Source organism: Bacteroides propionicigenes, from assembly GCF_018390535.1.
GTDB classification, from domain to species: domain Bacteria; phylum Bacteroidota; class Bacteroidia; order Bacteroidales; family Bacteroidaceae; genus Bacteroides; species Bacteroides propionicigenes.
Map to the genome: position 1 here is coordinate 288,357 of NZ_JAHBBW010000005.1, position 43,743 is coordinate 332,099.

Consider the following 43,743-nt stretch of genomic DNA (forward strand, 5'->3'; position numbering starts at 1 on the left):
ATTATCCCGATGCCTACGTGAAACTGAAACGCTATAACCTGATGTTCAAGAAATACCCCATCGAAGCACAATTCATGGGTCCTGATCCCGCCGTGCTGCATCAGTTGGCGGACAGTGTACGGAGCATTATGGAGAATACCCCGGAAGTATGCCTCATCACTACCGACTGGGAGCCGCAGATACCTGTACTTTCCATTGAATACGATCAGGCGGCAGCCCGGGCATTGGGCCTCAGCCGTAACGACGTAAGTATGTCTCTCCTATCTGTGAATGGCGGCATACCTATCGGCTCTTTCTACGAGGGCATACACCGCGACAATATCTATCTGAAATGTCTGGACGAGCAAGGGCAACCGATAGAAGACTTGGGCAACACACAGGTATTCTCCGCCTTTCCCTCTCTGAACGGACTGCTGAATGAAGAAACCATGGTCAAGCTGAAAGCCGGTACCCTGAGCAAAGAAGAGTTGGTTGAAAGCCTCATGGGAAGTACTCCGCTGAAACAAATCAGCAAGAGCATAGATATCCGTTGGGAAGATCCCGTAGTACCACGCTACAACGGGCAGCGCAGCCAGCGTGTGCAATGCTCGCCCGCTCCCGGCATAGAAACGGAAAAAGCGCGGCAAACCATTGCACGAAAGATAGAACAGATAGAATTACCCGACGGCTATACCCTGCATTGGCAAGGAGAGAAGAATGCAAGCGACCAGTCCATGAAATATTTGTTCAAGAACTTCCCGCTGGCTATCATACTGATGATTGCCATCCTCATTATGCTATTCAAGGATTACCGCAAACCGATCATCATCTTCTGCTGTCTCCCCATGATTCTTGTGGGAGTGGTGGCGGTGATGTTGCTTACGGGTAAAACGTTCAACTTCGTAGCAATTGTGGGCACATTGGGACTGATAGGTATGCTCATCAAGAACGGTATCGTGCTAATGGATGAAATCACTCTCCAACTTAATCAGGGAGTAGAACCGATTACAGCATTGGTGGACAGTGCCCAAAGCCGTCTCCGCCCTGTGACAATGGCGGCGCTGACTACCATTTTAGGCATGATACCGCTGCTGCCCGATGCCATGTTCGGTTCGCTGGCGGCCTCCATTATGGGCGGCCTTACATTCGGAACGCTGATAACGCTCCTCTTCATCCCCATCCTGTACGCATTATTCTTTCATATAAAAAACGAACAATGATGAAAAAGAAAATAATCATCCTCACCGCTCTGCTATTCTCAGCCGGTATCTCCGCACAGGAGACACTGACTTTGGAACAATGCAGGGAAATGGCACTGAAATACAACAAGGAGATGGCAGCTTCCGCCAAGCAAACGGAAAGCGCACACTACACCGCAAAGAGTTACAAAGGCAATTTCTTCCCCAACTTTACCCTCAGCGGAACGGGTATTTACAGTACGGCGGACGGCAGTTTCGGCATAGCCGGCGGCAATCTGCCCACTTTTCTACCCGATGCCGCAGGACAATTTCTGCCCAACAACGGTTTCGCCTATTTCCCCGGAGTAGACTTAAACTATAAGATAGGCATGGTATATATGGGCGGTGTACAAGTAGAACAGCCGCTGTATATGGGCGGCAAAATTCGTGCTGCCTACAAAATGTCTTTATTGGGCAAAGAAATGGCGCAGATGAATGAAACGCTGACAGCCTCGGAGGTTATTGTGAAAACAGACCAAGCCTATGCACAAGTCATCAAAGCCAAAGAGATGAAGAAAGTGGCCGAGAAATACAACGCTGTGCTTATAGAATTGATGAAGAATGTTGAGAGCGCCCATAAGCATGGCCTGAAGCCCCGGAACGATGTACTGAAAGTGCAGGTAAAACTGAATGAGAGCGCACTCAATATCCGCAAGGCCGACAATGCGCTCCGTCTGGCAACCATGAATCTCTGTCATTGCATCGGCAAGCCTTTGGGCACGGATATACGGACTTCCGACAATTTTCCCGAAGTGGGACGAGACATCCAACTGCAAATATCGGATATCTCCGCCCGCCCCGAATATGCCATACTGAATCAGCAAGTAGCCATTGCCAAACAACAGGTTAAGTTAAACCGCAGCGAATTACTGCCCCAAATCGGTGTAAAAGGTTCATACGACTATATTCATGGTCTGGAAGTGAACAATCAGGATTTGTTTGATAAGGGCAGTTTCTCCGTCCTCCTGAATGTAAGCATCCCTCTTTTCCATTTCGGTGAACGTACCGGCAAAGTACGTGCTGCCAAAGCCAAATTGGAGCAAACCCGTCTTGAACAGGAGAATATGAACGAACAGATGTTACTGGAACTTACACAAGCCGCCAACAACCTCGATGAAGCCCGACTGGAAAGTTCCATCGCCGAACGTTCCCTGCAACAGGCAGAAGAGAACATGAGGGTGAGCCGCAGCCAATATGACGTGGGACTGGAGACACTGTCCGACCATCTGGAAGCACAAGCCATGTGGCAGCAAGCGTACGAAACCAAAGTGGATACACATTTCCGGCTGTACTTGAACTATGTCGCTTATTTAAAGGCAACGGGGACGCTGCTGAAATAGCGATTATATAAAAACAAGAGACCAAAATACACCAGATGATTTCTTTCAGGCACGGATTACACGGATTTACTTTATCTTTTTTCCGTGAAATCCGTGTAATCCGTGCCTGAAAAGAAACAAATGGACTTTTATTTATACTCCTCCCAAGACTTGATAGCCAAATCATCCGGTGTCATCGTACAGAACGCATTGATAAAGGCGCTTGCCAAACGCGCGTTCGTAATCAGCGGAATATTAAGGTCGATAGCGGCACGACGTATCTTGTAGCCGTTGTCCAACTCGCCCGCGGTGAGGTTCTTCGGGATATTCACCACCATATCAATTTCTTTCTTGTGCAGCATATCAAGTGCCTGCGGCTGCATATCGGGTTCGCTCGGCCAATAGACGCGGGTATTCTCCACGCCATTCTCCGTAAGGAACTTGCTTGAACCACCGGTGGCAAACAGTTTATATCCTTTCTTCTGAAGCATACGGGCTGCGGAAAGCATATCCACTTTCTGTTTCGGAGTACCGGTAGAGAGCAGGATATTCTTTTGCGGAATACGATAACCGACAGAGAGCATCGCCTTGAGAATGGCACAGGAAGTGTCACTGCCTATACACCCCACTTCGCCCGTAGACGCCATATCCACACCCAGTACAGGGTCTGCCTTTTGCAGGCGGTTAAAGGAGAACTGAGAGGCCTTGATTCCTACATAATCGAGGTCGAAAAGGTTCTTGTCCGGTTTTTGTACAGGAATGCCGAGCATCACTTTCGTAGCCAGTTCGATAAAGTTGATTTTAAGCACCTTGCTTACGAACGGGAACGAACGGCTGGCACGCAGGTTACATTCAATCACCTTGATGTCGTTGTCCTTGGCAAGATACTGGATATTGAACGGGCCGGAGATGTTCAGTTCGCGGGCAATCTCCCGACTGATACGCTTGATGCGACGTACTGTCTCCACATAAAGTTTCTGCGGCGGGAACTGGATAGTGGCATCGCCGGAATGTACACCGGCAAACTCTATATGCTCGCTGATAGCGTATGCTATGATTTCCCCATTCTGCGCTACGGCATCCATTTCCACTTCCTTGGCATGTTCTATAAACTGGCTCACGACTACCGGATGCTTCTTCGATACGTTTGCTGCCAACTGCAAGAAGCGTTCCAGTTCTTCCTGATTGGAGCAAACGTTCATTGCCGCACCGGATAGCACGTAACTGGGACGAACCAATACCGGAAATCCTACTTTATCGACAAAAGCGTTGATGTCTTCCAGTGAAGTAAGCGCCCGCCATTCGGGTTGGTCTACACCGATACGGTCCAGCATGGCGGAGAACTTGTCCCGGTCTTCGGCGTTGTCAATGCTCTTGGCGCTTGTGCCGAGGATGGGCACATTCTGCGCATCGAGACGCATGGCAAGGTTGTTCGGTATCTGGCCGCCCGTAGAAACGATTACGCCATGCGGATTCTCCAGTTCGAGGATGTCCATGACACGCTCGAAGGTGAGTTCGTCAAAATAGAGGCGGTCGCACATATCGTAGTCCGTGGATACAGTTTCGGGGTTGTAATTAATCATCACGCTGCGGTAGCCCTCCTTGCGGATAGTGTTCAACGCCTGCACACCGCACCAGTCAAACTCTACCGAGGAGCCGATGCGGTACGCGCCCGAACCGAGCACAACGATAGACTTACGGTCGCCCAGGTAATGCACATCATTGGCAATGCCGCTATACGTCAAGTACAGGTAGTTGGTCCGGGCGGGATATTCGGCGGCAAGGGTATCTATTTGTTTCACTACGGGCAGGATGCCCATGCTCTTGCGGAGAGCGCGTATGGCAAGAATACCTTCTTCACTGTCCATGTACTTTTCCAAGCCAAAGGCACGGGCTATCTGGAAATCGGAGAAGCCCTGAACTTTTGCTTTCCGCAGTAGTTCTTGTGCTGCTATGTCATTCCGAACGAAGTGAAGAAACTGCTCCTTTGAACGTGCAAGGGGAAGAGATTCTTCGCTGCGCTCTGAATGACAGGAGGCTGTTGAATGACAGGCGGCTTCCGAATACTCATGCAGTTCCTTGCTGGTATTCATTATATTCATCAGTTTCTCCAAGAACCAGCGGTCTATCTTTGTCAGTTCATGTACTTGGTCTACGGTATATCCGGCACGAAAAGCTTTGGAGATGACGAAGATACGCTTGTCCGTAGGCTCACGGAGCGCTTTATCAATATCGGAGATAACGAGTTCCTTGTTCTCCACAAAACCATGCATTCCCTGTCCTATCATGCGCAGTCCCTTCTGAATGGCTTCTTCAAAAGTGCGTCCGATAGCCATGACCTCGCCGACAGACTTCATGCTTGAACCCAGTTCCTTATCTACGCCATGAAACTTGCCCAAATCCCAACGGGGAATCTTACAAACCACATAGTCCAGCGCCGGCTCGAAGAATGCGCTGGTAGTCTTGGTTACGGAATTCTTCAGGTCGAAAAGCCCGTAACCCAATCCGAGTTTGGCAGCCACGAAAGCAAGCGGATAACCCGTTGCTTTAGAGGCAAGTGCAGACGAACGGCTCAAGCGAGCATTTACCTCTATTACGCGGTAATCTTCGCTTTCCGGGTCGTAGGCATACTGCACATTGCACTCGCCTACAATACCGATATGGCGGATGATGCGGATAGCCAGTTCACGCAGTTTGTGATAATCCGTATTGCTTAATGTCTGCGACGGGGCAATCACGATAGACTCCCCTGTATGGATACCCAGCGGGTCGAAGTTCTCCATGTTGCAGACTGTTATACAGTTGTCGAAACGGTCACGCACCACCTCATACTCCACTTCTTTCCAGCCGCGCAAAGACTTCTCCACCAATACTTGCGGGGAGAAGGAAAAGGCTTTTTCCACCAGCACATTCAGCTCTTCCTCATTGTCGCAGAAGCCCGACCCCAGTCCGCCCAGCGCATAGGCTGCACGCACTATCACCGGATAGCCCAGTTCCGCAGCGGCACGACGGGCATCTTCGGCATTCTCCACAGCTTCGCTTTGTATGGTCTTTACATCGATTTCATCCAGTTTCCGGACGAATATCTCACGGTCTTCCGTATCTATGATAGCTTGCACGGGAGTACCGAGCACCTTTACGCCGTATTGCTCAAAAATGCCCTTTTTGTAAAGCTCCACACCGCAGTTCAGCGCTGTCTGTCCGCCAAAAGCAAGCATAACGCCGTCGGGGCGTTCTTTCTCAATAACCTTCTCCACAAAGTAAGGGGTAACGGGCAGGAAGTAAATCTGGTCTGCCACACCTTCCGAAGTCTGCACCGTAGCAATGTTCGGGTTGATAAGGACGGTATGGATACCTTCTTCTTTCAATGCCTTGAGCGCCTGCGAACCGGAATAGTCAAACTCTCCCGCCTCACCGATTTTCAGTGCGCCGGAGCCAAGCAACAGGACTTTCTTTATATTATTTTCTTTCATTTGTCTAAATTTGATTATACCAACAATCTGTTTTCAGCGGCATCCTAATCTTTTTTGATGTACATCAAACGAAGTTTTGACGTATATCAAACAAAATTTTGATGCCTGTCAAACCATTATAACAACTTCACGAACTCATCGAACAGGAACTCCGTATCCGTCGGCCCGCTGGCAGCTTCGGGATGAAACTGTGCGGAGAACCAGGGATTGCGCTTATGGCGGATACCCTCGTTGGAGCCGTCATTCATATTGATGAAAAGCGGTTCCCAATCTTCTCCCAGCGTATTGTTGTCCACTGCATAGCCATGATTCTGCGAGGTGATGAAGCAACGCTCCGTACCCACCATGCGTACCGGCTGATTATGGCTGCGATGTCCGTATTTCAGCTTATATATCTTGGCTCCTCCGGCTTTGGAAAGTAACTGATTGCCCATACAGATGCCGAAGATAGGCAGCTTTTCGTTCTTCATCGCCTTGCGGATATTCTGAACGGCGGCATCACAGGTATCGGGGTCGCCGGGCCCGTTGGAGATGAACAGACCGTCAAATTCCAGTCCGTTGAAATCGTAATTCCAAGGAACGCGAATGACTTCCACATCCCGCTTCAGCAGGCAACGGATGATGTTGGTCTTGACACCGCAGTCCACAAGGACAACCTTCTTTAATGAAGAATGAGGAATGAGGAATGAAGAATGGGCTGCGCTACGGGTGGAAGTGCCGTCGGGCAGGTAATGGATGATTTCCTTGCAGCTCACGCGGTCCACGTAGTTCACACCCTCATACACCGCTGCCGGCAATTCTTCATCCTTCCGCCCCAATTCTTCATTCTTAATTCTTAATTCTTCATTAAACTCTATTCTCCCCATCATCACTCCATGCTCGCGCAGTACTTTAGTCAATTCGCGGGTATCGATACCCGTAATGCCCGGCACTTGCTCACGCTTCAGCCAGTCGCCGAGACTTTCCACGGCATTCCAATGGCTGTAGTTTTCGGAATAATCACTTACGATAACGGCTTCGGCATGGATGTGTTCACTCTCCATGAATGTAGCCAGCCCGTTTGGCTCGATGGTGAAAGGCGGCACACCATAGTTGCCCACCAACGGATAAGTGAGCGTCATCAACTGTCCGGCATACGAAGGGTCGGTCAGGCTTTCGGGATAACCCGACATGGCTGTGTTGAAGACCACCTCCCCCGCTACCGGCTTTTCATAGCCAAACGACTTGCCGCAGAAGCGGCTCCCGTCGTCAAGGATTAAAGTTACATTTCTCATATTCAGAATTGATATACTTGTTCTATATAATTAATAAATGCCGCATTCAGCAACTTCACACCGCCCGGCGTAGGATAGTCACCGCTGAAGTACCAGTCGCCCCGATGCTGCGGACAGGCTTCATGCAGCCCCTCAAGAGGCTGGTATACAATCTGCACTTTCGCCTTCGTGCCTTTCGGAGTCAGGAGTTCCACCATTTTGGCGGAAATCTCTTCATCGGTAAAGGGAGCGTAGATTTCCTTTACGTAGTTCACCATCTGTTCCTTGGGCAGCCCCACTTGCTCTTTGGATTTGCGGTAGGCGGATGCAATGACATCGCGCATCTCACGTTCTTTCAGCAGCTCGATGGCGGCTTTGAAAGCAATGAATTCGCTCATCTTCGCCATGTCGATACCGTAATAGTCGGGATAGCGCACTTGCGGCGAGGAGCTTACGATTACAATCTTCTTCGGATTGAGGCGGTCGAGGATGCCGATAATGCTTTGTTTCAAGGTAGTGCCGCGCACAATGCTGTCGTCTATGATAACCAGATTGTCCACACCGGGCACAAGGCTGCCGTAAGTGATGTCGTACACATGGGCGGCAAGGTCATTACGGCTGTTGCCCTCGGCTATGAAAGTACGCAGCTTGATGTCTTTGATAGCTACCTTCTCGCTTCGTATGCGGCGGGACAAGATACGCTCCAGTTCATCGTGGCTGGGGTTATGTCCCAAAGCGGCAATCTGCCGGACTTTCTCCTCGTTGAGGTAATCGTCCAGTCCTTGCAACATCCCATAGAAGGCTACTTCCGCCGTATTCGGAATGAAGGAAAAGACGGTATGGTCTATATCCTTATCAATGGCTTTCAAGATGTTAGGCACTAACTTCTCACCCAATAGTTTACGTTCCTTATAGATGTCTACGTCACTGCCGCGACTGAAATAGATACGCTCGAAAGAACAAGGTTTCACCTCACGCGGCTTATTGATTTGCACCGTACGGAGCTTACCGGCTTTGTTGATAAGGACGGCTTGTCCCGGTTGCAGCTCCTTGATGCTGTCGGCGGACACATTGAGCGCGGTCTGTATCACAGGGCGTTCGCTGGCAAGCACGGCTATTTCATCATCCTGATACCAGAATGCAGGGCGGATGCCCCACGGGTCGCGGACGGCGAATGTCTCACCGCTCCCGGTAAGCCCGCACATCACATAGCCCCCGTCCCACTCTTTGCTCGAAGTGCGCAATACGTTGGCAAGGTCTATATGGTCTTCGATGTAGTGTGTGATGCCCATACCGGTCAGTCCTTCGGCTTCGGCAAGGTTGAAGAGGCGTTCCACTTCGCGGTCGAGCCGGTGTCCCACTTGTTCCAGCATGATATACGTATCGGCATACTTGCGAGGATGCTGGCCGATAGCGGTGATACGTGCAAAGATTTCATCCACGTTCGTCATGTTGAAGTTGCCGCACAGGGCAAGGTTCTTGGCACGCCAGTTGTTTCTCCTGAGAAACGGATGCACGTACGAGATGCCCGACTTACCCGTGGTGGAATAACGCAGATGCCCCATATACACTTCTCCCGCAAAAGGAAGTACACGCTTTGCATAATCGGCATCGTGCAGTTGTTCTTTCGTCAGGTCTTTAAAGTTGCTTTGCACCGTGTCGAATATCTCGGTAATAGCTCCCGAACCGAGCGCCCGTTCGCGAAACATATACTCCTCTCCGGGATTCGCTTCCAGTTTCACGCAAGCCAGTCCGGCTCCTTCCTGTCCTCGGTTGTGCTGTTTCTCCATGAGAAGGTAGAGCTTGTTCAGCCCATACATCCATGTACCGTACTTTTCTTCGTAATACTCCAGCGGTTTCAGCAGGCGTATCATGGCAACGCCACATTCATGCTTCAGTTGTTCCATTTATATATTTACTAATGAGTAATTACTTCTTTTAAAAACGCATTATTTATGTTCTGAAAACACATCATCTGTCAGGGGCAAACGCATCATCTGTTTAGTACAAACGCATCATCTGTTTTACCCGTACACATCATCTGTTTCCGATCATTCCACCGTTACCGACTTGGCAAGGTTACGCGGTTGGTCTACATCCATACCTTTGCATACGGCTATGTGATATGCGAGCAACTGCAAGGGAACCGTAGTTATTAACGGGTCAAGGCACTCCATTGTTTCGGGAAGTTCGATACAAGTGTCGGCTATTTTACTGATAACCGTATCTCCCTTGGTGACAATCGCTATCACCCTGCCTTTGCGCGCTTTGATTTCCTGTATATTGCTCAGTACTTTTTCGTACAATCCGTTCTGTGTGGCAATGACCACTACCGGCATTTCCGCATCTATCAGCGCGATAGGTCCATGCTTCATTTCGGCGGCCGGATAGCCTTCCGCATGGATATACGAGATTTCTTTCAGCTTCAAAGCGCCTTCCAACGCTACGGGATAGCTGTAGCCGCGTCCCAGATAGATAAAATTGTGTGCGTAGGTGAAGATTTTGGAAAGCTCCGCTATGCGGTCGTTCAGCTTCAGCACCTCTTTCATCTTTTCGGGAATCTGTCCGAGTTCCCTCACTATGGCAAGGTATTGCTCCTTATCAATCGTACGCTTCTCCCGCGCAAGAGTCAATGCCAGCATAGTGAGCACAGTTACCTGACCCGTAAAGGCTTTGGTAGACGCCACCCCTATTTCCGGTCCTACATGGATGTAAGACCCCGTATGCGTAGCGCGCGGAATACTCGAACCGATAGCATTACAGATGCCATATATAAATGCACCGCGGCTTTTGGCAAGTTCCACGGCAGCCAGCGTATCGGCTGTCTCCCCGCTCTGCGAAATGGCAATCACCACATCATTGCCGTCAATCACCGGGTCCCGGTAACGGAACTCCGAAGCATACTCCACTTCCACCGGAATGCGGCAGAAACTCTCTATCAAATGTTTGCCTATGAGCGCGGCGTGCCAAGACGTGCCGCAGGCCACGATTACAAAACGTTTGGCAGCAAGCAGACGTTCCTTATAATCTATAATGGCGGAAAGCACCACGTTAGTACCCTCCAAATTAATGCGTCCGCGCATACAGTCGCGAATACAATCGGGTTGCTCAAAAATCTCTTTCAACATGAAATGCGGATAACCTCCCTTCTCCAACTGACCGAGATTAAGCGCTACCGTCTTTACCTCGTGCGGACACTCCACATTCTTCAGATTCACCACTTTCAGTTTCTCCCCGCGACGGATAACGGCTATCTCTTCATCTTCCAGATAAACCACCTTGTCCGTATATTCCACAATCGGAGTGGCATCGGATGCCAAGAAGAACTCATCCTGCCCGATGCCCACCACCAACGGACTGCTTTTGCGCGCAGCGATAATCTCGTCTGGATTCTCCCTGTCGAGCACGGCAATGGCATATGCACCGATAACCTCCTGCAAAGCCAGTTGCACGGCAGTCAGCAAGTCGATGCGGTTTGTAACCTGAATGTATTCTATGAGTTGTATCAGTACCTCGGTGTCGGTACTACTTTTAAAAGTATAGCCTTTGGCTTGGAGTTTGTCTTTAAGGACGGCGTAATTTTCAATGATGCCGTTGTGGATGAGAGCGAGTCTTTCGGAAGAGGAATAATGAGGATGGGCGTTAACGGAACAAGGTTCTCCATGTGTAGCCCAACGGGTATGTGCAATGCCTATGCTACCGGAAATATCTTTTTGAGTGACGAAAGTTTCTAAATCCGAGACCTTTCCTTTCGTCTTGTACACGTTCAGTTGTCGGTCATCACTGATTAATGCTACCCCTGCACTATCGTATCCGCGGTACTCCAACCGCTTCAAGCCTTTGATAAGAATGGGGTAGGCTTTCCTTTGACCTATATAGCCTACTATTCCACACATAATATATCAGTATTTAATTTGCGCTGCAAAGATATATATTATTGAGAACATAAAGTTAATATTTTCACTATTTATTTGTCAAAAGAGTAGAAAAAAGTTGTTTTATTATCAAAAAGACAAAGAAAACAATATTTTAAAAGCAAAAGGTAGAATTTATAATCTTAAAGCAAACTGGCGGAATCTGATTTAAGATTAGAAGAAAACAAAGGGTATTTTCTATCAGATTATAACTTCAGTCTCCGGTATAAGTATTTAATAGGACACAAATCAAGGCATATCTGTATCAATTTGAAATTAAATACATATTTTTGCCAAACATTTTGATACAACAAATAGGTATTACACAAATTAAAGTAAACCAAAAATGGAAAAGAAAGAGCTTTTTAACAACGAAACAAAGGAACAACCCGCACAACGACAGCCCATGCAGTTGGGCCTGTACGATGCAGCCAATGAGCACGACGCTTGCGGTGTGGGAATGTTAGTGAACATCCATGGGGGTAAATCACACGAATTGGTTGAATCCGCATTGAAAGTATTGGAGAATATGCGTCATCGCGGAGCGGAAGGCGCCGACAACAAGACCGGAGACGGCGCCGGCATCATGTTGCAGATACCGCACGAGTTCATCCTGCTGCAAGGCATCCCCGTTCCCGAAAAAGGGAAATACGGAACAGGATTGCTTTTTCTTCCGAAAGATGAGAAAGACCGGGCAGCTATCCTGAGCATCATCATTGAAGAAATAGAGAAAGAAGGATTGACGCTGATGCACCTGCGCAATGTGCCTACCTGCCCCGAAATACTGGGTGAAGCCGCGCTTGCCAACGAACCCGACATCAAACAAATCTTCATCACCGGATTTACGGACAGCGAAACCGCCGACCGACGTCTCTATATAATAAGGAAAAGAATAGAAAACAAAGTACGCAGATCGGATATAGCCGCACGGGAGGATTTCTATATCGTGTCGCTGTCTACGAAGAACATCATCTATAAAGGTATGCTCTCTTCCCTACAACTGCGCAACTACTTCCCCGACCTGACAAACAACTACTTCACCAGCGGACTGGCTTTGGTGCACTCCCGTTTCAGCACCAACACCTTCCCTACGTGGGGACTGGCACAGCCGTTCCGTCTCTTGGCGCACAACGGTGAAATCAACACCATACGCGGCAACCGCGGCTGGATGGAAGCGCGTGAAAGCGTCCTGTCCTCTCCCGCCCTTGGCGACATCAAAGAACTGCGTCCCATCATCCAGCCGAACATGAGCGACAGCGCCTCGCTGGACAACGTACTGGAGTTCCTTGTCATGTCCGGCCTTAGCCTGCCGCATGCCATGGCAATGCTCGTGCCGGAATCCTTCAACGAAAAGAACCCTATCAGCGAAGACCTCAAGGCCTTCTACGAGTACCACTCTATCCTCATGGAACCTTGGGACGGACCTGCCGCGCTACTCTTCAGCGACGGACGCTATGCGGGCGGTATGTTGGACCGCAACGGCCTGCGTCCCGCACGCTACCTCATTACACACAACGACATCATGGTGGTGGCAAGTGAAGTCGGCGTTATGGACTTCGAACCGGGCGACATCAAAGAGAAAGGCCGTCTCCAACCCGGCAAGATACTCCTGATAGACACCGAAAAAGGCGAGATATACTATGACGGCGAACTGAAAAAGCAACTTGCCGAAGCCAAGCCCTACCGCACTTGGCTCGCCAACAACCGCATCGAACTGAACGAACTGAAAAGCGGACGCAAAGTACCCCACAGCGTGGACAACTACAACAGTATGCTGCGCACGTTCGGTTTCTCCAAAGAAGATGTCGAGAAAATCATCCTGCCCATGGCATCCAACGGCGCCGAACCTGTCAGCGCAATGGGTAACGACACCCCGCTTGCCGTACTTTCCGACAAGCCGCAACTACTATACAATTACTTCCGCCAACAGTTTGCGCAAGTCACCAACCCGCCTATCGACCCTATCCGCGAAGAGTTGGTAATGTCTCTCACCGAGTACATCGGCGCAGTAGGCATGAACATACTGACGCCCAACGAAAGCCATTGCAAAATGGTACGGCTGAACCACCCCATCCTGACAAATGCGCAATTGGATATTCTCTGCAACATCCGCTACAAAGGCTTCAAGACCGTAAAGCTGCCGATGCTGTTTGAAGTCTCCAAAGGACGTGCCGGACTGCAGGAAGCGCTTGACCGCCTGTGCAAGGAAGCCGAAGCGTCCGTCACCGAAGGCGTGAACTACATTATACTGACCGACCGCAACGTAGATGCCGTCCATGCCGCCATCCCCTCATTGCTTGCCGTATCGGCAGTGCACCACCACCTCATTTCGGTAGGAAAGCGCGTACAGACCGCATTGGTAGTGGAAAGCGGCGAGATACGCGAGGTGATGCACGCCGCACTGCTCCTCGGTTTCGGTGCAAGCGCACTGAACCCCTACATGGCATTTGCCGTACTGGACGAGCTCGTTGCCAAGAAAGAGATACAGCTGAACTATGCCACCGCAGAGAAGAATTACATAAAAGCCATCTGCAAAGGCCTGTTCAAGATTATGAGCAAAATGGGTATCAGCACCATCCGTTCCTACCGGGGCGCAAAGATATTCGAGGCTGTAGGACTGAGTGAAGAACTGAGCAACGCCTACTTCGGCGGATTGAAATCGACTATCGGCGGCATCCGTCTGGATGAGGTGGCACGTGATGCCATCACTTTCCACGACGAAGGGGAAGCGATGAAGAAGGAAGAAGCGCGCATGAAGAATGGCGGCGGTGAAGCTCCCCTATTGCCAAACAAAGGACTGTACGCATACCGCAAGGACGGCGAAAAGCACGCTTGGAATCCGGAAACTATCAGTGCCCTGCAAATAGCCACCCGTCTGGGCAGCTACAAGAAGTTCAAAGAGTTTACCCGCTTGGTCGACGAGAAAGAAAGACCTATCTTCCTGCGCGACTTCCTCGACTTCCATCACAGCCCCATTTCCATAGACAAGGTGGAGCCGGTGGAAAGCATTCTGAAACGTTTCGTTACGGGGGCCATGTCTTTCGGCGCCATCAGTCAGGAAGCGCATGAGGCAATGGCGGTTGCCATGAACAAGCTGCACGGGCGAAGCAATACGGGTGAAGGCGGTGAAGATGCCGCACGCTTCGGAACGGAAATGCGCAGCGCCATCAAACAGGTGGCATCCGGACGCTTCGGGGTCACTACGGAATATCTGGTGAATGCCGACGAAATACAGATAAAAGTGGCACAAGGCGCCAAGCCGGGTGAAGGCGGCCAGTTGCCGGGATTCAAAGTAGACCAAGTGATTGCCCGCACGCGCCACTCCATTCCGGGCATTTCATTGATTTCTCCCCCGCCCCACCACGACATCTATTCCATCGAAGACCTGGCACAGCTTATCTTCGACCTGAAGAACGTCAACCCTAAAGCCAAAATCAGCGTGAAGCTGGTAGCCGAAAGCGGTGTGGGAACTATCGCCGCAGGCGTGGCGAAAGCCAAAGCCGACCTTATCGTCATCTCCGGCGCCGAAGGAGGTACAGGCGCGTCACCCGCAAGTTCCATCCGATATGCCGGCATCTCGCCCGAACTCGGACTGAGCGAGACGCAACAGACACTGGTACTGAACGGGCTGCGCGGGCAAGTGCTGTTGCAAGTGGACGGACAACTGAAAACCGGACGCGACGTAGTGCTCATGGCTATGCTCGGTGCGGAAGAATACGGTTTCGCCACCGCTGCCCTCATCGTATTGGGATGCGTGATGATGCGCAAATGCAACCAGAACACTTGTCCCGTAGGTGTAGCCACCCAGAACCCGGAACTGCGCAAACGTTTCATCGGGCGCAGCGAATACCTTGTGAACTACTTCACCTTCCTTGCCCGCGAAGTACGCGAGTATCTGGCAGAGATTGGAGTGGAAAAGCTGGACGACATCATCGGGCGTACCGACCTCATCCTCCGCAAACCGGATGACGGCATCAAGAAGCATCAACTCATCAGCTTCGACAAAATACTGGCACGTGTGGACAACGGAGCTGCCATCCGCCACATCATAGACCAGCAACACGGCATCGACCACGTAAAAGACGTGGAAATGCTGAATGCCGCCGCCAATGCCGTAAACGAACAGAAGGAAGTTTCCCTTGAATATACCATTGCCAACACCGACCGCGCCTGCGGTGCGATGCTCTCCGGCGCTATCGCCGCCAAGTACGGCGCCAAAGGCCTGCCCGAACATACACTGAACGTCAAGTTCAAAGGTTCTGCCGGACAGAGTTTCGGAGCATTCCTCGTACCGGGTGTCAACTTCAAGCTGGAAGGTGAGGCCAATGACTATCTGGGCAAAGGACTGAGTGGCGGACGCATCGCCGTGCTGCCCCCTGTGCGCAGCAACTTCGAGGCTGAGAAGAACACAATTGCCGGAAACACCCTTCTGTATGGCGCAACCGGCGGTGAAGTATATATCAACGGTCGCGTAGGCGAACGCTTTGCCGTCCGCAACTCCGGTGCAATAGCCGTTGTAGAGGGCGTGGGTGACCATTGCTGCGAGTACATGACCGGCGGACGTGTGGTAGTGCTCGGACAGACGGGACGTAACTTTGCCGCAGGTATGTCCGGCGGTGTGGCCTACGTCTGGAACAAAGACGGCAACTTCGACTACTTCTGTAACATGGAGATGGTGGAACTAAGCCTCATCGAAGAAGCCTCGTACCGCAAGGAACTGCACGAACTCATCCGCCAGCACTATCTCTACACCGGTTCCAAACTGGCACGCATCCTACTCGATGACTGGACGCACTACGTAGACGAGTTTATCCAAGTAGTCCCTATCGAGTACAAGAAAGTGCTGCAAGAGGAACAGATGAAGAAGCTGCAACAGAAGATTGCGGATATGCAGAGAGACTATTAACTTTCAACTATCAACTTTCAACTACCAAAGACCATGGGTGATTCAAAAGCATTCTTAAATATCCCCCGCCAAGAAGCGGGCTACCGTCCGATACACGAACGTATCACAGATTTCAGTCAGGTGGAACAGACGCTGAACAGTCACGACCGCAAGCTCCAAGCCTCACGCTGCATGGAGTGCGGCGTACCTTTTTGCCATTGGGCGTGTCCGTTGGGCAACAAGCAACCGGAGTTTCAAGACGCACTCTGCAAAGGAAAATGGCGCGAAGCCTACCAAGTACTGAACGAAACGAACGATTTCCCTGAATTTACGGGACGTATCTGCCCCGCACTTTGTGAGAAGTCGTGCGTGCTGAAGCTCTCCTGCGACGCTCCCGTAACCATCCGCGAGAATGAGGCAGCCATTGCCGAAGCCGCTTTTCGCGAGGGTTACATCGTGCCTGTCCGCCCCGAACGCAATGGCAAGAAAGTAGCCGTCGTCGGTGCAGGGCCTGCCGGGCTAAGCGTTGCCGCACGGCTGAATGCCTGTGGCTACGAAGTCACGATATTCGATTCCAAACCGATGCCGGGCGGACTGCTTCGCTACGGTATTCCCAACTTCAAACTACCCAAGGAAGTAATAGACCGCCGCATGGATGTGCTGAAAGCCGAAGGTATCCGGTTTGAAATGGGCGTCCGCATCGATATGCAGAAGCTGCCCGCAGGCTTCGACGCTTACGCCGTCTGCACAGGCACACCCACCGCCCGCGACCTCGCCATCCCCGGCCGTGAACTGAAAGGTATCTACTTTGCCCTCGATATGCTGGCGCAACAGAACCGCATCCTCGACGGAGAGACATTCCTGAAAGAACAGCTTGTCAATGCCCGTGGCAAGCGGGTGCTCGTCATTGGCGGCGGCGACACAGGCTCGGACTGCATCGGCACGAGCATCCGCCAGGGAGCCGCGAGCGTGACGCAAATAGAAATTATGCCGCAGCCACCCGTAGGACACAATGACGCTACGCCCTGGCCGCAATGGCCCGTTGTCCTGAAAACCACTTCCAGCCACGAAGAAGGATGCACACGCCGCTGGTCATTGGCATCCAACAGATTCATCGGCAAGAACGGAAAGGTTTGCGGCGTGGAAGTGGAAGAAGTGGAATGGCTTCCGGCAAAAGACGGCGGCCGCCCCACCATGAAACCTACGGGTAAGAAAGAAGTCATCGAAACCGATATGGTACTGTTGGCTATGGGCTTCCTCAAACCGGAACAGCCAACGCTGGCAGAGAATGTATTCGTGGCGGGAGATGCCGCCAATGGTGCAAGTCTCGTAGTACGTGCACTGGCTGACGGTCGTAAAGTGGCCCGGCAGATTGACCAATACTTCAACCGGTAGTTTTGCGGCAACGAAAAAAGTTTCAAAGGGGAAAACTAAAAGTTTCACCGCATGAAACTTTCTGTTCCACCGCATGAAACTCTCTGTTCCAACGCATGAAACTCTCTGTTCCAACGCTTGAAACAATTCGTTCCCTGTGGTGAAACTGCCGACCTTACCCGATATAACTAACATCATCCAATAAATAAATGTGCATAATTAGTTTATACTATCTGTCATTCAGAGCGTAGCGAAGAATCTATTCTCTGTGTATACATCAAGAGAGTAGATTCTTCGCTACGCTCTGAATGACAGATGCTCTTGATATAAACTAAATTTCAACACTTACTTATCAACTTCTAAAACATCTACAACCATGTGTGGAATAACAGGTATTTTCAACATAAAGTCCCAGACTCCGGAACTCCGAAGCAAAGCCTTGAAAATGGCACAGAAAATCCGCCATCGCGGACCGGACTGGAGCGGCATTTACGTAGGCGGCTCCGCAATCTTGGCGCACGAGCGTCTTTCTATCGTCGACCCTCAGTCCGGCGGGCAACCTCTCTACTCGCCCGGCCGCAAGCAAATCCTTGCCGTCAACGGTGAGATATACAACCATCGCGACATCCGTGCGCGTTATGCCGGAAAGTACGCCTTTCAGACAGGTTCGGACTGCGAAGTCATCCTCGCCCTCTACAAAGACAAGGGCATCCGTTTCCTCGAAGAACTGAACGGTATCTTCGCCTTTGCCCTCTACGATGAAGAGACGGATGATTACCTCATAGCCCGCGACCCTATCGGAGTGATACCTCTCTATATAGGCCGCGACAAGGAAGGCCGCATCTACTTCGGCAGCGAACTGAAAGCCCTCGAAGGCTTCTGCGACGAGTACGAGCCTTTCCTGCCCGGACACTATTACCGGGGACGCGAAGGTAAAATGCACCGTTGGTACACCCGCGACTGGATGCACTACAGTGCCGTAAAAGACAACTACAACACTAATTTCCCTGACATCAACTCTACGACGCTAAAGGTCAACTCTGCATCCGTAAACGTCAATACTGCAACCTACCAAGCTCAAGTCTCTGACGTACACGATGCACTCGAAGCCGCCGTGCAACGCCAACTGATGTCGGACGTGCCCTACGGTGTGTTGCTGTCCGGAGGGCTGGACTCTTCCGTAATCTCGGCCATCGCCAAGAAATACGCAGGCAAGCGTATCGAGACAGACAATAAATCAGATGCATGGTGGCCTCAACTCCACTCCTTTGCAGTAGGCTTGAAAGGCGCTCCCGACCTCATCAAAGCACGTGAAGTGGCGCAATACATCGGCACTATCCACCACGAAATCAATTATACCATTCAGGAAGGGCTGGACGCCATTCGCGATGTTATCTACTTCATCGAGACCTACGACGTAACCACCGTCCGTGCATCCACCCCGATGTACTTGCTGGCGCGTGTCATCAAGAGCATGGGCATCAAGATGGTGCTTAGCGGTGAAGGTGCGGACGAAGTATTCGGCGGTTACCTATACTTCCACAAAGCGCCTACGCCGCAAGCCTTCCATGAGGAAACGGTGCGCAAGCTCTCCAAACTGCACCTCTACGACTGCCTGCGCGCCAACAAGAGCCTTGCCGCTTGGGGGGTGGAAGGACGCGTCCCGTTCCTCGACAAAGAGTTTCTGGATGTAGCCATGCGGCTGAACCCTGCCACGAAGATGTGTCCCGGCAAGGAGATTGAAAAGAAAGTGGTTCGCGAAGCCTTTGCGGACATACTGCCCGAAAGCGTTGCATGGCGTCAGAAGGAACAGTTCTCCGATGGTGTGGGTTATAATTGGATTGACACATTAAAAGCCGTCACCGCCGCTGCCGTCAGTGATGAACAGATGGCAGCGGCAGCAGAACGCTTCCCTATCAACACGCCCATGAACAAGGAAGAATATTACTATCGTAGCATCTTTGAGGAGCACTTCCCCAGCAAGAGTGCCGCCCGCAGCGTGCCCAGCGTGCCGAGTATAGCCTGTTCCACCGCCGAAGCATTGGCATGGGATGCCTCGTTTCAAGGGAAGAACGACCCCAGCGGACGCGCCGTTGCCGGTGTGCACGAGGAGGCATATCAGTAACCGCTCATTTTCAGGCACGGAGAGGAGAAAGAAAAATCTGCATCATCCGATATCATCGTGCCTGAAATAATCATATCTTTGTCCGCTGAAACATCTTAAAGCCCGCAAATCATGGAACAAAAAGAACGGGAACTAACCCCCGCGGAACAAAAACGGAGAGAGAACTTTGAAGCAGTATGTATCGAAATGGAACAGAAAGGATACGAAAGGCATAATCTGACAGTCGGTCTGTTGGCTGCCAACATATGGGGCGTGGTAGTTACACTGCCCTTTGTGGCTTTCTTTACGATGCTCTTCATCCAACATGGCGGATTGATTAACTTTGAGAATACGGCAGAACAACGGCTTTCGGTGTTTCTATTTTGCCCCGCGATGCTCTTTCTTATCGTGGTTCATGAGCTTATCCACGGATTGTTCTTCGGGCTTGCCGCCAAAGAGCATTTCCGTGCCATCAGCTTCGGCGTGGTGTGGAAAGCATTAACTCCCTATTGTTCATGCTCCTCGGTGATGAGCAAATGGGGGTACATCATCGGAGCGGCCATGCCCACCGTTATCTTGGGCTTCCTTTTGGCATTCGCCGCAATAGAGGCGGACAGCTTATTGTTGAAGTATCTCTCCCTGACAATGATTATTGCGGGCGGCGGCGATGTCCTCCTCATCTTGAAAATTCTTCTCCATTCCACCCGTGGAAAAGAGGCACTCTACATCGACCATCCTTATGAATGCGGGCTGGTGGTCTTTGAAAGATGACACAGAAACTTAACATTCTTTCCTACTTTATTTATAACACAGGCATTATCTTTGCGGGGTGATTAGGGACGTGTCCCCATCACCCCGAACAGTTTAAATCATATTCAAATGGAATTCAAAAACTTTATTCTTGCTTCCGCCTTGTTCCTTGCCGCTGTTGGCGGCATACAAGCGCAGTCCACCCAAGTCATTGCCCACCGTGGTTTCTGGAAGACCAACGGTTCGGCACAAAACTCCATCGCCGCCTTGGTGAAAGCCGATTCCATAGGTTGCTACGGTTCCGAGTTCGATGTATGGCTCACCGCCGACAACCAACTGGTGGTGAACCACGACAGCACTTTCAAGGGGGTGAATATGCAGAATTCCACCGCACAACAGTGCACCGCCGTCATACTGGACAACGGAGAGCAACTCCCCACCCTGCGGCAATACTTGGAAAAGGCCGGACAACTGAAAACGCGCCTTATTCTGGAACTGAAATCCCACAAAACGCCCGAACGGGAAACACGTGCCGTAGAAAGTATCGTGAAGATGGTGGAAGAGATGGGATTGGAAGACCGCATGGAATACATCGCTTTCTCGCGACACGCCACCAAAGAATTTATCCGCCTTGCCCCCAAAGGCACTCCGGTATATTATCTGGAAGGAGACCTCTCTCCCAAAGAACTGAAAGAATGGGGATGCGCCGGACCCGACTATCACTTCAGCGTATTCAAGAAGCATCCCGAATGGATTAAAGAATCCCACGACTTGGGCATGAAAGTAAATGCTTGGACCGTAAACGAAGCCAAAGACATGAAGTGGCTGATTGGTCACGGTGTAGATTTCATCACCACCAACGAACCCGTAGAACTACAAGAAATATTACAGTAAAAGCATCAACTTACAATACATATAGAAAGCTATTACAGAAAAGCCGCTTCATTTTGAAAACAATGAAGCGGCTTTCATATTTCAAAAAGGTAGTAATACACGAATAAAACAATCATTTTTATTATTTCCCTGCAAGAATACGAGAGCGTTACATTACAATCTTTACGAATATAACATTATATACTTTTAAATTGGAAGTGAAATCGTGTATATTTGCACTGAATGAAAGTTAGAATAGAAATAAATAGAAAACAGATACCAATATAGATAAAGATTATCCAAAACGTCGTATATTTGCAGTGAAATAAGACAAAAGGATATAACTAACCAACATAGTAAGTACAAAATGACAAGAACCATAAAGTTTACCAAGATGCACGGCGCAGGAAACGACTACATATATGTAGACACTACCCGCTATCCTATCGAGAATCCGGAGAAGCTTTCGAAGAAATGGAGCGCACCGCATACGGGAATCGGCAGCGACGGTCTGGTACTTATAGGGCGTTCCGACAAAGCCGATTTCAGCATGCGCATTTTCAATGCGGACGGTTCTGAAGCCAAGATGTGCGGAAATGCCAGCCGGTGCATCGGCAAATACCTTTATGACTACAAGCTGACTTCCAAAACGGAAATCACACTCGACACCCTGTCCGGCATCAAGATTCTAAAACTGCACGTGACAGACGACAAGGTAGACACCGTAACCGTTGACATGGGTATTCCGTCTGAAGAACCCGTGAACTATGACGGCAAGGGGAGCAAGCCGATGAAAGAACATCCCATCGAAATAGACGGCATACGCTATACAGGTACTACCGTATCCATGGGAAACCCGCATCTGGTAATCTTCGTGAACGACATAACGGAGATAGACCTCTCCTCCATCGGTCCCAAACTGGAGAATCATCCCCTCTTCCCCGACCGCATCAATGTGGAGTTTGCCCAAGTACTGGGAGAGGGAAAGATAAGGATGCGCGTATGGGAACGGGGTTCGGGCATCACCCAAGCCTGCGGAACAGGAGCCTGTGCTACAGCCGTAGCCGCTTTCCTCACAGGACGCGCCGGAAGAAAATCAATCATCATCATGGATGGAGGAGCACTCACCATTGAATGGGATGTAGCCACCAAGCACATCTTTATGACGGGAGGGGCAAGTAAGGTCTTCGAGGGAGAAATGGAGAGGAATGAAGAATTATGAATGAAGAATGAGTATACGCTTTTATGCCGCATGGCAATTCTTCATTATTCATTCTTCATTATTAAATAATTAAACCAACAGAGATATGGCATTAGTTAATGAACATTTTTTGAAATTACCCGGAAGCTACTTATTTTCGGATATAGCTAAGAAGATTAATACTTTCAGGATAACGCACCCTAAGAAAGAAGTCATCCGTCTGGGTATCGGAGACGTTACCCGTCCGCTGCCGCAAGTCTGCATCGAAGCGATGCACAAGGCAGTGGATGAGATGGCTGATGCCAGGACATTCCGCGGATATGGTCCCGAACAGGGCTATGACTTTCTGATTGATGCCGTCATCAAGCACGATTATGCGACACGCGGCATTCATTTCAGTCCACAGGAAATCTTCATCAACGACGGAGCCAAGAGCGATACGGGAAACATAGGCGACATACTCCGCCATGACAACAGTGTGGGAGTAACCGACCCTATCTACCCTGTCTACATTGACAGCAACGTAATGTGCGGACGCGCCGGCATACTGGAAGAAGACGGCAAATGGAGCAATGTAACCTATATGCCCTGCACAGCCGAAAACAACTTCATCCCCGAAATACCGGACAAGCGCATCGACATCGTCTACCTCTGCTACCCCAACAATCCCACGGGTACTACCCTTAGCAAACCTGAACTGAAGAAATGGGTGGACTATGCTCTCGACAACGACACGCTCATCTTGTTTGATGCCGCCTACGAGGCTTTCATCCAAGAAGACGATGTGCCCCACTCCATATACGAAATAAAAGGAGCGAAGAAATGCGCCATCGAGTTCCGCAGTTTCTCCAAGACCGCCGGATTTACAGGCGTGCGTTGCGGCTACACCGTAGTGCCGAAAGAACTGACCGCCGCCACGCTGGAAGGCGAGCGTATCTCCCTCAACAAACTGTGGAACCGCCGCCAATGCACCAAGTTCAACGGCACAAGCTACATCACCCAGCGTGCCGCCGAAGCCATCTACACCGCGGAAGGCAAACGGCAGATAAAAGAAACGATTGACTACTATATGAACAACGCCCGCACTATGAAAAAGGGATTGGAAACAGCCGGACTGAAAGTGTACGGCGGTGTGAATGCCCCATACATCTGGCTGAAAACCCCGAACGACATAGGCTCTTGGCGATTCTTCGAACAGATGTTGTACGAAGCCAATGTAGTGGGAACCCCGGGCGTAGGCTTCGGCCCGAGTGGTGAGGGATACATCCGCCTGACCGCTTTCGGCAAACACGAAGACTGTGTGGAAGCCATGAAACGCATCCGCAACTGGCTGAAATAAAATAAGCAAACTACTATTTAATATAGTTCAAGCGCAGTACTATACAAACAGAGCCGGACTGATCATCCGCAATTTTTCTAATTAAAAAGGTAAGAAGGTATGAAGACAAGAAACGTAAAATTAGGAGTAATAGCAATAGCGTTACTATCAGCTGCAATGCCTTTCACAACAAAGGCACAGGACAAAGTGGAAGCATCCATAGGCGCAGACATCGTAAGCGGCTACATCTGGCGCGGACAAGACTTGGGAGGTGTAAGCCTTCAGCCCAGCGCATCCATCGCCTATAAAGGTTTCTCGCTTGGAGCGTGGGGCTCAGTAGGCATTGAGAGCACAGATGCCAAAGAGTTCGACCTCACACTGGGCTACTCTACAGGTGGTTTCAGCGTATCGGTTACAGACTACTGGTTCAACACCGGCGCAGGCTATTTTCATTACGATGCTCACAACACAGCCCACGTATACGAGGCACAGCTGGGTTACGACTTCGGTCCGGTGGCAGTAAACTGGTACACCAACTTTGCCGGAGACGACGGTGTCAAGGGGAATGGCGACAGAGCCTATTCATCCTATATTTCCGTAGCTGCCCCCTTCAAGTTGGGCGGACTTGACTGGACAGCAGAAGTAGGTGCCACCCCATGGGAAACGAGTTTCTACGGAGCAAGCGGATTTGCCGTATGCGACGTCAGTCTGGGAGTTGCAAAGGACATCAGAATAACCGATTCATTCTCCCTGCCGCTCTTTGCCAAAGCTACTTGGAACCCACGTTCGGAAGGAGCATACTTCGTAGTAGGATTAAGTTTTTAAGAACAGTAAACAGTTTTAGGTATGAAAAAGATTGAAGCTATCATCCGCAAAACCAAATTCGAGGAAGTGAAGGACGCACTCCTCGAAGCGGATATCGAATGGTTCTCTTACTACGATGTAAGAGGCATCGGAAAGTCCAGACAAGCCCGCATTTATCGTGGTGTACTGTACGACACCAGTTCCATCGAGCGAATCCTCATCTCTATCGTAGTACGCGACAAAAACGCAGAAAAGACAGTACAAGCTATCATCAAAGCCGCACAAACCGGAGAAATCGGCGACGGCCGTATCTTCGTCATCCCCATTGAAGACGCTATCCGCATCCGCACCGGAGAACGGGGTGACATCGCCCTCTATAATGCCGAACAGGAAAGATAACCGGCAGCACTCAAACCACAAGACTTTCATTGAGCGGCGTGCTCGATGACAAGCAAAATACAAGTACAACTAAAAATCAAAGAGATTATGGACAAATATATGAAACGCAGTTTCACAAAACTGTGTACGGCCCTTGCTATACTCATAGCTTGCTGCCTCACAACAGATATATATGCGCAAACCGCCGTAGTTGCGGACAGTGCGGCAGCCGTCACTACCGAGGTGATAGCTGCCACGGAAATACCTGCCGAAGAAGCATCGGCAACCGATACCGTCGCCCAATTAGTTTCCGGTGTCAATACCGTCTGGATGTTACTGGCAGCCATGCTGGTATTCTTTATGCAACCGGGCTTTGCATTGGTGGAAGCCGGTTTCACCCGCACCAAGAACACCGCCAACATACTTATGAAGAACTTCGTAGACTTCATGTTCGGTTCACTCCTTTACTGGCTGGTAGGTTTCGGCATCATGTTCGGTTTGGGCGACTTCTTCGGAACTCCCCACTTCATGAGCCTGTTGTTCGACAGTAACGGCCTGCCCGACCCCGCTTCACTGCCCACCGAGGGTTTCCTCGTATTCCAGACTGTATTCTGCGCCACTTCCGCCACAATCGTATCGGGAGCCATGGCAGAGCGTACGAAGTTCTCCATGTATCTGGTTTACACAATCTTCATCAGTGTACTGATTTATCCCGTTTCCGGTCACTGGACTTGGGGCGGAGGATGGCTGATGAACGGTGAAGCCGGTTCCTTCATGACGGAAACATTCGGAACTACCTTCCACGACTTTGCCGGTTCCACCATTGTACACTCCGTAGGCGGTTGGATTGCACTGGTAGGTGCAGCTATCCTCGGTCCGCGCATCGGCAAGTACAGCAAAGACGGTCGGTCAAAAGCCATCCCCGGGCACAACCTCACCATTGCGGCACTGGGTGTCTTCATCCTTTGGTTCGGGTGGTTCGGTTTCAACCCCGGCTCTCAGTTGGCGGCAGCCACTACCGAAGACCAGGTAGCTATCTCGCTCGTATTCCTCAACACCAACCTGGCAGCTTGTGCAGGCGGTTTCTTTGCTCTGGCTGTCAGCTGGCTGAAGTACGGCAAACCATCCCTGTCACTCACACTGAACGGCATTTTGGCAGGATTGGTAGGCATCACGGCAGGATGCGATGCCGTTTCTCCGCTGGGTGCGGTCATCATCGGCACCATCTGCGGCGTACTGATGATATACTCCGTAGAATTCATTGACAAAGTGCTGAAGATTGACGACCCTGTAGGCGCATCTTCCGTACACGGCGTATGTGGTTTCACAGGAACAGTACTCACCGGACTGTTCTCTACCAGTGAAGGTCTGTTCTACGGTGCAGGTGCGGGTTTCCTCGGAGCACAGATATTCGGTGCGGTGATTGTCGGACTTTGGGCGGCAGGTATGGGCTTCATCATCTTCAAGGTACTCGACAAGATACACGGTTTGCGTGTTCCGGCTCGCGTAGAGGAAGAAGGGCTTGACATCTACGAGCACGGAGAGTCCGCGTACAACTAAAATAAGAGTTTTTTTACTCTAACATATATTTATAAACCAACAATTACAACTCTAAGGTATTATGTCAAAATTGAGATTCAGAGTAGTAGAGACGGCGTTCAAGAAAAAACCCGTTGCAGTGGCAGTCCCGGCGGAACGCCCGTCGGAATACTTCGCCAAGTATGTATTCAACAAGGAAAAGATGTTTAGGTATCTGCCCAGCAAGGTATATGCCAAACTGATTGATGTAATTGACAACGGTGCACCGCTGGACCGCAGCATTGCCGATGAAGTGGCTGCGGGAATGAAGAAGTGGGCGCTTGAAATGGGAGCTACTCACTACACGCACTGGTTTCATCCGCTCACCGAAGGTACTGCCGAAAAGCACGACGCTTTCGTGGAGCATGACGGCAAGGGCGGCATGATGGAAGAATTCACAGGCAAATTGCTTGTGCAGCAGGAACCCGACGCATCCAGCTTCCCCAACGGCGGCATCCGCAACACGTTCGAGGCACGCGGCTATTCCGCATGGGACCCCTCTTCTCCCGCGTTCATAGTAGATGATACGCTCTGCATCCCGACCATTTTCATCGCCTACACGGGTGAATCCCTGGACTACAAAGCACCGTTGCTCAAAGCGCTGCGTGCGGTGGACAAGGCAGCGGTAGACGTATGCCACTATTTCAACCCGGACGTAAAGAAAGTAGTGGCGTACTTGGGCTGGGAGCAGGAATACTTCCTGATTGACGAAGGCCTTTACGCTGCCCGTCCCGACCTGTTGATGACCGGACGCACACTGACCGGACACGACAGCGCCAAGAACCAACAACTCGAAGACCACTACTTCGGCGCCATCCCTCCGCGTGTGGCAGCCTTTATGAAGGAGTTGGAAATCGAAGCGCTGAAACTCGGAATCCCCGTCAAGACCCGCCACAACGAGGTAGCTCCCAACCAGTTCGAGTTGGCTCCTATCTTCGAGGAATGCAACCTTGCAGTGGACCACAATATGCTCATCATGGCTTTGATGCGCAAGGTGGCACGCAACCACGGCTTCCGCGTACTGTTACACGAAAAGCCGTTCAAGGGTGTCAACGGCAGCGGCAAGCACAACAACTGGTCGCTGGGTACGGACACGGGCATCTTGCTCCATGCCCCCGGCAAACTACCCGAAGACAACCTGCGTTTCATCACCTTCGTAGTAAATACCTTAATGGCAGTTTACAAGCATAACGGATTGCTGAAGGCCAGCATCTCCAGCGCCACAAATGCCCACCGGCTGGGAGCGAACGAAGCGCCTCCCGCAATCATATCCAGCTTCCTCGGCAAGCAGCTGAGCCAAGTACTGGAACATATTGAGGAAAGCACTAAGGACGACCTCATCAGCCTCAGCGGCAAACAGGGCATGAAGCTGGACATTCCGCAGATACCCGAACTGATGATAGACAACACCGACCGAAACCGTACCAGTCCGTTTGCCTTTACGGGCAACCGCTTCGAATTCCGCGCCGTAGGTTCGGAAGCCAACTGTGCCAGCGCCATGATTGCCCTGAACTCCGCCCTTGCCGAGCAATTGGTGGAATTCAAGAAAGATGTAGACGAGCTTATCGAGAAGGGGGAACCGAAGATTTCGGCTATCCTCGATGTTATTCGCAAATACATCAAGATATGCAAACCTATCCACTTCGACGGCAACGGCTACAGTGACGAATGGAAAGCCGAGGCCAAGAAACGCGGATTGGACTGTGAAACCAGTGTACCCCTCATCTTCGACAACTATCTGAAGCCCGAAAGCATCCGTATGTTCGAGTCAGTAGGTGTGATGACGCAAAAGGAACTGGAAGCCCGCAACGAAGTGAAGTGGGAAACCTATACCAAGAAAATTCAGATTGAAGCCCGCGTACTCGGTGACTTGGCGATGAATCACATCATCCCCGTAGCCACGCAGTATCAGACGGAGTTAATAGACAATGTCTACAAGATGAAAGACCTCTTCCCGGCAGAGAAAGCTGCAAAACTGTCTGCCAAGAATCTGGAACTCATCGAAGAGATTGCCGACCGCACCACCTTCATCAAGGAGCACGTGGATGCCATGATAGAAGCCCGAAAGGTTGCCAACAAGATTGAGTGTGAACGTGACAAAGCCATCGCTTACCACGATAACATCGTACCGATGATGGAAGAAATTCGTTATCACATCGACAAGCTGGAACTCATCGTCGACAACCAGATGTGGACATTGCCGAAGTACAGGGAACTGTTATTTATAAGATAAGGGAAGAAAGGAGTGAAATCCTGACTCTGAAATTATCTATTTCTTTTGTTGGTTGTTTTAAGTTTGCAGAGAGAGAGGTGCCGTGACGGTAGTTCTCTCTCTTTTTATCATGCGATGCAAAACCATTTACCTTCACCATTCAAGGAACTTTCCCCTCTCCCTGCGCTTCTGCAACTCCTCCTTCAGAAAACGCTGACGGTCTTTGGCGATATAGCGGCGGGCAAAGATATTGGGAACGGCTACTCCCAACGCAATACAAAGAATTATCAGTGAAGCATTGATGCCGTTGGATACAGCCACCGTCACCTCACCTACCACTCCGTGCATATTGATAAGGGCAACCAGTGCACGATACATCAGTACTCCCGGAATCATCGGAATGACGGAAGGAATAGTGAGCACGTGATTGGGCACATGAAACCAGTGGACAGCCTTTACCGCCACCAGACTCACCACCATAGCCCCCGTAAAGGAACCGATGACAGGACCGAGTCCCAGCTCGAAGTTGACAAAGTTACGCGTACACACCGCAAGCATTCCTCCTATCGCAACCACCCACAACAGACGGCGCTGGATATTGAATATCATGGAAAAGCCCATAGCAGATATGGCCGCTGCAATGGCGTATATATAGTAAGGATCGTGCGGAACCATGCTCAATTCGCTGAATTTCTTGTCAATCACCACATCTTCCATAGCCAGCAGACGCATGGCTATCACAATGCCGAAAGCCATAGCACACACCATCAGCACCGTATTGACGGCACGCACAATACCCACCTGTATGTAGTTGTCAATCATATCATCCACAAAATTAATGATGGGAACTCCCGGCACAATGAACAGCGCACAGGCCAGCAGCGGATGATATGGAGTGCCCGAAAGCCCTGTAAAGGTAGTGACATAAGCAAGACAGGTTGCCACCAATGCCGCAATGGCGATACTCATATAAAGATTGATGCCGAACTCCACGCAACGCGCACGAACACGGAATCCGGCAAAAGCCGCAATGGAGGCAAATAAAAAAGCAATCCAGTCACCGCCGAACAGCTTGCAGAAACCGCCGCAGGCAAATCCCGCTCCGATAGCCACAAGATAGGGGGTATAGTTGCGCTTCTTGTTTTTTATCTTTTCCAACTCTTCTTCGTAACGGTCCAGTGAGTAATCCTCTTCTATGGCACGCCAAGAGAGTTTGCTGATTTCGGAGATGGCGGTCATATTGATACCATGTTTCTCGCACTTTTGGAATTTGGAATAAGAGTGCGATTCATCACTCAAATTCACCACCAGCATTGTATAAGTCACGTCTATGTGAAGGTTCTCCTCGGGTAGCCCCAGGTAGGCGGCAACACGATTCATATTACGTACTATGCGATTGGTATCGGCTGCACTCTCCACTAATATTTTCCCTGTACGAAGCAATAAATCAAGCTTCCTGCGCAAGATAATCTCTTGTTCAACCATTGTTGTATCCATCAAACTTTCTACTAACTAATATCCTATTTTTACCTACCCCTAAAGAGGAGTGCAAAGATAGGCAAAATATAGAAAAGAATTTCATATCTCGCCGGAAACCCATACCTTTGCACGCATTTTTAGAAAAAGGGAAACGGACAGACCGTACTTTTGTCAATTCCCTAAAAACAAAGGCTGATTCATATGGAAATATTTTGGAACACGATTGCGCTATATAATGAAAATACTTGGTGGGCGCAAATTATCATTACCGTAACAGGCATTGTACTGACCGCACTGTTATACCGCAAACCTACCGCCGGAGTAAAACGCTCCATGAAGATATATATGGTATTCCTCAACAGCTGGATAGCTTTGGTATACTATATGATGTATTGTGACACACGCAGTTACCACCATATCCTTGCCTGTTTTTGGGGTGTAATCGCCATAATCTGGCTGTGGGACTTGTTTACCGATTATACTCCGTTTGAACGCAATCCCAAATACCAAGCACTGGTAGGCGTGCTGTATGCAATGCCTTTCCTCTATCCACTCCTGTCGTGGGCACGCGGCATGGAGTTTCCGATGATGACGACAACGGTAATGCCCTGTTCGGTAGCTGTGTTCACCATTGGTCTGTTACTGGCATTCTCACGCAAGGTCAATTTGCTCGTTATCCTTTTCCTCTGTCACTGGGCACTCATCGCTTTCTCCAAAGTGTATGTGTATAAAATACCCGAAGACCTGCTGCTGGCAAGCGCCACCGTACCTGCCATTTATCTGTTCTTCAAGAACTACGTAGCCCAGAACCTGCATAAAGAAACAAAACTGAGCGCACGGCTCATGAACTGGTTTCTTATTGTGATATGCATCATTATCGGGGTGCTCTTAAGTATGCCCCTCTTTCATGGATTGAGAGAATAGCACATCACTTCTTTTTGCTTGAAAGAGCAAGTATATATCAACGCTTGTTTACCCAACAAAAAACAGACCATCCGTTTCGAGTAAACGGATGGTCTGTTTGTATCAAATGGATAATGCGTTTAGTGCTGACAGACGATGCGTTTACATAAAACGCACCATCTGTATTGTTATCTCATCTTAGATGAACCAGCGAACATAACAGAAATCCTGGCGGTGAGGCAGATCTGCATGCTTCGGGAACATACGGTAAGCTACTTTGAAGCTACCGGCATTCTCCAGCTTATGCTTCACTTGGAAAGTATAGAGATTACCCTCTTTCTTCACTACATTGAACGGCTCTACAGAGTAAATATGTTGCTTGCCATCCTGTGCAGTATAGGTAGTTACCAATTCCAGACCGATAGCATCATTCAAGCCCTTTTCGTCGATAACGTAAGTAATGGTGTATTCCTTGCCGCTTTCGATAGAGCCTTTAACCAGTTCTTCCGTCTTTTCAGAAGATACTACCTCGATACTGTCCCACTTGGCAACAACTTCCTCTTTCCATGCTGCGAGTTCCTTAGCCTTGGCATAGTTATTGGCAGCTAACACTTTAAAGCGTTTCGCTTCCTTAGTGTAGAACTTGCTATAGTAATCGTCCAGCTGACGCTTCATTGTGTAATGAGGTGCAATCTGTGCGATAGAGTTCTTGATAGTCCTAATCCAGCCTTCAGAATATCCCTTCTTGTTGCGTGCATAGTACAACGGCAGGATTTCCTGTTCGAGGATACTGTAAATAGTAGCGGCATCCAGTTGGTCTTGATATTCCTGGTTCTGGTAGGTGCGTTTTTCTGTCAATGCCCAACCTGCGCCTTCACGGTAACCTTCCAGCCACCATCCGTCGAGTACGGAGAAGTTTACAACACCGTTCATCAACGCTTTCTCACCGGAAGTACCGGATGCTTCGAGCGGACGTGTCGGAGTGTTCAACCAGATATCAACGCCTGATACAAGGCGGCGAGCCAACTGCATATCGTAGTTTTCGAGGAAGATAATCTTACCCAAGAACTCAGGACGGCGGGAGATTTCGATAATTCTCTTAATCAATCCCTGACCTGCACCATCATGCGGGTGAGCCTTACCGGTGAACAGGAACTGTACCGGATAATCGGGGTTGTTCACAATCTTAGACAGACGCTCCAAGTCGGTGAACAACAGGTGTGCACGCTTGTAAGTAGCGAAACGACGTCCGAAACCAATCAAGAGCGCATTCGGGTTAATCTTGTCCAACAAAGATACAACGCGTGAAGGGTCTCCCTGATTGTTCAACCATGTCTTGCGGTATTCCTTGCGAACATAGTCAATCAGTTTGTTCTTCATAGCCATACGTGTCTTCCAAATCTCTTCGTCTGCTACATTATAGATAGCTTCCCAAATCTTAGGATTAGACTGGTCGTACCAGAAGTTTTCATCGAAGTGTGCAGCATAGAGCTGTTTCCATTCCGTAGCACTCCATGTGGGGAAGTGGACACCGTTCGTAACATAACCAACGTGCATCTCTTCCGGGAAGTAACCTTTCCAGATAGGAGCAAACATTTCCTGAGAAACTTTTCCGTGCAACCAGCTCACACCGTTCACTTCCTGAGAAGTGTTGCAAGCGAATACGGACATACAGAAACGTTCGCCCTTATCGCCCGGATTGTTGCGGCCGAGGTCCATAAGGTCGTCCCAAGTGATACCCATCTTAGAAGGATAGCCACCCATGTACTTACCGAAGAGACCTTCGTCAAAGTAGTCGTGACCGGCAGGAACCGGGGTATGTACGGTGTACAAAGAAGAAGCGCGCACCAACTCGATAGCCTGGTCATAAGTCAGACCTTCGGCCACGTAGTCGCAGATACGCTGTACGTTAATCAACGCTGCGTGTCCTTCGTTACAATGATATACATCTTTCTTGATACCCAGTTTCTTCAAAGTAAGAATACCACCGATACCCAACAGTATTTCTTGTTTCAGACGGTTTTCCCAGTCACCGCCATACAGCTGGTGAGTAATGGAACGGTCGAACTCGCTGTTCATCTCGTTATCCGTATCAAGCAGATAGAGGGAGATACGGCCAATATTTACTCTCCAAAGGAAAGCGTGTACGTAGTAATCCAAATAGGGAACGTCCACAACAACTTGGTTGCCGTTTTCATCCAATACACGGTCAATAGGCAACTGGCCGAAGTTCTGGGCTTCGTAGTTGGCAATCTGTTGGCCGTCCATAGCCAATGTTTGAGTAAAATAACCGTAACGATACAGGAAACCGACAGCGCACAAGTCTACATTACTGTCAGAAGCCTCTTTCAAATAGTCGCCGGCAAGTACACCCAGACCACCGGAATATATCTTAAGTACATGATTCAAACCGTACTCCATGCTGAAATATGCAACAGAAGGACGATTGCTATCAGGTTTCACATCCATATAATTGCGGAACTTGGAATATACATCTTCCATTCTACGCAAAATCACTTTATCTTTAGCGAGTGCTTCGAGCTTAGCATAGCTCATACGTTCTAACAGCAGAACAGGATTCTGTCCAACTTCTTTCCAGAGAGCAGGGTCAAGGTCTTTAAACAATTCAGTAGCCTCATAATTCCATGACCACCAAATGTTACGTGCAAGTTCGGATAATTTCTCCAATTCAGCAGGGATGTGAGACTTAACGTTCACATCTTTCCAGTTCGGAGTGTTTACATTACTAACTTTAATCTTCATTGTATGATTACTTGATTGATTAATATAATTTTTTCCATCAGCCCAACTGACGCTTCATCGCATTGCGCAACGCAAGGTCGTAGGCTTCATAATAATATTGTATAAAATGCTTCCATAAAGCCTGCTCCGCCACTTGTGCCGCACGCTTACGGATTTCTTTAATTTCCGTATCTGTTTTCGTAGAGAACAAGGCTATCGTATCCCTAATACCATCCGCCACTTCGGAGTAGTTATAATCCGAGCGATGCAATACCTCTACCCCATCGTTAATGCCATGCTGGTTCTTGAGGCTGTTCACCCAAAGTCCAAAGCCGGCAAGGTCGGTTGTAATGGTCGGCACATGGAAAGCCACGCTTTCCAACGGGGTATATCCCCAAGGTTCATAATAGGAAGGATAAACGCTGAGGTCCTCTCCCAATATCAAGTCGTAATAATGCTTGTTGAGAATGCCGTCTTTGCCATCCTGATAGCAGGGAACAAAAATTACCTTCACTTTATCTTCGGGACGGTTGCCCATACCAAGGTATTTTAGCATATCCAGTACTTGGTCGTGCGTCATGTTATGCAGCCAGTGCGTAATGAAAGGCACTTCCAAAGGGGTTGTATAATGTTCGTCTTTCTTCTTCAGACGTTGCTGCAAGTCTTCACGGGGATCGCCCACCCAACTGGGAACGTTGACGAAAGCCAGTACATTCTTCTTCAAGTTCTTATCGCGGTTCAGGCGGTTCAATGATTCCAAGAACACATCGATTCCCTTGTTCTTGAACTCGTAGCGGCCGCTGGTTCCGATAATGAGCGTGTCGTCATCAAAAGCCTGTCCCAAAAGACATTGGGCCACACGTAACATAGTGGAACGTGCACGTTTGCGCTTGCCCGTAAATGTAGAACCTTTCGGAACGAAATCATCTTCGAAACCGTTCATCAGGATTACATCTGCAGGCTTGTCAAGCAGTTCTTTACACTCGTTATTGGTGATTTCGCTTACAGTAGTAAAACAGTCTACGTAATGGGCGGTCTGTTTCTCTATGGAATGCTTGGACTCCATATTCAGTTCCTGCGCCATTTGGTCGCCGTTGTAAGCGAAAAGATAATCGTATAGCGGTTTGTTATTACCTGCGATAGAACGACCTATCGAGGTGGCGTGTGTAGTGAATATCGTAGCTATTTCGGGAACGGCGGTCTGCAAATAAAGCGCAGCCATACCCGTCATCCACTCATGTGCTTGGAATACAACCTTGTCCTGTTCTGTCAAATTATACCGATAGAAACTTTCTACGACCTTTCCGGTGGCATATGCAAACATGGAGGCTTCATCGTAGTCACCGTATGCGTGCAGTGAGTCCACTTGATAGTGTTCCCACATTTCCGTATAAATTTCGTTCTTTTGCGTAAAGAAAGGTTGGAAATCAACCAATATAACGATAGGCTCACCCGGAATGTTCCAACGACCTACACGAACAGAAAGGTTATCTTTTTCAATAGCATATTTTTTCCATGCGGCACAAAGGTTATCAGACTCAATAAATAAGGGATTTTCTTTTCCTTGCCAAAAGTCCGGACCCACAAAAAACACTCTATCACGAAATTTTGTCTGCAGTGTATTTGCTCTGGTAGACAAAACTGTATAGATACCGCCTACTTTATTACATACTTCCCAGCTCGCTTCGAAGATGTAATCGGGGGTAAGTAGTTCTTTAACCATATATGTTATAATCTCTTTATCTTAATTACGGCTGCAAAAGTACGCATTATTCTTTGAAAAATAGCCTTTTAATCGAAAAAACTGATTAAATGTACATAAACAATCGTTTGCATAAATGTTATAGTTAACGACAAAAGCCCGCCAATACTGGGAAAAGCGAGGATTACCTTCACAAAGAAAAAAAACACAAGTTCGGAACAATATCCGGAAAAAACGGAAGAAAATACAAAAAGCCCCGGAACTTCTTTGCGAAGTTCCGGGGCTTCCGTCAATATCAACGTATTATTTATGCTGTCAGCGCACTACCAATCAAGAAAGTAGCGGCCAAAGCCACGATAGCGTAAAGTTCGGGGAATACGGCAAGAATCAGCGTATTGCTGAACACGTCGTGTCCCTGACCGATAGCTGCGATACCATTGGCGCAAACCTGTCCCTGACGGATAGCCGAGAACAAGGCTACCAATCCCAAAGCAATACCGGCACCCAAGATAGCCGCAGCCTGAATAGCTGTCATATCCGGAGTAAGAAGACCGAAAATAGTCTGAAACATAAAGTAACCGGCAAAGCCATACAAACCCTGAGTACCGGGAAGCGCCGTCAATACCAAGAAGTTACCGAACGCACCGTCATTCTTCTTCAATGCGCCGATAGCTGCATTACCGGCAATTGTCACACCATAGGCACTACCGATACCTGACAAACCAACCATCACTGCAATGCCAATATAGGCAATCAATAAATTCATTTCCATAATCTTATTCGTTTTTTTATTGTTTATATTTTTATTTGTTACTCTTTATGAAGACTGCCCCATTTCCGTGCAGCCTTTCTTTCATGTTTTTAATTCTTAATTTTTAAACGGCTTATATTCTTTACCTCCTCCTTCGTAACCGGAATTCTTGAAAAACTCTACGAAGGTCAGACGCATGGGGTGAACCATCGCACCAAGCACGTTCATAAAGATATTGATGGCATGGCCGATGACGAATATCAGTACCATTACAATCGGTCCTGCAATGACATTATCGGGGCTCATACCCACTGCCAGACTGTTGAACACACCGGCAAGGATACCGCCTGAGAGTCCGAGTGCAAACAGACGTACATATGACAGCACATCACCGAGTAATCCCGTCGCCATATTATAGGAATCCCAGAATCCGAGACCGATATTGAGGAATATATTCTTTCCCGGACTATTGTAGAGGAATATCATAGCTGCCGCCACACCGAGGATGCACAAGTGGACTGTACCGCCCAACGGCATAACTTCCGGCAACAATGCCCCCGCTCCGCAGGAAACCAATAATATAATCCAACCAATCGTAGCTACGGCATACTTGAACCCGAACTGAATGGCTTGATTCACCGCCTTCAGCACCATACCGAACAGAATCTGTATCGCACCGAGTATCAATGACAGCTGGAACATATCGTTATTGTCCATGAACAAATGTTCTTTCATCTTTTGGAAGAAAGGCAGGTTGATATCGTAGATATTTGCTCCGAAGAACGTTCCTGTCAACAATCCGCAGAAGAAGGTGGATGCCGCCAATACTTGTATCAATGAGAGGATAGGCTTCATCGTCGCACTGATATTCTTGGCGAACAGACGATACAGGGTTGCTCCGAGAAACAGGAATAATCCGTAACCGGAGTCTCCCAGACATAAGCCGAAGAACACCATAAAGAAAGGTGCAAAGAACGGCGTCAGGTCCAGTTCGTTATACTTGGGCAGCATATAGAGCTTGCATATCGGCTCGAACCATGCAAAGAAACCTTTGTTGTTCAACCGGATAGGTACATTGTCGCCCGGCACGGGAGAGGTAACCTCGTAATACACATGCTGCGCATCCAGCCATGCCGAAATCTCTTCTATATTGGAAGCCGGCGCCCAACCTTGCAGCAGCATCAGCTTCTCTCCTGCCGTAGATTCCGTGTTCAGCATTACTTTGGAGAATTCCATATCGGTGTTCACCTCTTTCAAGGCTGCACGCAACGAAGGAATTTCTTTTTCGGCAAGTACCTTCAGTTTCTCCTCGTTATCCGCCAAAGCCTGTTCCGTCTCGTCACAAAGAACTTGTACGCGTTCCAGTGAATAAGGCGGCAGCTTTGCCTGTTCTGCATCCAAATCTACTTCTTCCGCATTCTTGGTTACGGTAATGAAATAGACGCGTGAGGACAGACGACTGATAACCATTGCATTATAGGTAGCTTCCCATGCTTCGTCATAATTGCCTTCCGAACAACTGTAAAAACCCACCGTCAGCCCGGCATCGTGCAGACGCGACAGCTCGGCAGGTTCAAAGTTACCCCAAGGTTCCAAAGCGGCTTTCTCCTTCTGATAGGCCTGCAATTGCTGTTGCAACTTATTCTTTTCAGCTTGCAGTTCGTCCGCTTCGTTCAGCACTTCCAAGCCACGGATTGCCGAAGCGGGTGTCTCAGCAGCCACCGGTTTGGCGGGTTTGAACGCCTGCAACAGTTTCTCCGTTGCTTGCAGACGGGCGGACAGGCGAATACTATCCTGCAGCTCCGTGTTGTCGGCCACGCCTTGCTGTTTCTCGGCCACGTGTACTACACCGAGGTCGCGCACACCGTTTAGGAATGCTTCGTACTCCTTATGATATACAAGGAACGTGAGCTTCTTCATTTTTGTAATCATGCTTCTGTCTCCTTCCTTCTCTCTTGGTGGGACTTCATAATCTTCTGCGATGACTTGGAGAGGTTCTCCTCATCTTCCATAAATCGTTTGATTTTGCGCAGTGCATCCTGATAGCCCGGAATCTGTACTTTCTCAAAAAGATTCACCTTTTGGGTGGTCTTTTTACGCGCATGTTCCAGCAAGTTCAGCTTGGCAACGGTAAATTCCCGTTCGATGGCCGTGTGTGCCAGTTCCTTGAGCAAGTGCAACCCGTCTGCATACCATTTGGGCGCATTGAACAAGCTGTAAGGGCGTATCTCGAAATCTATATTCTCGAGCAACGGCACTCTTACGCCGGCAATCTTCTTCACACCAAGATGAACATCGCTGACCTTTATCAATGAGGCGTCAAACTCATTCCAAAGGGCGAACATGGCTTCATAAGCTTGGATTTCCTTTTCCAACCTCGCATCCAGTGCGGCAGCATCGGCTTTGCAGCGCTTCACTTCCATACGCAGGGCGCTCTCCTTGTTCTTGATGATGGGGAGCGTACGCACGCGTACTTTCAGTTGCTTTTCCAGCTGTTGGAGCGACGTTTTATTATATTGAAACTTAATAGCCACTTCGTTAGTGATTAATTATTAATTATTAGTGATTAGTTTTCGGCTTTAGGCCAGAATTCGTCCACAAGTTCTTTCTTGATGTTCACTTCCTCCGGACGGAAATACTTACCGAACAAGCTCCAGGCTACATCGAGCATTTCTGTAGTATCGAGGTTTACATCAATAGCCAGCAACTGGTTGGAGTAGTCCTTGGCAAAGGCGAGGGTACGTTCGTCGTAGTTTGTCAGGTCGAAACCGTTCTCAAGTTTAGTCTTGGCGTTGGCGGCATCGGCATACAGACGTACGGCAGCATTCATCACCTGCGGATGGTCTTTACGCGTCTTCTTACCCGTAACAAGCTGTTTCAAACGTGACAATGAACGGAACGGGTCGACGATAACCTTGCCGATGTCACTGTCGCGGCGGAGGAACAACTGTCCCTCAGTGATATAACCCGTATTATCAGGCACAGCGTGCGTAATATCGCCACCTGACAAAGTAGTCACGGCGATAATCGTGATGGAACCGCCGCTGGGGAACTGTACTGCTTTCTCGTAAATCTTCGCCAAATCCGAATAGAGAGAACCCGGCATGGAATCTTTGGACGGAATCTGGTCCATACGGTTGGACACGATAGCCAATGCGTCGGCATAAGAGGTCATATCCGTAAGCAACACCAGTACCTTTTCATTATTGTTTACCGCAAAATATTCGGCGGCAGTCAGTGCCATGTCCGGAATCAGCAGACGTTCTACGGGCGGGTTTTCGGTTGTATTCATGAAGCTGACGATACGGTCGAGCGCACCAGCATTGGAGAATACGTTCTTGAAGTACAGGTAGTCGTCATTCGTCATACCCATACCGCCGAGGATAATCTTGTCGGTTTCCGCACGCAAGGCCACGTTGGCCATCACTTGGTTGAAAGGCTGGTCGGGGTCTGCAAAGAACGGGATTTTCTGTCCGGACACCAGTGTGTTGTTCAGGTCGATACCTGCAATACCGGTTGCAATCAGCTCGGAAGGTTGTTTACGGCGTACCGGATTTACGGACGGACCGCCGATTTCCACTTCCTGACCTTCGATGGACGGACCGCCGTCGATAGGATCACCGAAAGCGTTGAAGAAACGTCCGGCAAGCTGGTCGCTCACTTTGATTGTAGGAGCCTTGCCCAAGAACACGACCTCTGCATTGGTGGGAATACCTTCCGTACCCTCAAACACCTGCAAAGTCACATCGTCACCGGCAATCTTAACCACCTGGGCTAGCTTGCCGTTTACGGTTGCCAACTCATCATACCCTACCCCCGTGGCTTTCAGCGAGCACGTGGCTTTCGTAATCTGAGTAATCTTAGTATATATTTTTTGAAATGCTTTTGTTGCCATCTTATTATTTATGCTTTACGTTCTTCAATCAATTCCTGCAACTGTTTGTAGAAATTGTCATACTCTTCCGATTTGAATTTCGAATAGTTCATCTGTTTGCAGATGTTAATCATCTTCTTGAAGTAATCCATTACCTCGTTGAAGTTGTCGAACTCAAATTCCGTATGGCAGATGTCAATTACCATGTTGAGAATATCCTCCTGACGCTCCATGGGAGTTACGGCATCAATCTCATCGAAAGCATCCTGTTGCAGGATAACGAAGTCAATCAGTTCCGACTTCCAGAAGATTACGTGATATTCTACAGGCACACCGTCATCACCCAAAATATTGATTTGTTCCGCAATTTCCTTACCGCGTTGCAGACGGGTCTTGACTTCATTCACCTTGCCAATCCATTCACCGTTGATACGTTTGGCTATATAATCCTCAAATTCGGGATATTCGATATATTTGGAATACGAGTCAATCGGGTTTACGGCAGGATAACGCTTCTTATCCGCACGGTCTTGTTCAAGAGCGTAGAAACAACGGGCCACCTTCTTGGTATTCTCGGTTACGGGCTCTTTCAGGTTACCGCCGGCAGGAGATACCGTACCGATGAACGTAATGGAACCGGTTTCGCCATTGTTCAGCTTCACGTATCCGGCACGGCCGTAGAAGTTGGAAATGATAGAAGACAAGTCCATAGGGAATGCGTCGGGACCGGGCAACTCTTCCATACGGTTGGACATCTCGCGCAATGCCTGAGCCCAACGGGAAGTGGAGTCTGCCATCAACAACACCTTCAATCCCATGCTGCGATAGTATTCCGCAATCGTCATGGCTGTGTACACAGACGCTTCACGGGCAGCTACCGGCATATTAGAGGTATTGGCAATGATAATGGTACGTTCCATCAGCTTACGTCCTGTATGCGGGTCTACCAATTCGGGGAACTCCGTAAAGATTTCCACAACCTCGTTGGCACGCTCACCACAGGCGGCAATGATTACAATGTCGGCTTCCGCTTGTTTGGAGATGGCATGCTGAAGCACCGTCTTGCCTGTACCGAACGGGCCGGGGATAAATCCCGTACCGCCTTCCACTATCGGATTGACAGTATCAATCACACGTACACCGGTTTCCAATAATTTGAAAGGACGCGGTTTTTCTTTGTAGTTCGTCATGGCACGCTTTACGGGCCACTTCTGAATCATATTTACTTTAACCTCATTGCCTTCCTCGTCAGTCAGGACAGCAATCGTATCCTCAATGCCGTAATCACCTTCCTCTACGATAGACTTCACGGTGCATACGCCTTTCTGTTCGAAAGGAACCATGATTTTCAGCGGCTGGAAGTTCTCGTCCACCTGTCCCAGCCATGCAGCGGCTTCCACTTGGTCGCCGGCTTTTGCCAGAGGTACGAAATGCCACTTACTTCCTTTATCCAACGGATACGTATATTGTCCGCGCTTCAGGAAAACGCCATCCATTTTGTCGAGGTCGTTTTGCAGACCGTCGTAGTTTTTAGAAAGCATACCGGGACCCAATGTCACTTCAAGCATATGTCCGGTAAACTCGGCTTCGGCTCCCACTTTCAGTCCACGGGTGCTTTCAAACACCTGTACGTAGACCTGGGTTCCTACCACCTTAATAACCTCCGCCATCAGCCTGTCTCCGCCGGTCGAGATATAACAAATCTCGTTCTGCGCCACAGGGCCGTCAACGACGAGGGTCACCATGTTGGCTATTACGCCACTAACAGTTCCTTTTGTTGCCATATAATTATGTAATTTATTTTATCTGAATTCTGCGGGTATCTGCACTTCATCCTTCAATGTAGCAATGATGCTACGGAACAGTTGGCTACCCTTTTCTTTATCCAATGAAATCCAACGCTCTATCATTTCAAGCTGTAACAAGAATACGAACAGACGCTCCACTGTGAAGTAGTCGAAGAAGGTTACCTCCTCCATCCAGTTCCACCGCAATTGGTCAATCTTTTTCTCCCGTTCCACCAGTTCTTCCGTTTCACTGATTTTCACCAGCAGATCCAACCATTCCACTTCACCGCTCAATCCGAAATCGCGTGCACCGGAGGTACGCAAAGCCTCGCAGACTTCCGTATCCCCTACTATCAGAGGAGACACATCCATCTTGAACTTTCGTGCCGTCAAGGCAACCAGTACATTATTTATCACAAGATTAAAACCAAACCATGCAGACACAAACTTATTCTTGCACTTCATGGCATAGGCATAGTAAAGTGCCGCCAAGCGATCTTCATGCAAGAAGTCATCTTCGGCGGTCAGATTGAAATATTCGGAAATAAAAGTAGAGAGGTAAGACGGGAACACACGTTCGGAGACTTCACCACCTTCTTTCAGCAATGAAATGTACTCAGCCAACTCTTCCGCCGAGTAGTTTCCCCGCGAATCTATAGCTGCGTCCTTGTCTTTCAATAATTTCAAGACATTCGCATTGTCGAACTGAAGATAAAACAAGTCTATCAACTTTCTATCCTCCTCAGACAAAGCCGGATACAGTTCCGTCTTGAAATCAGCTACCGTATAGCTCAATTTGCTATCCTCCAAAGTGAGTTCTGGCAAACCGGCTACCAAGTAATAATATTTACTCATAATCCTGTAGGGAATTAAAACAACATTTCCACTAATTGCGGACGCAGGAATTCCTTGAAGTAATTCATAAATTCTTCTTCACCGAAGTTCACTTTATAAGAGCCGTCGGCCGGTGAAACAGAGAAAAGCGTCTTGATTCCGTTCACTTGCTCAATCTTCACACCCTTGTCCAATAACCCTTTTGCTTGGGCAGCGAAGTACTTCTTCAAGCCTTCCGCGTCTGATGTAGAAATTACGATAGGCTCGTTTACGCTCCACTTAGACGCTAATGCCACGATAAAGGCGTTAAGGAAATCTTTGTCTGCGGCAAAGGCTTTCACGTCAGCGTTTACAATCTTATCCGTTACCAAAGTAGCGATTTCAGATTTCAAGGCATTCACGGCCTGGCCGGCAAACAGTTTTAACTCTGATTTGGTATTCTCCGCCAGTTCATCGGCAGATTTACGAGCGGTAGCCACAATAGAGTCAGCTTCTTTCTGTGCATTCTCTACAATTTTCCGGGCTTCTTCCTGAGCTTTTACGATAAGTTTTTGGGCTTCTTCATTACCTTTTTCCACCCCTTCACGATAAATCTTATCGGTTAGCTCTTGAATCTTGTTTTCCATATTTTACAGGAGTTATTATATGATTTATTACAATATTAATTGCATGATTTTTTTCTTTCCTTATTAGATTCACGCCAAAATTACGAAAAACCATTTGATATTAGACAAGAAGAATGAAATAAAAGTAGCCCATTTTCCTAAAAAACATCGTTTTTCACCAATTTTGTTCTGTAAAGATAACAATAAAGTAACAAGGGAAAAAGAAATAAAGGACTAAACCGGAAAATAGGCGGATGAAAAGTTCTTAAAACGAATAAAGCCCCCGTATCATCCGATACGGAGGCTTCTTCTAAAACGGCGACTACCTACTCTCCCACTGTTACGCAGTACCATCGGCGTGACCGGGCTTAACTTCTCTGTTCGGAATGGGAAGAGGTGGAACCCCGGTGCTA

Annotated in this window: 28 protein-coding genes and 1 rRNA gene (1 of these 29 cut by a window edge); 14 read left to right on the forward strand and 15 right to left on the reverse strand. The window is 49.0% G+C overall.

The genetic code is table 11. The features are described 5' to 3' along the window. On the forward strand, positions 1–1,199 hold the end of the coding sequence (locus KG118_RS09575) for an efflux RND transporter permease subunit (protein ID WP_117713216.1). 1,930 nt of this gene lie to the left of the window's left edge; the window shows 1,199 of its 3,129 coding nt (coding positions 1,931–3,129); its start codon lies off the left edge, out of view; its stop codon occupies positions 1,197–1,199. Then, entirely contained in the window at positions 1,199–2,557 is a 1,359-nt protein-coding gene (locus KG118_RS09580) for a TolC family protein (protein WP_117713227.1), read from the forward strand. The genes KG118_RS09575 and KG118_RS09580 overlap by 1 nt, the downstream gene beginning before the upstream one ends. A gap of 128 nt (positions 2,558–2,685) precedes the next feature. On the opposite strand, the gene carB is transcribed toward KG118_RS09580, so the two are convergent. From carB to glmS, 4 genes are all read right to left on the reverse strand, one after another. After that, complete coding sequence (gene carB, locus KG118_RS09585) at positions 2,686–6,009, reverse strand: carbamoyl-phosphate synthase large subunit (RefSeq protein ID WP_117713215.1); 3,324 nt, start codon at positions 6,007–6,009, stop codon at positions 2,686–2,688. Between the two features lie 116 nt (positions 6,010–6,125). After that, complete coding sequence (carA, locus tag KG118_RS09590; protein ID WP_117713214.1) at positions 6,126–7,283, reverse strand: glutamine-hydrolyzing carbamoyl-phosphate synthase small subunit; 1,158 nt, start codon at positions 7,281–7,283, stop codon at positions 6,126–6,128. Positions 7,284–7,285: 2 nt separating this feature from the next. Further along, a complete protein-coding gene (locus KG118_RS09595) occupies positions 7,286–9,169 on the reverse strand; it encodes an amidophosphoribosyltransferase (RefSeq protein WP_117713213.1) in 1,884 nt (627 codons plus the stop codon). A 144-nt stretch (positions 9,170–9,313) separates the two neighbouring features. Continuing rightward, positions 9,314–11,158 (reverse strand): glutamine--fructose-6-phosphate transaminase (isomerizing), encoded by a 1,845-nt coding sequence (glmS, locus tag KG118_RS09600; RefSeq protein ID WP_117713212.1) that lies wholly within the window; start codon positions 11,156–11,158, stop codon positions 9,314–9,316. 364 nt (positions 11,159–11,522) lie between these two features. Between glmS and gltB the strand changes: the two genes are divergently transcribed. From gltB to KG118_RS09655, 11 genes are all read left to right on the forward strand, one after another. Next, complete coding sequence (gene gltB, locus KG118_RS09605) at positions 11,523–16,082, forward strand: glutamate synthase large subunit (protein ID WP_213388427.1); 4,560 nt, start codon at positions 11,523–11,525, stop codon at positions 16,080–16,082. 33 nt (positions 16,083–16,115) lie between these two features. Beyond that, positions 16,116–17,456, forward strand: a complete 1,341-nt coding sequence (locus KG118_RS09610) for a glutamate synthase subunit beta (protein WP_117713210.1) — start codon at positions 16,116–16,118, stop codon at positions 17,454–17,456. 355 nt (positions 17,457–17,811) lie between these two features. Beyond that, positions 17,812–19,560 carry an asparagine synthase B gene (asnB, locus tag KG118_RS09615; RefSeq protein WP_117713209.1) on the forward strand — a complete coding sequence of 583 codons (1,749 nt, stop codon included), beginning with the start codon at positions 17,812–17,814 and terminating at the stop codon, positions 19,558–19,560. Positions 19,561–19,671: 111 nt separating this feature from the next. Continuing rightward, a complete protein-coding gene (locus tag KG118_RS09620) occupies positions 19,672–20,310 on the forward strand; it encodes a DUF3267 domain-containing protein (protein WP_117713208.1) in 639 nt (212 codons plus the stop codon). Positions 20,311–20,418: 108 nt separating this feature from the next. Next, the gene (locus KG118_RS09625) at positions 20,419–21,183 is read left to right on the forward strand and encodes a glycerophosphodiester phosphodiesterase family protein (protein WP_117713207.1); all 765 of its coding nucleotides are present in this window, start codon (positions 20,419–20,421) and stop codon (positions 21,181–21,183) included. Positions 21,184–21,529: 346 nt separating this feature from the next. Continuing rightward, positions 21,530–22,384, forward strand: a complete 855-nt coding sequence (dapF, locus tag KG118_RS09630) for a diaminopimelate epimerase (RefSeq protein ID WP_117713206.1) — start codon at positions 21,530–21,532, stop codon at positions 22,382–22,384. Positions 22,385–22,469: 85 nt separating this feature from the next. Next, complete coding sequence (locus tag KG118_RS09635) at positions 22,470–23,702, forward strand: LL-diaminopimelate aminotransferase (protein ID WP_117713205.1); 1,233 nt, start codon at positions 22,470–22,472, stop codon at positions 23,700–23,702. 99 nt (positions 23,703–23,801) lie between these two features. Continuing rightward, positions 23,802–24,506, forward strand: coding sequence for a hypothetical protein (locus KG118_RS09640; protein ID WP_117713204.1), 705 nt, complete (start codon positions 23,802–23,804; stop codon positions 24,504–24,506). A gap of 21 nt (positions 24,507–24,527) precedes the next feature. Then, a complete protein-coding gene (locus KG118_RS09645; RefSeq protein WP_087412026.1) occupies positions 24,528–24,884 on the forward strand; it encodes a P-II family nitrogen regulator in 357 nt (118 codons plus the stop codon). Between the two features lie 87 nt (positions 24,885–24,971). Beyond that, positions 24,972–26,423: an ammonium transporter gene (locus tag KG118_RS09650; protein WP_117713226.1), complete on the forward strand. Its 1,452-nt coding sequence runs from the start codon at positions 24,972–24,974 to the stop codon at positions 26,421–26,423. Between the two features lie 61 nt (positions 26,424–26,484). Then, positions 26,485–28,674 carry a glutamine synthetase III family protein gene (locus KG118_RS09655; protein ID WP_117713203.1) on the forward strand — a complete coding sequence of 730 codons (2,190 nt, stop codon included), beginning with the start codon at positions 26,485–26,487 and terminating at the stop codon, positions 28,672–28,674. A 132-nt stretch (positions 28,675–28,806) separates the two neighbouring features. Here the strand turns inward: KG118_RS09655 and KG118_RS09660 are convergent, their stop codons facing one another. Next, positions 28,807–30,150 carry a threonine/serine exporter family protein gene (locus tag KG118_RS09660; protein WP_117713202.1) on the reverse strand — a complete coding sequence of 448 codons (1,344 nt, stop codon included), beginning with the start codon at positions 30,148–30,150 and terminating at the stop codon, positions 28,807–28,809. 183 nt (positions 30,151–30,333) lie between these two features. Here KG118_RS09660 and KG118_RS09665 point away from each other — a divergent pair, with 183 nt between their 5' ends. Continuing rightward, positions 30,334–31,056 (forward strand): DUF6064 family protein, encoded by a 723-nt coding sequence (locus KG118_RS09665; protein ID WP_117713201.1) that lies wholly within the window; start codon positions 30,334–30,336, stop codon positions 31,054–31,056. A 177-nt stretch (positions 31,057–31,233) separates the two neighbouring features. Here the strand turns inward: KG118_RS09665 and KG118_RS09670 are convergent, their stop codons facing one another. From KG118_RS09670 to rrf, 10 genes are all read right to left on the reverse strand, one after another. Then, the gene (locus KG118_RS09670) at positions 31,234–33,798 is read right to left on the reverse strand and encodes a glycosyltransferase family 1 protein (RefSeq protein WP_117713200.1); all 2,565 of its coding nucleotides are present in this window, start codon (positions 33,796–33,798) and stop codon (positions 31,234–31,236) included. Positions 33,799–33,835: 37 nt separating this feature from the next. After that, on the reverse strand, positions 33,836–35,500 hold the full coding sequence (locus tag KG118_RS09675) for a glycogen/starch synthase (RefSeq protein ID WP_117713199.1): 1,665 nt from the start codon (positions 35,498–35,500) through the stop codon (positions 33,836–33,838). Between the two features lie 286 nt (positions 35,501–35,786). Beyond that, complete coding sequence (locus tag KG118_RS09680) at positions 35,787–36,251, reverse strand: V-type ATP synthase subunit K (protein ID WP_009123313.1); 465 nt, start codon at positions 36,249–36,251, stop codon at positions 35,787–35,789. Between the two features lie 96 nt (positions 36,252–36,347). Then, entirely contained in the window at positions 36,348–38,162 is a 1,815-nt protein-coding gene (locus tag KG118_RS09685; protein WP_117713198.1) for a V-type ATP synthase subunit I, read from the reverse strand. Then, positions 38,159–38,764 (reverse strand): V-type ATP synthase subunit D, encoded by a 606-nt coding sequence (locus KG118_RS09690; protein ID WP_117713197.1) that lies wholly within the window; start codon positions 38,762–38,764, stop codon positions 38,159–38,161. Before KG118_RS09690 ends, KG118_RS09685 begins: the two co-directional genes overlap by 4 nt. 32 nt (positions 38,765–38,796) lie before the next feature. Next, positions 38,797–40,125, reverse strand: coding sequence for a V-type ATP synthase subunit B (locus tag KG118_RS09695; RefSeq protein WP_009123311.1), 1,329 nt, complete (start codon positions 40,123–40,125; stop codon positions 38,797–38,799). Positions 40,126–40,133: 8 nt separating this feature from the next. Continuing rightward, positions 40,134–41,888 carry a V-type ATP synthase subunit A gene (locus tag KG118_RS09700; RefSeq protein ID WP_117713196.1) on the reverse strand — a complete coding sequence of 585 codons (1,755 nt, stop codon included), beginning with the start codon at positions 41,886–41,888 and terminating at the stop codon, positions 40,134–40,136. 18 nt (positions 41,889–41,906) lie between these two features. Then, a complete protein-coding gene (locus KG118_RS09705) occupies positions 41,907–42,746 on the reverse strand; it encodes a DUF2764 domain-containing protein (protein WP_117713195.1) in 840 nt (279 codons plus the stop codon). A gap of 14 nt (positions 42,747–42,760) precedes the next feature. Continuing rightward, positions 42,761–43,351, reverse strand: coding sequence for a hypothetical protein (locus tag KG118_RS09710; protein ID WP_117713194.1), 591 nt, complete (start codon positions 43,349–43,351; stop codon positions 42,761–42,763). A gap of 292 nt (positions 43,352–43,643) precedes the next feature. Then, a 5S ribosomal RNA gene (gene rrf, locus KG118_RS09715) occupies positions 43,644–43,743 on the reverse strand; the annotation flags it as partial.

Bases quoted from the DNA above. Each gene is read 5' to 3' on its own strand.
- KG118_RS09580 (WP_117713227.1), top strand. From the start codon at position 1,199: ATGAAAAAGAAAATAATCATCCTCACCGCTCTGCTATTCTCAGCCGGT.
- carB (WP_117713215.1), bottom strand. From the start codon at position 6,009: ATGAAAGAAAATAATATAAAGAAAGTCCTGTTGCTTGGCTCCGGCGCA.
- carA (WP_117713214.1), bottom strand. From the start codon at position 7,283: ATGAGAAATGTAACTTTAATCCTTGACGACGGGAGCCGCTTCTGCGGC.
- KG118_RS09595 (WP_117713213.1), bottom strand. From the start codon at position 9,169: ATGGAACAACTGAAGCATGAATGTGGCGTTGCCATGATACGCCTGCTG.
- glmS (WP_117713212.1), bottom strand. From the start codon at position 11,158: ATGTGTGGAATAGTAGGCTATATAGGTCAAAGGAAAGCCTACCCCATT.
- gltB (WP_213388427.1), top strand. From the start codon at position 11,523: ATGGAAAAGAAAGAGCTTTTTAACAACGAAACAAAGGAACAACCCGCA.
- KG118_RS09610 (WP_117713210.1), top strand. From the start codon at position 16,116: ATGGGTGATTCAAAAGCATTCTTAAATATCCCCCGCCAAGAAGCGGGC.
- asnB (WP_117713209.1), top strand. From the start codon at position 17,812: ATGTGTGGAATAACAGGTATTTTCAACATAAAGTCCCAGACTCCGGAA.
- KG118_RS09620 (WP_117713208.1), top strand. From the start codon at position 19,672: ATGGAACAAAAAGAACGGGAACTAACCCCCGCGGAACAAAAACGGAGA.
- KG118_RS09625 (WP_117713207.1), top strand. From the start codon at position 20,419: ATGGAATTCAAAAACTTTATTCTTGCTTCCGCCTTGTTCCTTGCCGCT.
- dapF (WP_117713206.1), top strand. From the start codon at position 21,530: ATGACAAGAACCATAAAGTTTACCAAGATGCACGGCGCAGGAAACGAC.
- KG118_RS09635 (WP_117713205.1), top strand. From the start codon at position 22,470: ATGGCATTAGTTAATGAACATTTTTTGAAATTACCCGGAAGCTACTTA.
- KG118_RS09640 (WP_117713204.1), top strand. From the start codon at position 23,802: ATGAAGACAAGAAACGTAAAATTAGGAGTAATAGCAATAGCGTTACTA.
- KG118_RS09645 (WP_087412026.1), top strand. From the start codon at position 24,528: ATGAAAAAGATTGAAGCTATCATCCGCAAAACCAAATTCGAGGAAGTG.
- KG118_RS09650 (WP_117713226.1), top strand. From the start codon at position 24,972: ATGGACAAATATATGAAACGCAGTTTCACAAAACTGTGTACGGCCCTT.
- KG118_RS09655 (WP_117713203.1), top strand. From the start codon at position 26,485: ATGTCAAAATTGAGATTCAGAGTAGTAGAGACGGCGTTCAAGAAAAAA.
- KG118_RS09660 (WP_117713202.1), bottom strand. From the start codon at position 30,150: ATGGATACAACAATGGTTGAACAAGAGATTATCTTGCGCAGGAAGCTT.
- KG118_RS09665 (WP_117713201.1), top strand. From the start codon at position 30,334: ATGGAAATATTTTGGAACACGATTGCGCTATATAATGAAAATACTTGG.
- KG118_RS09670 (WP_117713200.1), bottom strand. From the start codon at position 33,798: ATGAAGATTAAAGTTAGTAATGTAAACACTCCGAACTGGAAAGATGTG.
- KG118_RS09675 (WP_117713199.1), bottom strand. From the start codon at position 35,500: ATGGTTAAAGAACTACTTACCCCCGATTACATCTTCGAAGCGAGCTGG.
- KG118_RS09680 (WP_009123313.1), bottom strand. From the start codon at position 36,251: ATGGAAATGAATTTATTGATTGCCTATATTGGCATTGCAGTGATGGTT.
- KG118_RS09685 (WP_117713198.1), bottom strand. From the start codon at position 38,162: ATGATTACAAAAATGAAGAAGCTCACGTTCCTTGTATATCATAAGGAG.
- KG118_RS09695 (WP_009123311.1), bottom strand. From the start codon at position 40,125: ATGGCAACAAAAGCATTTCAAAAAATATATACTAAGATTACTCAGATT.
- KG118_RS09700 (WP_117713196.1), bottom strand. From the start codon at position 41,888: ATGGCAACAAAAGGAACTGTTAGTGGCGTAATAGCCAACATGGTGACC.
- KG118_RS09705 (WP_117713195.1), bottom strand. From the start codon at position 42,746: ATGAGTAAATATTATTACTTGGTAGCCGGTTTGCCAGAACTCACTTTG.
- KG118_RS09710 (WP_117713194.1), bottom strand. From the start codon at position 43,351: ATGGAAAACAAGATTCAAGAGCTAACCGATAAGATTTATCGTGAAGGG.